This window comes from Vibrio sp. 10N.261.52.C11 (assembly GCF_041471405.1).
GTDB lineage: Bacteria > Pseudomonadota > Gammaproteobacteria > Enterobacterales > Vibrionaceae > Vibrio > Vibrio crassostreae_C.
Map to the genome: position 1 here is coordinate 1 of NZ_JBFROI010000047.1, position 57,671 is coordinate 57,671.

Below are 57,671 nucleotides of genomic sequence, written 5' to 3' on the forward strand. Positions count from 1 at the left end.
CCAATTAGGAAACAAAGCCCTCACACACTTAAAGACTTAACATTACAAATTCAACTCCCTACAGATTGTTTACAGTTTTGAAGCTCGAAAACGACGACAAACAATACATTTTGCTTAATCCTTGATCGCGCGATCGTTTGCGTTAAAAAATGTGATGAAAGTCTCACTTAACTGTTTATACTTCTCTTCCGGTTTTAAGCCGGTGCTTAGCCAATACAAGCCGTCACATGGATATGTGAATGACCCCACGGACCGGACCAGCTACGTTCCACTGCTTGTATAAGGTGATTTTTTACATGAACAACTCGTTGTTACATTCGCTAACCCTGTTAGCTCCTTCATCGCGTAGCGTTTTGCTTGCGGTTCTTTGTCCTGTTCCTTTGATGTCATTTGCTTGGCTCATGTTCACTCTTTAAGGATTACTAGGACACATTATGAATATTCTATTTGGTTTTGTCGGTGTTCTTGCACTGATTGCTTGCGCGTTCCTGTTATCTGAAAGTCGTTCTTCAATTAACTGGAAAACGGTCTCTCGTGCACTATTACTTCAAATCGGTTTTGCAGCCTTAGTATTGTATTTCCCTTGGGGACAACTGGCGTTAACAAGCCTAAGCAATGGCGTTTCGAGTTTGCTTGGTTTTGCAGACGTTGGTATCGCTTTCCTATTTGGTGATCTGGCTACTGAAGGTTTCATTTTCGCGATTCGCGTACTTCCAATCATTATCTTCTTCAGTGCTTTGATTTCTGCGCTTTATTACTTAGGCGTCATGCAAAAAGTGATTCAAATCTTGGGCGGAGCGGTGCAAAAACTGCTGGGTACAAGTAAAGCTGAATCTCTGGTTGCTACAGGTAATATCTTCCTTTCTCAGGGTGAGTCTCCTCTTCTTATTCGTCCCTTTTTAAAGTCTATGACTCGTTCGGAACTGTTTGCTGTAATGGCAGGTGGTATGGCGTCGGTAGCGGGTAGTGTACTTGGTGGTTATGCTGGCCTTGGTGTTGAGCTTAAATACCTTATCGCTGCAAGCTTTATGGCGGCTCCGGGTAGCCTGTTAATGGCGAAGATCATTGTTCCTGAGCGCAGCACACCAAGTGACTACGACCACATTGAGCTCGATAAAGCTGACCAAAGCAACGTGATTGATGCATTGGCAAGCGGCGCGATGAACGGTATGAAGGTTGCAGTAGCGGTTGGTACAATGTTGGTTGCCTTCGTGAGTGTGATTGCGATGGTCAACACTGGCCTAGAAAGTCTAGGTGAAACGTTCGGTTTTGCGGGCATTACGCTGCAAGCTATCTTCGGTTACCTGTTCTCGCCTCTTGCATGGCTGATCGGTATCCCGAGTGATGAAGTATTGATGGCAGGTTCTTACATCGGTCAGAAGATCGTTATGAACGAGTTTGTTGCTTTTATCGACTTCGTTGAGAACAAAGCTCTGTTATCTGAACACAGCCAAGTGATCGTGACTTTTGCTCTATGTGGCTTTGCTAACATTGGTTCTATTGCGATTCAGTTAGGTTCAATCGGTGTTATGGCACCAGAGCGCCGTGCTGAAGTTGCAAACTTAGGTTTGAAAGCTGTAGCTGCTGGTACGCTAGCAAACCTAATGAGTGCATGCTTAGCGGGTATTTTCATCCTGCTTTAAGCTATATTCAGTTAAAGCGGACACTTTACTTACGGAGTTAACGTAAGGAGGGTGTCCGCTTTTTTGTGCCTGTTAATCAGGCGAAATCAGGTTTTGGCCGTCGACTGTGATTTGTCTATCGTGAGTAAAAGCTCACTCGGAAGAGTAATAGAGCCAGTTCCTTTTATCCGATATACTTGAATATCATCAGGTTGCGATTAATAACTTTCGGCTTCGATTAAGAACATTCGATTTCGATTGAGAATATTCGGTTCCGACTAAGCATATCCGCTTTCGATTAGGAACAATGGCAACCAAGCTAAATTAATCAAGGGTCTCTCCATGAACATTCGCGTTCTCATCGGTCTTATTGTTACCTTCATTGGCTTGTTTGCGATGGTTTACCTAATTGCTGGCGGCGCTCAGTTTCCTATCTACCAGTGGCCAAAAGAGGCTTATCTCGGTTTGGTGTTCAGCGTGGTGTGGGGGGCTGGTGTCGCAGCGTCTGTAGCGTATTTCTTCTCGGCATTGGTGTTTGTTACTGTCGCCGTGGTTTGCTATGCGATCGGTTATAAAATCGGTGGGCTCTTTTCTTCAAGTTCTAAAGCTTAATCTTATCAAGGTGTGCTGATGTTCATTGAAGTAGGGCTGATTTGAATGCACTGGCTCGATCGTTGGAAGGTGTATCGCTATCATCGGAAACAAACTAACCGCTCGAATGGCGACAAGGCTAAAGCTTTAGGTTGGACTAGCGAAGAGAGTCAATTGTGTCGCTTTGAAGTAATCGCTCGTGCGGCGGACTTCGAAAAGAAGAGTGTTTTAGATTTGGGTTGCGGCTATGGCGAGCTGTTTGAACTGCTCGACAGCATCTATCGTATTCAATCTTATACCGGCGTTGACCAACACGCAGGCTTTCTTAAGAAGGCGAAGCAAAACTACACAGAAGATCGTTGTCAGTTTTTGGCGGGTGATATGAGCAAAATGAACCTTGAGGCGCACGACATTGTCATCGCTAGTGGTTCACTGAACTACATCTCTCGTGATTCTGATTATCTGACAAACATGATTACTCGCATGTATGAACTGGCGAATCAGACGGTGATTTTTAATCTTCTCAACTCAAGCCAGTATCCTTCGCGTAATACCTTGATGAGTTATCACCCTCAAGGTGTCTATCGTTTCTGTAAAACGCTCTGCGATGATGTCTCTTTAACGGAGGGCTACGCAGAAGGGGATTTTACGATAGTGATGAACAAAGCCGTGTCAGGAGCTTGATGTCGTCTTTGTTTTTATCTTTACGCAGGTTTTGATATTAACAACTTTTGATACGAGTACTGACGTAGTAAACAGCAAAAAGCCGCAGCCTTGAAAGGTATGCGGCTTTTTGGGTTCTATGACCAACCTAGGCTAGGTATGCTGCTAGTTCTTCGGTGGTTGGTTTTTAATAAGTCCGTAAGGGATGTTAGTAAATACCTTAGGGTTGCCTTCATAGGTCGGCGCTTCATTCACTTGCTGCCAATCGAGTAGCATGATTGCTAGCACATTGCGGTGTTCACCGTACTCAAGATCAAAATCACCAGTGATAGAAGGGATCATGCCTTGTTTCTCATCGATAGAAGCTTGAATCGCGAGTCGAGTTTTCTCTAGAACTGGGTCATCTTCTAAACCTGCCAGTAAGAAGGTCAATCCAACCTCAGCAATCACATCTTCTTTCGCACGCAACAGAATCGTATCGATGTTTTCTCTGAAGTAATCGTAGATCCATTGATGATCTTGCTCGCTCACTTGATGCTGATAGTACTCGGAATCGCCAAAGATGACGTGTGTCATGCCGTAGAGTTTGTTGCCAAATTGCTGACTTGAAAGCTTCTTATCTTCATCGTCTGGGTACGCTTTTTTGAAGGTTTCGACAAACTCATCAACGACATCTTGTTCACCCAGTTGGCGCAGCCAGTAGACTTGATTGGCGAGTTGAGCCGCCCACGCTTTCACCATATCTTCGTTGGTCACGTATCGTGAAAAGTCATAGCGACGAATGATCTCACGCAGCTTAGCATCGTTCTTGTGCTCTAAACCGTATTCATTAGCACGAGCCATAGAGCCTAGGAGGTCAACACCAAGGTAGAGATATTCTGGCATGTGCTTGGTGATGTTGTAACGTCGAACACTGCGCTCATCATTATCGCCAACATAAGAAGCAACGCGCTTCTCTGAGTAGAGTACGATTTGTTCCATGGTATGAACGTCATTCGACAGGGTGCTGAGCTTACTTGCCACTCGTGCCATGTCACTCCACACCGCAGCAGAATACTTATCGTCTAATGTTTGGCGATACATGCGCAGCCCGTAATGACCTTCTTTGAATGCAGGCAGAGTGTAAAGCTGGCTTTCGTAGGTGGTACGAATGAGGTCTGCAGATTGTTTGAAAGATTGTTCATGAGAGTTGAGAGAATCTGCTTGGGTTTGAATACTCGGTACATTTGTCGCCAGAGCGTTCTCTTGTGCGTGAACAGCGACCGTAACTGAGGCCGATAGTAATGTGCACAGTGTAATCGTTTTTAGCTTCATGTCGTGAGGTACCAAGTTGATTAATAGTCTATGTAAAATAACATCGATGAATCCTTTAATGTAAGGTTTGAGTCAATACAATGTAAGCTTTATAAGGTTCACTAACCCTTTTTGATTAAACCATTCGTTTGGTAAAGAATTTTGAAGTGATGGATCACTCAATATTTGATAGATAGTCGACGTTAGTATGGATTTTTAATGACTTAGCGGCATACTGGAGCAATAAGCCAGAAATGAGCCGTTATAAGGCAGTATATAGAACAATAGTGTTAGAGGTTCGTAAATGCCAAGTGGTTCTAGCAAGCAGTGGTCTGCCAGAGTAGTAGCTTTTCTTTTTTTCCTTGCGATAGTAAGCGCAATTGAGTTCTTTCATGCCAAGCAATTAACTTTTCTTAAAAACGAATCGTATTCACAGGCAAAAAAGCAACTATCCATTATTCGTTCTCGGATTGAAGCCGCGATCGTGTCAGATATGTATATCCTCAATAATTTCTCGACCTTAGTGACCATCAATCCCGATGGTGAGGTGAAAAATTGGGATAAGATTGCTGAGAATATCATTCAAGATGGCTTCCATATTCGACTTATCGGACTCGCCAAAGACGACATTCTAAATTTTGTTTACCCGCTGGAAGGTAATGAGCAGATTCTCGGTATTAATTATCGTGATCACCCAAATCAATGGGAGTCTGTTGAGATAGCCCGTAATCTTGGCAACACCTTTATTGCTGGTCCCTTTGAGTTGTTTCAAGGTGGGCAAGCCCTCATTACGCGTACTCCGATCTTCCGAGATCCGCCTTTTAATCAAGATTATTGGGGTGTCTCCAGTGCTGTTATCGGTTTAGATGAGCTGTTTGAAGATGTTGGAATCGGCAAGATCGAGAAAAAGTATGAATTAGCAATTCGTGGTGCAAACAGTTCAGGGAAAGATGGCGCTGTCTTTTATGGTACTCAGGATGTGTTTGATAATGCGTTTGCCACTGAACAGGTGAGTTTTCCATACGGGGGTTGGTACCTTGCTCTCTCCGGTAACGAACATGTATTGATGGATGAGCCTTGGTATCGCATCCAAGCGGTAAGGCTGGTGGGCTACTCCATAATATTAGTGCTGGCGTTTGCTTTCTTTACTATTTATCGCCTTTACCGCATTGCAGATAGCCGCTCTATGCATGATGAGTTAACGATGTTACCGAATCGTCGATACTTCATGTATAGCCTCAAGCAGGCCTTCAAAACCACTCAAAAACAGAGAGCGAGAACCTTTGCCGTTGTAAATATCGACCTCGATGGGTTTAAAGCAATCAACGACACTTATGGTCACGCGGCAGGCGATCAGGTATTGATTGAGTGTGCTAACCGCATCAGAAGTGAGCTGCGTGTTTCAGATATCGTCGCAAGGATAGGCGGTGATGAGTTCTTGGTCTTGTTGCCACGCATTATCGATGATCAACACGTATCGTCGATCGTGACTAAACTACGAAAGGCGATATGCTCGGCACCAGTTGTGTACGACGCGCACTCTATTTATCTCAGAATCAGTGTGGGTTGGGTTATTCACAATAACAACTACAATGATGTCGATGCGCTCTTAAAAGCCGCTGATGAAAAAATGTACGAACAGAAGCGACAAGTTATCTAGGTTGAATTTTAGCTGCGATTAGAATTTAGTTGCTGAATGGGGGGAAAAGCCTCAGAATACCGCGCTTTGCTCCGTATCAATGTATTTGATGAGCAAAAGCTGAAGCAACGCACTTTTTAACGTGTTGCTCATACTAAATGTTATTCAACTGAGAAAATAATCTATGAGTTTTACCTCCCTTGGCCTTTCTGAACCGATCCTTAAAGCTATTGAAGCACAAGGTTACGATAAGCCATCACCAATACAAGAGAAAGCCGTGCCAGCTGTCCTAACGGGCAAAGATGTTATGGCCGCTGCTCAAACAGGTACAGGTAAAACTGCAGGCTTCACGCTACCTATTCTTGAAATGTTATCGAAAGGTACTCGCGTACGTCAGAACCAAGTTCGTGCGCTCGTGCTAACGCCAACTCGTGAGCTTGCTGCGCAAGTGAATGGCAGCGTAGTGAAGTACGGTATTAACTTACCGCTGACTTCGACGGTCGTGTTTGGTGGTGTGAAGATTAACCCTCAGATGCAAAAACTGCGTAAAGGTAGTGACGTGTTGGTGGCAACACCTGGTCGTCTACTTGACCTATACAACCAAAATGCAGTGCGTTTTGACCAACTAGAAATCCTAGTGCTAGATGAAGCGGACCGCATGCTAGACATGGGTTTCATCCGCGATATTCGTAAGATCTTAGCTTTCTTGCCTAAGAAGCGTCAGAACCTACTGTTCTCAGCGACGTTCTCTGATGATATCCGCAGCTTAGCGAAAGGCTTGGTGAACAATCCTGTTGAGATTTCAGTAAGCCCTGCAAACTCAACGGCAAAAACGGTTGAGCAAAGCATCTACCCAGTAGACAAAAAGAAAAAGAGCGCAATGCTAGCGAAGCTAATCAAAGATAACGATTGGCAACAAGTGTTGGTGTTCAGCAAGACGAAACACGGTGCGAACAAGCTTGCTCGCTTCCTTGAAGAGCAAGACATCACTGCTGCACCTATCCATGGTAACAAGAGCCAAGGTGCACGTACTAAAGCCTTAGAGAACTTCAAAACAGGTAAGGTACGAGTACTTGTTGCAACTGATATCGCCGCTCGTGGTATCGATATCCCGCAACTGCCTCAAGTAGTTAACTTCGATCTTCCTCATGTATCAGAAGACTATGTACACCGTATCGGTCGTACTGGCCGTGCAGGTGAAGTAGGTAAAGCGATTTCATTGGTTTGTGCTGATGAAGTGGGTGAGCTGTTCGGTATTGAACGCCTGATTCAACAAGTGCTAGAGCGTCGTGAACTGGAAGGTTTCTCTCCAGTAAATAAGTTACCTGAGTCTCGCTTGGATTCACGTCCAATCAAGCCTAAGAAACCGAATAAAGCAAAACAGCCACGTGAACATGCTGATGGTCAACGCTCTGGTGATAACGCTCGCGGGCACAAGCCAGCAGGTAAGAACAAGCGTCATGTAGCTGGCAATGGCTCAGCGCCAAAACGTAAGCCAACGTCTGGAAAGAAGCCGGCTGAAAACAACTCAGCCGCGACAGCTGAAGATAAATCAGTAAGAAACAACGGTAGCAACTTCAAGCGCGGTAGTGCGGGCAATAAACCTGCTGCAAATAACGCGGGTTCTCAGAGTACTCTGAGCAAACCTAGCAGCGCGGGTAAACCTGCAGGCAAACCTAAGAAGTCTGGTTACGGCGGTAGCTACGGCCCAAGCAAGTCGTCAAATAAGCCGACAAGCAACAAACCTTCGACAAACAAACCGTCTCGAAGCCGTTCTAAGCCAGCTCCTCAGAAGTAATCTTTTCTGAGATATTGAAAGAGCAATGAACAGGAGTCGCTTTATAAAAAGGCGTCTGGTGGGTTAAGTTCTTTCTGTCATAGAAATCGAATAAGCGCGAATATTGAATCTCAATGTTCGCGTTTTTTTATGGGCGCTGTTTGGGGTATTGTTGATGTTGAGTAACCCTAGGGGGAGGTTTATTGCTGTTTAAAGTGATTGAATCTAAGGGAAATATGGCATTTTGGGGAAGGGTAATGAATCTTTAATGATTCATTAATAACAACATAATCACTAGCGTTTTTGTTGGTTTTCGCAATTTGCAATTCCAGTTTGCAAAACAAACAAGGATATACGGCCAATACGTGTCCAGATGCGTAGTAAATACGTGTTTTAAAAGTTGGCACGCATGCTGCATTAGTAATAGTGACCCTTCTTAAGCCGAGGGTCACCTAGCCAACTGACGTTGTTAGTGAACCTTTCTTGTTCACACAAAATATATGACCAATCACCCTTATTGTGATTGGTTTTTTTTTGCCTGAATTTTAGGTTCTATTTTTTGTTATTACTTTTTTACTCACCACACTTCGAGTAACAGCTTGGCTGGCGTGGGCATTCTCCACCTCTGGAGCAGATAAGCCTCGCCTCTGTCTCAATCCCACGTTCAATCCAATTTATATTTAGAATCTTGGCTATTGTCGTGAGATCTTTTTTGATGTTACGCGGAATTGCCACAGAGCCACCATTGTTAACGCATGACGCTTTAAGCTGCTCTGCTATGTCTCTTGAATTACCGCCTTGAGCATCAATCGCAGGGTTGAGATCTATACCAGCACACAACACACGATTGTTACCCGCAGGATCCGTCATATTGATGGATTCACAGCAGTAGATTCTTGGCTCATCACCCACGTTCAAAATGGAGATTTGAGCCGAGCTTCCCGCTCGAGGTTCTGATAATCGACGGAACACAGCCCAATGTTGACATGGGTCAGCGACCGTTCTCATATTTCCCCAAGGTAGCGGAATCCCGTTCCCGCGATATACCGCCTTGAGTTTCCCCGGCCCATAAGCATCAAAGTAGTGCCAGTGAGGGTAGGGCGATACTACAGTCATTCGACGCATCGCAACAGAGGGGGAAACCCCTGCTCTTTTGTGAACGTCGATTTCGTAACCAGTGCGGTCAAGTAGCTGCCTAAACGGGACTTTCGGGCACAGAAGTGCGCCAGCAAAGAAGCTGGATTCAAAGTCTCGCCATGCTTGAAGAATATCTTGGGAGTTGAGCTGTGAAGAGCCTGATACCTGGTTGTCGTCCCACGTGTTGTTGTTACCGACCGACAACACACTCTTTAGGCCTTCTTTGCTGTGCAGAATGCAATGACCGATATAAACCGAAAGGTCGTATTTCAGACGAGTTGGATACTCTTTAAGAATCTCGTTTAAGAAGATAGTACCGGGAGGCTCAAAGAAGGAGGTCACTAACTGCTTAGCGTTAATTCCGAGCTCATCGACGACGTCTTGCGGCGTGCGCGTCACCCAGCGGATGTTGATTCCTAGGCTTCTAGCGATGTCTATCAGGTCTTCTACGCTGAGGTTAAGACGTTTTAAGCCTACTTCTTCCGCAGCGCGCTCAAGGTCAGGGAAGTGGTTCTGGTTGCTCTCTTGGTGTGCTCGAATCAAGAGGTGCGCAAACTGGCGGCCTGAAATGCCCGTTTGTGACAGCATCTCAGGAATCGCAATTTGCAGGATGTCGTTTGAGAATAGGAAGCTCGGCTCGAGCGCCATGCCACTTATCCCACCACGATTCCCCTTATCAGGAGCAATGGCTTGTTGTTCAGATTCGTCGTCGAGGAACCACGTCGGATTCTTCTGAAAGACCTGTGCAATCACTTCCAGCATATCGATGCTCGGAACCCGCTTTCCACGTTCAATCATTGAAAGGTAAGAAACGGAAGGAGCACATTCTGGGTCGATTCTAATACAACGCGCAGACAGGTCTTCCATCGTTAAATGGTTACGTTTTCTTAGGTTACGTATTTTCGTACCTAGGAAATGTGACTGACGAACTAAACTTTTTGACAAGGCCATATTTGTAAAATTCACATTGTAAAATTTTTGTTGTGAAATTGTATGTAAAAAAGCGCTAATCTACAAACTAAGCAATTCAAAAAATGACAAATAAATTAAACGTTAGTTTGGAATAATTGCTCTAGGACACATTTTTGCTGTAGAAATCGGTGGTTATCACCGGACTGGTCAAGAGGGAAAGACTATGAATATGCTTACATTCGATAAAACAGAAATCCAAAAACAATCAAAGCCATTTATCGCTGAAGCTGTCTTTGCCGTGGAGACAATCAATGCTAATCAGCAAACTGAAAAGCAAGTGAAAGCAAAGCAGCTGCTTGATCGACTATTCCCACTAGAGAATGGCTCACATCAAGACGTAACCAGCTACGTAGTCGATTACCGCCATATTATGGCTTACTTTAAAGACGGTCAGCACAGCGGTCTGAAGCACCCTAAGCAGTTTGTAGCGTACATGGGTGAGAAGAACGACCCAGACTCTATCTTGTTTCGAGATGGCAGTGGCAGCCACCTAGAGGTGATGTTTGGTTGCCACAAAGGGACAGGTTGTATTGAGCTAGTAGAAATTGATGATATTCAGTTGGAATCATGCACCACGTTTGGCCAATCACCAATGGAAGCAACAACCACAATGCGTGAAGAGACCATTGCAGCGATGCGCCACTGGATCAGTTTGATTCAAGGTGACGCAAAGGGTAAACCAAAGGCATGCAGTGAAGATAAAGAGTTCAGAGCAAAGAGTGGTGAAGACTACTGCTTGAATTATTGCTTCCAGATCTAACGGTGAATCCTAGTTAGCTAAAGTAATTTATACAACTAAAGAAAAAAAGCCCCGAAGATAATGAACTTTGGGGCTTTCTAGTCTCAATACGAGCCGACTAATATGTCGATAAGAGCATTGTTGGTGTGTTTTACAAAGGCATGACTCGGTTACGGCCAAGTGATTTCGCTTCATAAAGTAGCTTATCAGCACGTTCAATCAGCGATTGAGCTGATTCGCCGGGTTCAAGTTCAGCGACACCAAACGATGCAGTGATACTGCCGACTTGTTGACCACTGCGGCGATCTTTAATCGACAGCTTTTCTAGAGAGCGACGATTGGTATCAGCGAGTTGACGAGCAATACGCAAAGACTTGTTAGGCACAATCAGCGCGAACTCTTCACCACCAAATCGATAGGCAGAAATACCTTCACGGCAACTTAACTTCAGCTTGCGAGCGATCGCTTTAAGCACCATATCGCCAAACAAGTGGCCATAGGTGTCGTTGAAATTTTTAAAGTGGTCGATATCGAGAAGAATCAGACACAAAGATTGTTGTGCTTCACACAGGGTTTCTATGTCACGGTCGAAAGAGCGACGGTTATAGAGTGTGGTTGTACTATCGAAAAGCGCATCTTTCTGAACTTCTACTAACTGGGTTTTTAGCTTGGTGATCTCTGAGGTTGCAGAGTTTAGCTGAGAGTTTAAAAACTGAGTAGAGTGACGAATATGACGGGATTCAGACACCAGCTGTCGAACCAAGGACATCACTTCATCAATAGATAAGCTTTCATTATCAACACGAGCCAAGTCCTCGAAGCTTTTATCGATCATGTCAGAAAAAGCGGAGGTGTCGGTCAGGGTGTCATTCATTGAATTGGAAACTTCAGAAACTAACAGTTCCAAATTAGCGCGAAGGTCATTGATATTGGTTTCGGATTTGCTGGCAACATAATTGTTGTATAGCTGCTCACCAACGGCAGGAGGACAAATACCGTAGTGTTCTAAAACACCATCCATGTCTTGAGTTAGCTGGGGAATAGCGTTATCGACATAGGTGTACCAAAGTGCGTAATTTGCAGGTGTCGTTGACACCCTGTTCTTCATCATAAGAGGCACCGCTTTTTTTAGATTTGCGGTGGATTTCTGAAATTCGTCTTTGTTCATTATTTTTACTGCAGATACCAAAACAACTAAGCCACTTGCGAACAAGGTTAGCGGATTTCGAAGGTCTTTGCTTTAAAAATTATATAATTAGTGGATGAGGATTGGATAAACAACTCATTTTTATTATGAATATCGATTGCGTATTCATAAGTACAATCTAATGGATTGTTCTTTAACCATATTTGGGCTTATCAAACTTTCGGCGTAGCGTGAGTTAGTATCAAAAGATTGCTGAGAAATGAGTGTTGTTGTCTCTGGAAGTGCATACAAAAAGTGAAGTTATTTGGGCGTCGAGCTTTAACTGAGAGTGGTTAGATTGGGAGGCTTGGCTGGTGATTTGTATTTGTTCAGAGTTAACGGGTGAAGCTTGCATCAAGAGGGGAAATGTTTATGAGCAGGCATAAAAAAGCGCCGATAAAAATCAGCGCTTTAAAATTCTTTTTAGCTATAAGAGCTAATTATTGAGCAACAACGTTTGCTGCTTGTAGGCCTTTTTGACCGTTTTCAACTTCGAAAGAAACCTTTTGGCCTTCTTTCAGAGTTTTGAAGCCTTCAGAAACGATTGCACGGAAGTGTACGAATACGTCAGCGCCGCCGTTGTCTTGAGAAATGAAGCCGAAACCTTTCTCTTCGTTAAACCATTTTACAGTGCCAGTATTTGTGTTAGACATAATTTGTCCCTTATTCATAAATTTTCTAAGTTGTTGATTGCATTTAATGCAATGCGCTGATAATTGAATTATTTAATATTGCTAAGAAATAAGGAAAAACTACTTACAAAAACGGGTAACGATTTTACATGTCAATTTTTTACTATTCATCTAACTTAAATAACTCCGGCTAACAGAGCGAGAGCATGTTAACACAGTCTTTTGAGATGTACACGCATTGCTTAAGAAATTTGTGCTTTTTTTGTCATACCGTGCGAATGTACAAGATTTACACTGATTTAGTGATAGTTTTGTCGCTTCGTCCAACACAACAAAAGGAAGCATCTCAGCTTCCTTTTGATCATTAGTATAGACGATATTAACGCTTAAAGTTGATATCTTCAGTTTGATCTAAATTTATTTTTGTTTTCGCTGGTTGAGTCTCTGCAATCACCTTACCGTGTCGTATTGAGTACTGCACTGGTACTTGGCGGCGCACTGCATCAAAGCCATTGTCAGCAGGAAGAATCAGTAAGCTACCTGGCTTACCTTCTTCGATGCCGAAGTTGTCTTGTATGTTCAATGTGCGAGCAGAGTTCTTGCTGATCAAATCAAGTGAGTTGTTGATTTGATCGTAGCCCATAACCTGTGTCACATGCAGTCCCATGTGCAGAACTTGAAGCATGTTCGCTGTGCCCAGTGGGTACCATGGGTCAAACACATCATCGTGGCCAAAACAAACGTTGATGTTTGCTGCTAGCATCTCTTTAACGCGCGTTACACCGCGGCGTTTCGGGTAATCGTCGAAACGGCCCTGTAAGTGAATGTTCACTAACGGGTTTGCCACGAAGTTGATACCAGACATCTTCAATAGACGGAATAGGCGAGATGCGTAAGCACCGTTGTAAGAGCCCATTGCAGTCGTGTGGCTAGCGGTTACTTTCTCGCCCATTTCAAACTTATGAGCAAGAGCTGCTAATGTTTCCACAAAGCGAGACTGTTCGTCGTCGATTTCATCACAGTGAACGTCGATCAGACAGTCGTACTTACGTGCAAGCTCGAACACGTAATGCAGAGATTCAACACCGTATTCACGAGTGAATTCGAAGTGAGGGATAGCACCGATAACGTCAGCGCCGATCTTCACTGCTTCTTCAAGCAACTCTTTGCCGTTAGGGTATGAAAGGATGCCTTCTTGAGGGAATGCAACGATCTGGATGTCGACCCACTCTTTCATCTCTTCACGAACTTCAACCATCGCTCTTAACGCAACGAGTGTTGGGTCTGACACATCAACGTGCGTACGAACGTGTTGAACACCGTTAGCTATCTGCCATTTCAGTGTTTGCTTGGCACGAGACTTTACGTCTTCGATTGATAGCAGTTCTTTACGCTCAGCCCAACGCTCAATACCTTCAAACAAAGTGCCAGAGATGTTCCAGTTAGGCTCACCAGCAGTTTGAGTAGTATCTAGGTGGATGTGCGGTTCACAGAAAGGAGTAACTGCAATGCCACCTTCAGCATCAAGGATGTCGCCTTGATGATTGATTTGCGCGTCATTATCGAGAATGCGAGAAAATTGACCATTTTCAATCAGAATCTGTTTCAAGCCCTCTTGGTCTTGAAGTTTCGCGTTCTTGATTAATAAGGTTGTCATAGTGTGTCCTTAAGCGGCCTGAGATTTCAGAGCTTTTTTGTTCAATAGAGGATTAAGCACGAGGTAACTGATTGCACCACCTAACACTGCGTTCAAAGGAACAACGCCAGGTAGGAAGTGACCAGCGGCTACGCCTGTTGCTACCGCGATAATGCCAGCCCAGTTAACGGTTTGGAACTCTGCATTTGCAAAATCTTTGTAACGTTTACGGTTCGCGAAGAAGTCGGCGATGATTACACCACCAATTGGTGGAATCGCCAGCGAAAGGAAGGTTAACCAACCAACGAAGTTGTTGTATAACCAAAGCGCGAAAATCGTACCGATAATGCCGTTAATGATAGACATTGTAGTACTTGAGCGACCAGTGATGTTAGATAAACCCAAACCGGATGCATAAAGTGCATTTTCATTGGTTGTCCAGATATTCAAGCCAAGCACGATGATGGCTGGAAGCAGCAGACCTTGCGCGATCATCACATCTGAAATATCAGCCTGACCGGTTGCTGCTGCTCCTGCTGCGCCGAAGATAAACATCAGCGAGTTACCGATGAAGAACGCAACCATAGTAATTAATACTGCGCTTGCTGGCTTTTTACCAAAGCGAACGAAATCGGCCGTTAACGTACCCGCACTTACGAACGAACCTACAACCATTGCAAGAGCCATTGAAAAGTCCATTGGCGTCTCTGGTTTAATAAGTTGCAATTGCTCTAGTCCACCAACACTGTCTACCGCAGTCAGTACTGAGTAACCACCCAGAATCGCAATAGCAGGCACTGCAATCGCTGAAAGCACCATTAGCGCTTGAATGCCGAAGTACACTGTACCCGTCATCAATAAGCCAGATACGATAATCAAGGTGTTGGTATCAATGCCCGTTGCTTTTTGTACTGGAATAGCAAACATCGCAACACCCACACCAAACCAACCGACTTGTGTACCACCAAGTAAAGCAGAAGGAAGCCATGAGCCTTTAGTACCGAAAGAGAAACGAGCAAGGAGGTGGGTAGAGAGGCCAGTAGATGAGCCGATGTAGCCAAGAAAAGAAGTGTAAATACCGAGGATTAGGTTACCGATGAGAACGGCGAGGAAGAAATCGTTGAATGAAAGACCTGTCCCGAGTGAACCACCTGTCCACATACTTGCAGAGAAGAAAGTGAGTCCAAGCATTACCATGGTGAGTGAAGCGACTCCTTTCCTAGCCGATGTAGGAACCGGCCCTAGACTGTAGTTATTATCAGCAGCCATTTTTTACCTCCGCAAATGATCAAAATTAAAATTAACGGTCGCCGTATTGCAGGAAAACTTGCGCATTATGGTGATATAAATCACATAGTCAATGCTAATTTTGTCAATAATTGCCCATAAAAACCAGTTATTTCAGTAATTATCTTGTAAAACATAGGGTTATTTTCTGTCTTTATTTAAAAAAAACAAATAGAAAACGTTTTCTATAATGCGTTGGTTATCTGCTGTTCTTGGTTGGCTATGAATGCTTATTATTATACGTCTGAATGGGTGTCTGTATCGAAAAAGAGGGCGGTTGGCCAAACTGCAGGCAAAAAAATAGCCAATCGCAATAATCGCAATTGGCCTATATATTTTGTGAACAAGAATAGGTTCACTAACAACGTCAGTTGGCTAGGTGACCCTCGGCTTAAGAAGGGTCAATATATACATTGCAGTTAGTGTGCCAACTTTTAAAACCACGTAAAACGGCAGTTTTATAGCAATCTGGTGCGTATTTGAGCGTTTAATTTGCGTTTTTGAAATACCCAATTGCAAAATGCAATTGCGATTTGCAACTTTAGAGTGTTTATTCGTTTTTCGGGTTTGTGTTCTTTCTGGCGACGAATGGTGAAATAAACAAAAAGCCCGTGCGATCTAAGAGCGCACGGGCTTGGGTATTGTTTCACCAATAGGAAGTATTAGATGGAGTAGAAGAAGTACAGTTGAGACTTCATTCTAATGATGATCCCGCGTATTACGTCTAGGAACGCCATAAAGCTGATAGGCTTCTCACCGCTTACCCACGCTAATCCGACAGAGCCAACAGGAATATCGTAACCCTCTGCCTCATCAATTTTTAAACGAACAAAGTGGTGCTTGTTCTGAAGGTTTTTGCCTGTGGTAACACGAACCTGCTCATCGATACCCAGCAAACTTGCTTGCGCTTCACCAGTGGCTTCTACAATGCCTTCTACGGTTGCAGAGAACACTTTTCCTGGGTATACCGCTGTCGCAAATTCCGCAGGTTGACCGACCTTAATATTACGAATCGCTTGGTGGTTAACTCGCATCAGCACGTACTTCTCTTCGGTATACATCTGGATACGAGGCATCATTGAAACACGCTGACCTTCACGAAGAATAAAGTTCGTTACAAAGCCGTCAGTCGGTGCCGTGACTTTGGTGCTGTTCAAGTCCCATTGTGCTTGTGCCAGTGTTGCCTTTGCTGAATCGACCTCAGTTTGCTTCTTGCTCACATTGGTTTCAGCTTTGTGGATGTTCAACTTCGCATTCTCGGCATCGACTTCTTTCTTGCTAAGCTGGGATTCCAATGTCGTAACGTTATACGTCGCTAAGTCTACCTTTGCTGTTTGTTGGTCGATGTCAGTTTCAGTGATCGTATGTTCTACCACTTTGTTTTGCTTCTGGTAACGATCAAGCGTCTTTGACTGCAGTACTAAGTCTGTTTTAGCCGAATCTATTTGTGCGACTGAAGCTTTGATGTCTTCAAGCGCCGATTGATAGCTGACTTTTGCAATGCTCACTTCTTGACGAGCTGTGTCTAAAGCGACCTCTGCAGACTCAAGTTGAACGCTGGCTTTGTCTCTTGCGATGACATATTTAGTGTCATCAATTTCGTAAATTAGCTGTCCTTCAGTCACATCCTGGTTTGGGTCGATGTGGACTTTGGAAGTTTTTCCCGACACATTAGTTGAATCGGGACGCAGCTGAATATGTGGAGACTGAACCACTGAGCCTCCCGATAGATCCATCGGAGTAAAATTGAGTAGGCCAACCCATACAAACAGCAACCAAGATGTACCCCCTAGGTACGCAAACGCCTTGGTGCCTTTGTTCCAAGGCATACCAACAAGTCTGAGTAAGTAAATGAACAGTGCCCAAATTGCCAAGCCTTCTAACATGTTTGGCTCTCCTCATCTTGCTTGTCGGAAGTTGTTTGCTCCTTGGTTGTGGTCGGTGACTTCCATGTGTCTCTTAGATTGATGATGGCTTTTTCCATATCAACGAAGGCCAAAATTACTGCTAGTACCCATACCCAGTGCCATACAAAACCAATCCATGTTAATGCGGTGATCAAACCGAGTTGTTGATGCTCTTTACTGTGAGCCTTGTTGATTGGTAATTCATGCACACGCCAGAAGCCGTAACATGCAGCAGCGATGGTTGCGACTAACACTACGCCTGCAACTACGTGTAGTGCGGTATCTGCGTCTGTTCCGACAAATGGGACACTAACTAAACTCATTGATATACCCTAGGTTAAATTGAGCACCTAGTGTTATTGATATCAGATTTAGAAGTTGATAATTTACCAATTACTTTAATAATGATGTCATTATGATTTGATCTGTAATAGTGACTTCTAAGTATGGTGGCTAATGAACAATTGTAACTTCTTAAGAGCATTGGGTATTTTGGGTATTTACCAATACGCAACGACTAATAAGGCTGTGAATACTGAGCAATTAGGTATTCCTAAATCGGTGTTTAATAACCCGATGAACCTTATCCCCGTAAGTGAAGTGGACAAATGGTATGGCTTACTTGAACAACAAACCGGTGATTCCGATATTATCTTGAAGCTGGCTGATAGAGTGGATATTGAAAGGCTAGGTCCTCTCTCTAACTGGTTTTTCTCGGGGCACGATCTGGCGTCGTCTATACGCCGAGTTAACATCGGGTTGCACTGTTTGCAGTCCGGGGCTTTTCTATATGGCGCTCAAGTCGGTAATTTCATCAAATGGTGCTACGACAATCCTGCTTATACTGAGGTGGGTAAAGTTCATGACTCAATTCGAGTTGCCATCTTTATGATGAAGATATTAAGGCGTTACTTGGGAGACGACTTTACTCCCGCAGCCGTCTCTATCGCAGGTTATCGCGAGAACACTCAACTCTATCAAGAGTATTTTGGGTGCAATATTCAGTGGGGCCAGCCACGAACTGAAATCTGGATACCAAGCCAGTCGAGGTTATCGAGCAATCAAGCCCCTTCTAGCGGCAAGATGAGCTTGGCAATGAACTTTCATGACTTAGATAATTACCTCAACATGCCTGATGCCGCGGATGAGCATAAGGTGACCTATGAGATGATCAATTACAGTCGCCATTTCGGCCTGCCAACACTGCATAAAGTGTCGAGTTTGCTTGGGTTATCTGAACAGCAATTTCAACGTCGATTGCATAACTTAGGCATCAACTTTTCTACCATTATGGGCTATGCGTTAAGTAATGTGGCGGTGGAGTTGTTGATGTATTCAGTGCCAATAGATAAAGTCGCGACGAGGCTCGGCTATACCAATGTCGCGAGCTTTAATCGGATGTTTAAGAAACATCGAGGTTTGACACCCAAGCAATATGTTGAGCGCCTAAAAACTGGCCTGTAACTATTCAGAGCTAACTTATGGTTCGTTTATGGATCAGGCTGGACAAGTAAACCATCCCCCAAGTACTCAAAATGAAAGGGGCGGTGAGTGGTAACAGTGACAGTTCATGAAAACCAAGTGTGATGAGACAGCTTAACAGCATGCCTAATAGGATTAACGGCCAACGGATTCGCGGATAGGGCACAAGTGCTAAAGTGGCAAGAATGGCGTTGTACCCGTAAAGACCTTGGGCTACCAGTTCGTTAGAAGCGCCAATCAACCCGCTAAATACGGTGCTAATTATTACTGCGAGCATAACCCAAATGGCATGCTTGATATTGTTGAGTGCGATGGCGACTAAGATAACGAGCCCCGACAACGCATTTTCGATGAAGCTGACTTGGCTTATCCCTTTTAACAACGGGATCACCACTGTCGGCAGGTTGAACCACGAGTTAGCCTCAATACTGATGAGTGGCATCAGTGCGGAATCAGGTGCAGAAAACGCTGACAGCTCAAAGGTTGATTGGATAATATAAATCAGCCAAGTGGTGAGGATAAAGGCGCTAGTGTAACCGCGATATTTCTCAAAACTGAATACGATGTGGGCAATCGGCACCGTGAGTAATGCACCTAACGCAGTCACTAAAGCCAATAATGGTGTCACACCAAAAAAGTTACCGATAAATAAACCAATCAAAGCGCCATTTAGCGCGTACATTCCACTATCAATGTCGTCAACTGACTTGTTGGTGTTGGTGTTGGTGTTGGTGTACATATAGCCATAGAAAGCTAATGCATAGCTGCAACTGGCGCCAAGTAAGGTAAGAAAAGCCAGCGCCAGTGACTCAATAGAAATGGCAAGCAACAGCAAAGTCGACGTCATGATAGACGGTGTGAAATAGACTTGCCCAATGCCATTGAGCAAGCCTTGAAACGGCAGAATATCCTTGTTCGTTTTCATCGTCTGATTACATTATTGAGTCATGTTAAATTTTTGTAATTCAGATTGTATACAATTTTATCAAGTTCACCATCTTCGAGTGTTAATTCTGATACCAGCGTTCACCATAAGCTTGTTGGTAATCTGGTGTTTCAATGATGCCTTCTTGTTCTGGAACGGTTTCTAACGGCCCAACAACAGTTCTATAGGGTAATACGCCAGCCCAAACTGGAATGTCCATATCGGCTTTATCATCATTCACTCCATGTTTACCAATCTTCACGGAAGCTTCTGTTAAAGGTATCGCCAACAACTCGGTCGCAGTGAGTTCTTTTTCATTACTGAGCCTCACTTCATCGGTTCTGCCCGGTGCGATTTGCTCAATAAAGATATTCAACAAGCGATCCTTTTCTTGATTGTCATCGATGACTGAAAATGACCCCAATACCACAGCAGAACGATAATGCGCACTATGATGAAATGCCGAACGAGCCAGCACCCAACCATCGAACAAGGTGAACGTTAAACAGGTTGGTTCTCCCTTTTTTAGTCCTTTTAGTAGGCGACTGTTTTTAGCTCCATGAATGTAGACTATATCACCCACTCGCCACGCGAGCATCGGGATGACCATTGGTCCTTGTTCGCCCTGCAATGCAATGTGTGCGATTAAGCTCTCATCAATAATTTGGTGCAGTTTCTCTTGTTCAAATACGGCTTTGTGAGCCCCTTTTTTAATCGTGGTTCTTTTCGTGTTAGATAACATAATCGCTCCTTAATCATTGCCTTTTGATTAATGTAGCGATTAACTGGTCTATTAAATAGAGCCACTTTTAAACACTATTTGGATCCAGTTATGCAGCCTATCGATGTCGGTGATCTACAGTTAGACGAACAACACGGCACGCGTCAAACCGCCTTGTTCCACGCGATAAGAGAGAAGATCGTTCAAGATTTATGGAGCAAGGGCAGTAAGTTACCTTCAACACGTAAGTTGGCTGTCGAGTTATCGGTGAGTCGAAATACGGTGATTTATGCGTACGAACAACTGGTTACTGAAGGCTATATCGAGAGTAAGCAAGGCTCAGGGTTTTATGTCTCGGTTGAACAACCAGAACACTTTCTAAGTTTGTCTAAGCCAAACAGTGTTCAGGATCCGAAGGTCAAACAAACAGTCAGTAAACCGAGTACAAACATAGCGACACCTAACGACATTAACCGCAGCTTTGCCCCAGGAGTTCCTGACTTAGATGCGTTCCCTTTTGCGAAATGGCAGAGGTTGCTGCAACGTCACTCTACACGTCAGAACATTGCGGGCAATCAAGAGGTTCAGGGAAGCTCAGCCTTGAGGGAAGCGTTGAGTGGGTATCTTGCAAGCAGTCGTTCCGTTCATTGTAATGCCGACAGAATCATCATCACCGCAGGTGCGCAGCAAGCCATCTCAATCGGATTAATGGCAACGTTAGCGATGGGCGACAAAATCCTCGTGGAGGAACCCGGTTATCGACAAGTACATAAAATTATCGATCTGTTGAGACTAGAGTTAGAAGGTGTAAGTGTGCGTGAAAAGGTGGGGTTGGATATTGAGAAAGTGTTGGCCAGTAATGCTAAGGCTCTGTATGTCACACCGAGTAACCAATACCCAATGGGCACGACTTTAAATACTGAGCAACGCCTTAAACTGATCGACTGGGCCAATCAACATCAGTCATGGATCATTGAAGATGACTATGACAGTGAGTTCCAGTTTGCTCATCGCCCTTACACCAGTATGCAAGGCTTAGCGGGTAAACTCGGGTTTGATGAACGAATCATTTATGTTGGTTCGCTGAGTAAAGTCATGTTCAACGGACTCCGCTTAGGTTACTTAGTGGTGCCAGAAAGTCTGGTGGCGAAGTGTCTTGAGATCAAAGACGCGCTCACTGGAGACACGGCGTCCCACACACAGGAAGCTTTGGCGGATTTTGTTCGAGAAGGCGACTTGCTGCGTCATATTAGAAAGATGCGTCGGTCATACAAACTCAAGTATGAAGCGATGATAGAAGCGATTGAAAGCGAGTTTAACGGTGATCTTGAAGTGATCAGTCAGGCGGCAGGGCTACATGTGACCGTGAAGTGGTATCAAGGTATATCTGAACATGAGTGGAGCCGACGAGCTGATCTTCAAAATATCATCATTCGTCCGTTTGATTTTTATGAGTACGGTTCGAGTGATGCTCGTGATTGGAGTGGGGCGGTGCTAGGGTTTGGAAATATCCGTCTGGCTGAGATAAAGCCGAAGATCAAACAGATCGCTCGGCTTTTTTATCAGTGATATTGGTAGGTATCGTTTACAGCTTGTCGATTCATCATTTATCGAGTTACAACTTGTCGATAGAGACGGTGGGTTTACCTTTACCTAGCCACTTCCGCCAAGGGAGTGACAATGTCACAAAAACAGTCACAGCATAGAGCATCGACCAACTTAAACAGATAAACACCAAGGTACAGATGACCAATGAAAGCACGGCAGTGTATCTAGATGCGCCTGTTAGTAATCGGCAAGCGGCTAACATTGCGAGCAGATAAACCAGAACAAAAATACCGTTGGCGAGCTTGAGAAAGAACTCAAGGTCTAAATTAGACAGCTCACCAATCACACACGAAATAAGCACGACAAAGCCAATTGCTAACGTTGGGTAGAGCGGTACGCCGCGGCTGTTCAGTTGAGCCATTCGACTTGCAGGGCTGTGTTGGCGGGCCTGAGCCCAGATCATCCGAGACAGGCTTTGTGTGTAAAGGTTTAGGCTGGCAAAGCAAGCAAAGAACCCCAGCACGCTGATGACGGTTTTGAAGCCATTACCAAACAGTTGTTCTGTTACCCAAGGGATGGATGCGGCATCGAATTCAGATGAACCGAAAGCACCCAGCTTAAGAATCACTACTGAACAAGCCCAGTACACTAGCCCCGCAACAAAACAGCCTGCAATGATGGCGATTGGGAAGTCACGTTGTGGATTTTTGAATTCCTCTCCCATGTGAGCAAAAGCTTCTATTCCGACAAAGCACCAAAACATGACAGCTAAAGCAGCGCCGATAGACCACATTGAATTGGATGAGATGGCAGGAAGAGCAACATCGGTTGCCGTGATGTCGGCTTTCCAAACAAAAGCGCTGACTAAGGCAAAAATCGACAATGCGATCACGGTTTGCAGTCGGCCAGAAGATTTACTGCCCATCAAATTGACGGCAATAAGCAGGGCGACGGTAAAGGATTGAGCACCAAGTGGTGTATCGAGAGGTGCGGGTAACAATTGTTGAGCAAAACCACCAGCCAGTGCAATGGCCGCTGGAATACCGACAGGAATAACACTCACAAACAACCACGCCACGCTTGTTTCTAATCGCTCGCTAAACGCCTGGCGCACAAAATAGGCAGTACCACCTGCATTCGGGTAGCGTTTTCCTAATGATGCGAAGGTCAGTGCAATCGGGCAAATAGCGATAAACAGGATTAACCAAGCGAGAAGAGACAACTGTCCTGCAATGCCTGCTGCGATCGCAGGGATCATAAATAATCCAGTGCCTAGCAAGGTCGTCGAGAGTTGTCCGATTCCTGAAATAAGCGTGATTTCTTGTTTGAGTTGTGTCATTCGCTCTCCTAGCTATTTGATTCTGGTCACGGTCTTCCAGTAACTTTCTTCTGGTGTGTGAGAAGTTATGATTGAGAGCATACATTGTTGACATCAATAATACAGCTAGCGAAACGTCGTAAGACACCGTCATTTTAACGGTATTAATCCGATTCAGTGTGAAAGTGTCGGCTGTCAGAATGGCTGTTATAAGTAGGAAAGTTGTGTCAAATTAGGCGTTATAAATAGAACAATAAATGAAAAGAATCAGAAGCATGGATAAATTTGATCGCCAGATTTTGGATATTCTCAAAACCAATGCACGATGCTCAGTGAGCGATATCGCCCGAGATGTCAGCCTCTCGCGCTCAGCGGTGAACGCCAGAATCAAGAAACTGGAAAGCGACAAAGTGATTACGGGCTACTGCGCTCAAGTGGCAGAACCCAACCAAACGAAGAATGTGTGCGCTTATATCTTGTTGAAGTTCGACATGTCGAGTAGTGACCATAGTTGTGAGTCTTACGCGAAACAAATCCAGAGTATTGATGAGGTGCAATGGTGCCACTCTATTAGCGGTGAGACAGATATGATGTTGTACGTGGAAGTGGAAAGCATGGAGAGCTTGAACCGAGTTCGCGATCAGCTGCAAAGTTACCCGGATCTTCGCCACTTAATGACTCATACGGTTTTGACCGAGTTTTTCAACAAACAGAATGCGACGGTGCATTCATGTTAGGCAATATCAACTTAAACCTACTGCGTTCACTGCATGTACTTCTTGAAGAGTGTCATGTGAGCCGTGCCGCCCAACGTTTGCATATCACACAATCCGCGGTGAGCCGTCAGCTCAGCCAGTTACGTGATTTGTGTGGCGACCCTTTGCTGGTCCGTGACGGCAACAAACTGGTGCCGACCAACCGTGCATTGCTACTCAAAGGTAAACTCGACGACCTGCTTGGCGAGTTTGACCACCTGTTAGATGATAAACCCTTCGAGCCGCAAGACTGGCAGGGTGAATTGGTGTTGTCTTCGAGTGATTATGTCGCTCAGTATATTCTTCCTGTGATTGTGGCAGAGGTGTCTGCTGAAGCGCCGAACATTAATTTGGCTTATCGATTGTGGCAGCCAAACTACCTTGAAGCACTGAACGAGTCTGGGATTCATTTGGCTTCCAGTATGTTTCCCACAAAGCCAGAACATGTCTCAAGTATCAAACTTGGTGAAGATAAGTCGGTGTGTTTGATGCGAAAGTCGCACCCGCTGGCTCAACAAGCGGTTTTGAGTGCAGAAGATATTGTTCACTACTCTCACATCAAAGTGACGGGTGGTGGAGATAAAGACAGTTACGCGGACATAGCATTGAAGAAGCAAGGGCTGAAGCGAAGAGTGGCTTTACAGGTTCCGTTCTTTTCATCTGCTGGTACTGTGTTATTGCAAGACGACTATCTGATGATCGTGCCAGAACATATCGCCTATAACCTAGGTCGACACCTCGATACTACCTACTTTTCGTTGCCATTTGATACGGAAATGCATACCTATTGGTTAATGTGGCATCCTAAATATGACAACGACTCTGCCCACAAATGGGCGCGAGAAAAAGCATTCCAAGCCATGCAAAAGTCGAGTTACAATATCAGTATGACTTGAAATCATAGGTGTGATGATAATCTTTGATTTCAAATAATACCTCCTGCGAATTATGGTAAGTGCCAAGTATTGAGTATTAAGCGTAGAGCGTTCAGCTGGAACGCTTTATTTTATTAGGAATGGAATGATGACAGTAACAATTTGGTTTTCTTTATTAGCGATTTGCTTGTTGGGTGCAATGTCTCCGGGCCCAAGCTTGGCGATGATCGCTAAACACAGTTTGGCTGGTGGCCGTATGAACGGGCTTATCGCAGCTTGGTCACACGCTGCTGGTATCGGTATTTATGCGTTCGCAACCATTGTTGGTTTAGCCGTTGTGCTTGAGCAATCCCCAATGTTATTTAAAGGTATTAGCTTAGCGGGGGCTGCTTATCTGCTTTATCTTGGCGTTAATGCGTTACGTTCGAAAGGTGGTGTTGCCGCGAAATTAGAAGCGGGTGAAAAGATGAGTTACATGCAGTCTGCTCGTGAGGCTTTCTTGATCTCTATCTTGAGCCCAAAGATCGCATTGTTCTTCATCGCTCTGTTTAGCCAATTTGTAGCGCTAGGTAATGAACTGACCAATCAAGTGATTATTGTCTCAACGCCGCTGATTGTCGACGGCCTTTGGTACACCTTTATCACCTTGGTACTGTCTAGCCCGTTGATTGTTGAACGTATTCGCTCGAAAGCTCAGTTGATTGATCGACTATCTGGCGTGGTGCTGATCCTGCTTGCTGTTCGCGTGGTGTGGACGATATAGCAGTAAACGATAAGAATAAGTAACTAGGGTCTGTTAACTTTTAGTGGTTAAATTTTGTTCGAGATAGAATCGTTTTAGGCGCGGCAAGGAGTATGTAGCCTAGTCATTCTAAGTTAATACTTCTTAACAAAGCATAAAACGATTCTAGTCGAACCCTTCGGGCAGCCTTTGTGGTTCATTTCTACTGCGTTATCGGCTTCTCATGTAGGCTAGCTACACTTCAAAGCCTCTGCCTTGTAGAAATTTCCCACAAAGTGCTGCAAAAATCAGCTCTAAAGGTCAACAGACCCTAGACGTTCACCAGAAACGACACTCATTAAAAAAGGCTCACTAGACGTTATCTAGTAAGCCTTTTTGATTTCTCTGGATTAGCTTTTGGAAGACTTGAGCTTATTAGCCTTCAGAGTTCAGTACGGCATCTAGCTTCGCCATCGAGTCTGAGAAGTAGGGGTTGTAGGTCAAACGCGCATGGTTCTTCCCTTCTTCACGATAGCCCCAAGCTGAGTACCAAACCTCACTGGTTGCATTGCATTGTTCTTCAAACCCTTCTGCCTGACCATTGGAGCAAATCTTCTCGCTACCATTGATTCCGTAATAAGGGTTGTTTGGTGAGAACAGTAAGCCCATGTGAGAGCCGTTCGAGATGCGTTGCTCTGGGATCTTCATGCTGTACTGAACAGCGCGAGGATCCTCGAGAGTCGTCTCTCCTTGCCAAACCAACACATTGTTTGGATTCGGCATAGATTCAGTAAAGGCTTGCTGAACGTAGTTGGTGTCAATCACGCTGTCGCCTTCACTCATCATAATAAAAACTGGTTTATCGAAGTGTTTATCTTGTAAGTCACCACGTACGACTTCTGATGTCTCGTAGTAAACCGATGCACCATTCATTGGCAACGAGTTGTAACGCAACACATTGTCTTCAGGATCTTGATCCGCCCAAGTGACAAAGTAGCTTGCTAGTCCCGCGTATTGAACGGCAGACGAGCTCGGTTGAAACGCAGGTGAGAACAGCAGTAACCCAGAGATCTTTGGATCGTTCATCGCCTGTGAAGTCACGAGGTTCGCGCCGGTTGAATAGCCGCCTAGCCAAACAGAATCATACTCTTGCTCAAGTAACTTCGTATGATGAGCCACCACACCTTGCCAATCTTCTAGGCTCGGCTGCATTAAATCACCCACGCGACTGCCGTGACCCGGAAGTAATACGGTTCTCACTAAGTAACCTTGCTCTGCCAAATGGGTAGCGATGTCTTTAAATGAGTAAGGTGAGTCGCCTAATCCATGAACCAATAATACCGCCTTGCCGTTTGGCGAGGTTGGTTGATACTCGGTTGGTGAATTGAGTTGGATCTCGAGTTGCTTGTCTTCCGTCATGAACACGCGGTTTTTCAATAACCAATCTTGTGTGTCATTGACGTAGGCATCAAAGCTGTCTTGCTGATAGCTAGGCAAGTCTGGAGATGTTTCGTAAGCGGGTATCGGTGTCTCGTTGGAACAACCAACGAGACTTAAAGTCGTTAAGGCCAGCAGTGCTAGGAGGGGCTTTCTTTGCATTATGTAATCTTGTCTCTGTTGTGCTTTCACTATGTCTGAAACTAAAGTTTAGGTTACTTTTTGCTTGAAAGGTCTTCGTATTCACCTTCAATAACACCGGCATCATTGGTTGATGACTGACGAGTGTTCATATGAGCTGCGAAACCTTGTTTCTTCATTTGATTCTGAATGCGCTTGCCAGTAATTAAAGCTGCAATAGCTAAAGGAATAGCAAGGATCAAGCTTGTGAATAACGCCAAAAGGCCAGTAAACAATGCAATAATCGTAACTAATATATTTTTCATATTCATTCCTCTTTTTCTATGTTGTTACTTTATCGCTTCTATTCTGAACGAAACATGAACGCCGTTAATAAATCTCTGAGAGTCACTATGACACGGATGTGTGCTGTTAGGGAGTTTATATGTAGTCATAATCACGCACTAAAAACATGGAATAAAACTAAGTTTAATAAAATCAATATGTTAAAAGTTGGCACGCTTGATGCTCTATAGGGGTTGGAATAAGTCACTGTAAGCAAAGTACTTACAGTTAATAAAAATTACTGGAGCCCTTATATGTTCTGTATTCAATGTGAACAAACAATTCAAACCCCAACCGTAAAAGGCTGTTCTTTCGCACAAGGTATGTGTGGTAAAACTTCGGAAGTATCCGACCTTCAAGACGTGTTGGTGCATTCTCTTCAAGGTGTTTCTTTTTGGGCCAATTTGGGCCGTGCGTGTGATGTTATTGATACTGAAATCGACGAGTGGGCGCCAAAAGCGTTTTTCGCAACACTAACCAACGTTAACTTCGACCCTGCTCGTATCATCGAATTCGCACAACAGTCCCATGAATTCAAGCAGCGTTTAGAGCAACAGGTTCGCGCGGCAGCGACATTGATTGGTTTTGAGATCCCAGCGCTTTCTGCTGCTGCTCAATTCGACCTTCCAACGGACTCTTCAGAGCTATTGGCGCTTGCCCCTCAAGCGGCGGTAAACCGTGGTCACGACTCTCAACACGAAGATGTGATTGGTCTTCGCCTTCTTTGCCTATACGGTCTAAAAGGTGCAGCAGCTTACATGGAGCACGCACGTGTTCTTGGTCAAACTGATAATGCTATTTTCGCTGAATACCATGAAATCATGGCGTTCCTAGGTACAGATCCATCAGACCTAAAACAACTGTTAGATACGTCTATGCAGATCGGCTTAATGAACTACAAGGTCATGGAAATGTTGGATAAAGGCGAGACAGATACCTTCGGTCACCCTCAACCAACAACCGTGAATGTGAAGACGAAGCGAGGTCACTGTATCCTTGTTTCTGGTCACGACCTGCATGATCTAGAAAAGATCCTTCAACAAACGGAAGGCAAGGGCATTAACGTTTACACCAACGGTGAGATGCTACCTGCACACGGCTACCCTGAACTAAACAAGTACCCACACCTTGCGGGTAACTACGGCAGCGCTTGGCAGAACCAGCAAAAAGAATTTGCGAACTTCCCAGGTGCGATCGTAATGACATCTAACTGTCTGCTTAACCCAGATGTGGGCTCGTACGCTGACCGCCTATTTACGCGTAGCATCGTAGGCTGGCCGGGTGTTGCTCACCTTGAAGGTGACGATTTCAGTGCAGTGATCGATTGTGCTCTTGCGCAAGAAGGCTTTAAGCATGACGAGATCGAGCAAATGATCACTGTCGGTTTTGGTCGTAACGCCTTGATGGAAGCAGCGCCTGCGGTTGTTGAACAAGTGAAAGAAGGCAACATCAAACACTTCTTCCTAGTGGGTGGTTGTGACGGCGACAAATCTGAACGTAGCTACTACACAGATTTCACAGCTCAAGCGCCAGAAGATTCAGTAATCCTGACATTGGCATGTGGTAAATTCCGTTTCAACAAAAACCAATTCGGCGACATTAACGGTATTCCACGTCTGCTCGATGTTGGCCAATGTAACGATGCATACTCAGCGATTCAGCTTGCTCTTGCGCTGTCTCAAGAGTTTGATTGTGGCATCAACGAACTACCACTAACACTTGTTCTTTCTTGGTTCGAGCAAAAAGCGATCGTTATCCTGCTTACTCTGTTCGCACTGGGTGTGAAAGGTATCTACACAGGCCCAACAGCGCCTGCATTCCTAACTGAAAACCTACTAAAGATTATTCAAGACGAGTTCGATATGCGTTCTATCTCAACGCCAGAGCAAGATCTTAAAACAATCTTAGCGGCTTAATCTAAGCCCACTCCCAAGCCCCGTTGTTGCTGTTCTCTAGGAACGTGCAGCGGCGGGGCTTTTTAGATTTAATTCTTTAGTATCAGTGAGGTGTGTGAACTATGTATGCATGGTCGGATAGCGATTCAATCAATTTAGTGTGTTTAAAGAAATGGCACGAGACGCCAGATACGGTCAGCTTTGAGCTTGGCAGTATTCCACAAGATTTACATTTCAATTTTAAGCCCGGTCAGTTCATCACCTTGGGTTTAGATATGCCGACGAAAACGGATTACCGTGCTTATTCCGTGGCTTCTTGCCCCGAAGATAACCGCCTGAAGTTGACGGTCAAGCGTGTGGAAGGTGGCTTGGTTTCGAACTTTATTGTTGATGAGCTTGATGAAGGTGACGAGGTTTCTGTGTTGAAGCCGGCAGGCGCGTTTAACTGTATTGATTGCATGCCAACGGCAACAAAGAAAGTAACGCTAGTGAGTGCGGGCTGTGGTATTACACCCGTAATGGCGATGGTAAAATATTGGCTGTCTCAAGACAGTGACAGTGACATTGAGATTGATTTCGTCCACATGGCACGCAACAAGCTTGAGACTATCTACTTTCAAGAACTTCATCAGCTCGATGAATCACATGCGAATTTCAACTTAAAACTGCTGTTAAAAGACAACGAAGGAACAACCGCCCCTCAAGGTCGTTTAGATAAAAACTGGTTGGTGAAACTGAGCCCAGATATCTTAGATAGAACGGTTTACCTGTGTGGGCCTGTCGGCTTCATGCAAGATATTGAGAGTTATCTGAAAGAGCTTGAGTTCAACATGGATAACTTCTATCAAGAAAGCTTTACTCCTGCTACTCAGGATGCTCAATCAGAAGCGTCAAACGCCGAAATTGCTGACGATACGAATAGTGCTGTTAAGGTATTTGTGCCTGCGTTCGGCGCTGAAGTTGAAGCGGAAACTGGCACACCATTGGCGGATTCATTAGAAAAAGCAGGCGTTCCAATTATTATCGCTTGTCGTAGTGGGATTTGTGGTTCGTGTAAATGCAAAGTGACCAAAGGATCTGTGGAATCAAGCAGCCAAGAAACATTGACGCCAGAGCAGATTGAACAGGGCTACGTGCTTGCATGTTCAAGCTCGATTCAGTCAGATGTTGAGGTTGAGTTATAACAGACGTAAAGCTGTGCAAGAGTGATGAAGACAAGATCTTATTATAGCGATAAAAGTTAGGGCGCTAGATGTAAAAAGGCCACCTAGATCAGTTAGAGAGAGCAGATCTAAGTGGCAACCCTCTTGTTTATACGGGGGAGTAAAACAAAAGGGGTTGCGAAGTCCATACAGACTTCGCAGATATAGTTATTATGTTGTGGAGCTTGTTGCGATGGACGTATCTACAAGAGCGAAGTTAATTAAACTTCTGGGTATGTCTTGTAGCGCACACCCATCATCTGTTCCATACAGTGAACAACTTGGCAGCTGTAGCCAAACTCGTTATCGTACCAAATGTACAGCACGGCACGATTGTCTTGTGCGATAGTCGCCACACCGTCAACCACACCTGGGTGACGAGAGCCAACCAAGTCGGTAGATACAATCTCAGTCGAGTCTGTGTAATCAATTTGTGCAGACAAAGCAGAAGACAGCGCCATTTCACGCAGGTACTCGTTCAACTCTTCTTTGTTTGTGCCTTTCTCAAGGTTTAGGTTCGCAACTGCCATTGAAACGTTTGGCGTAGGAACGCGAATCGCATTACCTGTTAGCTTACCTTCCATTTCCGGCATCGCTTTTGATACTGCTTTAGCAGCGCCAGTCGATGTCAGTACCATGTTCAATGATGCAGCACGACCACGACGATCACCCGAGTGGAAGTTATCGATTAGGTTTTGATCATTGGTAAATGAGTGCACCGTTTCGATGTGACCAGACAGCACGCCAAACTTGTCGTGAACCGCTTTCAATACTGGCGTGATTGCGTTAGTAGTACAGCTTGCTGCAGAGATGATGGTGTCTTCTGGCTGAATAACATTTTCATTCACACCAAATACCACGTTCTTGATGTCGCCTTTACCAGGTGCAGTCAGTAGCACTTTCTTCGCACCGTTACACGCAACGTGTTGGCTCAGGCCTTCCGCGTCACGCCATACGCCTGTGTTATCAACCACAAGTGCATTTTCAACACCGTAAGCCGTGTAATCCACTTCTTCTGGTTTGTTTGCGTAGATAACTTGGATGAAGTTACCGTTAACGATGATCGCTTTGCGTTCTTGGTCTACAACAATGCTGCCGTTGAATTGGCCGTGTACAGAGTCACGACGAAGCAGGCTTGCACGTTTTTCTAGGTCGCCATCTTTGCCGCCGCGTACAACGATTGCACGTAAACGCAGTGGGTACCCCGGGCCACTTTTCTCGATCAACAGACGAGTTAGCAGTCGGCCAATACGACCAAAACCGTACAATACAACGTCACGAGGTTCTGTCATTGCATCGCCTTCAAGCGATTCGATAAGTGCAGTTTGTAGGAAATCATCCAACCCATGTGTGTCTTCGCGGTCTTGCCAGAATGAATGCGCAAGGCGACCAACATCAATACGACATGGAGATAAGTCCATAGAGAGAAGGTGTTGAATAATAGGTTGAGTCTGTTCTGCTGTAAGAGGAGAACCAGTGTAACGTTTTGCGATGCGGTGAGCTTTGATGATGTCGATAGTTGTCGCGTTAACTAAGGTCTTACCAAAGAGGATAACTTCTACGCCTTTTTGACGGTATAACTGACCTAAAGTTGGAGCGATGGATTCAGCAATGGTTTGACTAGTTTGCCAATCTAGGAGGTGCTTTTCGGGACTCATCTTTACTCGGGACCTTTCACGTTAAGTTTCTGCATTCATGGCGGTTGTAGGGAAGCCAATCAGCATAGGGGATTTGAGGCATCAGTCTGTGGTCTTTATTGCCACTTAAATGTGCTGATATACCTTGTGTGTAACTTGTAATTTTTATGTGGCAGGATTGTAAGGTACGACGGGTTATTCTGCTAGGAAAAATAAATGCAGACAAAATATCTGCAAATTGGCTTTATATTAGCCATAAATCAAGATTTGAACGTCGATAAAGACTATTGACTTTAATAATCTGTAGCACTTATTTTTCGTCAAAAAATACTCAATTCAAAGGATAATATGTAATACAGGTCATATTGAACATTAAAGGTGTGATCGCTAACTCAAGTTACACGTAAACAGTAAACGATAAATAAGGGAATTAACGAGTATTGATGTTTGACCTTTGAATAAGCCTAGCTTGAGTGTGAAAAGTGCATCACGCAAACGATTGGATGTCACAATTTTAACCTAACTATCCACTTTGTTAGCACGCAGAGTCATTATTCACAGTCTAGTTGAGCCGCAGAATGTGGATGTGTACTTGTTATGCCGGTGATAATAACTGGAGAAAACGTCTTTTGTTTACCTTTTGCTCACTGAAACCTCGCTTGCTTACATCTCATTTGTAGAAACCTCCTCGAGTAGACCTCTCTCACGTAACGTTCACTTGTCTAAAATCGGCTTGTCTCAATCTCACTTAGTAAAGCAGAGTCCTCCGCTTTAAAGCCCTGTTTTGGATGCCTGTTGATTCTAATTTTTCGTTCTGGGCTCAGAGTATCATTTGTTCATATCCAATTTGATCAATAACCCCCTGTTAATGTCCTATTCTTAATTTGGGTTAGGTAAATTACTTTCGGGAAGGGAGTAGTTATAAAAATGATAAACATGTCAATTAGATGGCGTCTTATTTTTCTTTCCACGGTTTCTGTACTCATTATGTTCGGGTTTACAGTGAATGAAGTGCTTAAGAACGATGAGAAGATGAATCACCTTGAAACAACGCGTATTAAGGTCGAAGCGCTTCAATTTTTTAATACGGTTTCAAGTGATGCTTATCGATGGTTGGTGCTGTCTAATGATTCCCCTGAGAAAGGTCAGTTGCTTTTAACACTGCAATCAGAACTGGATAGACTGACTCAGTATGGAATGCGACTTCAACGGTTCGACAGCAATTGGAGTATTGACCCTCAGTTAGCTGAATTGAAAAAGTTGTTGATGATCCTAGCTAGTACACCTGAAACGACAGACAGCAGAAAATTGACAGAGCGCGCTTTCGACTTGTTAAAAGACGTGCTGATGGAGCTGTCTGAATATCGTATGGCCTTAGTCGATGAAAATATCGGTCAAGCTGAAGCGATGTTTATCAATCTTACGCATTATGTGTTTTGGACTCAGAGAGAAGCGTGGTTAAGCTTCAGTTTGAATCGCTCCCCAGAGTTTAAAAACCAATACTTGCTTAGCTATGTCGCTGCTCTAGAGAGGCAGCAACAGCTATTAGATACATTTTTCCGTTCGGATACGCGTTCTCCAAACATTAGACAGTTGCTAAACGCTGTCGCCAAAGATGAATTCCAAGACAAATTTACATCTCGAATCCTCAAAGGGGACTTTTCATCACCCGAAATATATCAACACTTGAAAAGCTTAGAGGTTAAAAAACGGGCTATTTCAAACGCGATTGGCGCTTACACCAATCAAATACAGTTTGAACTGACCAAGAATATCGCGTTGCAGAAAAGGCAAACCTTGGTCATGACGTTGCTTATACTCATCGCTTCTGGTGTTTTGATGTGGCTTGGGGTTGCGACATCTCTGCGCTTAAACAGAAACCTGTCGATTATCTTGAAAGGTGTGTCGGAATGCGCTGATAGCTACGGCCAGCCAAAGGTGATTCGTATCCAAGGGAACGATGAGCTTGCCGAGTTCACTGAAACCCTAAATCGAGTGATGGAACGCAACTATCTGCACAACAAAGAGTTGATAACAGCAAAAGAAGACGCGATTTCGGCTAACAAAGCCAAAAGCGCATTCTTAGCAAATATGTCACATGAAATACGCACGCCACTTAACGGGATCATTGGCATGGCTGAGATCTTATCTCAAAGCCAACTGAGCCCAAATCAACAAGAAGTACTGGGGGATATCGAATCGTCCTCTCACTCTTTACTGGTGCTGCTGAATGACATACTCGACCTGTCTAAAATCGAGTCGGGTAACTTGATGTTGTCACCACACAATGCTGATTTGCGAGAAGCGGTTTATGACTCTGTGAGTGTGATTCAGTCGAAAGCGATCAGTAAAGACATTGAACTCGATATCAACATTGATGCTCAAACCCCAACACAGCTGTTTTTCGATGAGTATCGTGTTCGACAAGTGCTAACCAATTTGCTGTCTAATGCTATTAAATTTACCTCAAAAGGCACGATTACAACGGATATTGCTTATACACCGATGTCTTTGGGGCGAGGTAAGCTTGAATGCAGTGTGTCTGATAGCGGGATTGGGATTGAGCCAGAGAAGCTAGAGTCCATTTTTGAACCTTTCACTCAAGAAGATGGCAGTATTACTCGCCAATTCGGCGGTACAGGGCTAGGGCTTGCGATTTGTCGGCAGCTTGTTGACTTGATGGGCGGCTATATTACCGCACGCTCAGTGAAAGGAGGAGGCTCTACATTCACCTTTTGTTTGTACGTAGACACGGTCGAGGCTCACGCTCAAACGTTCGATAACCTAAGCCGTGCGACAATTATTTCTAATTCTTTCAATTACCTCGATCAATTGGTCAAAGAGTGCGAGCGCTTAAATGTTCGACCTAATGTTGTATCATCCATTTCGGATCTTGGTGAGAGCCTGAAAGAAAGTGACTTGGTGCTTTATTGTCACACGCTGCATCACTCTATGAGGAAAGATCTTGAGGCGTTAAAGGCGTTGTATCCGCTGACTCGCGTTATTGTGTGCCAGCATCACCTATTTAAAACCAATCTAATCACAGAAACGGTTCACTCGACTCACACATTACCATTTTTGGGTAGACGCTTCTTAAACAGCCTACGATCGCTTGATGCCGGTGAAGTACAATCACCGACGGTGGAAGCAAAAGATGAAGAAGTTCGCTCTCTGAATCGACGCATTTTGATCGTTGAAGACAATCTGATGAATCAAAAAATAGCGAGCTTCTTCCTTGAGCAAGCGGGTTATGAATATTTGATTGCCAGTAATGGCCAAGAAGCGGTGGATGTCATCACCCAGGGTGCTCAGTTTGATGCAGTCTTAATGGACTGCATGATGCCTGTTATGGATGGCATAACGGCGACTCGTGCGATACGTCAGTGGGAAGCCGATCAACAAGTCACACCATTACCCATCATAGCTTTAACCGCCAGTGTTCTAGAAGAAGACATCAAAGATTGTTTTGAAGCCGGTATGAACGCCTACTTACCTAAACCCTATAAATCTCACCAGCTGTACGATCTTTTCAGTAGCCTTGATATTGTCTAGGGCTCCCGTATCAAGGCTAGCGCGGCGCTACTTAACGAACTTCCAATCCAAGGTTGTATTGTGCAAGGCAACGACCGACATAGCTGATGTTCAGCAAGGCTGCGACTAAGATGGTGCTGATGTGGGCGACGATTTGAATTGGCAGTGAGAAGTGATCGGCCATTGGATAAGCAACAATAATACTGAGAAGCATAAGCAAGGTTGTGATAGCTAGACTGAAGTTTGAAACAGAAAGCAGAGTTTGAAAGCGTTGAGTCATCGTCTTCATATTGAATTCCTAATTGCTATTAATAATTATGATACTTGTTATTAATATCAATTAGCGTTCCATTTTTAATTTACATTTAAAATCATAATCTTATGTAATTTTTCTTGTTTTTAGAGTCTAAGTGACACGTGCGAATTGCATGTCTTTATGACTTGATCGTGTTTCTTTACCATTGTCTAAACCCACAAGTATCGATGTGGAATCGAACACCTGAATATAAACCAAGCCCAACATTATTTTTTTGCCCGAATTCCGAATGAATCTTTTTAAGTTTCACGTGTAGATCTTCGCGAGTAATGTCATTTGCAGGCACTAGGTCTAAGGCACAAAACTCTAAGTGCTTACTTCGCAGTGCACCACCAGCTTGTTGATTGTAGATATCGGTTCGCTCTCCAGATACTGGTATAACAACACCGATTTCAGGCTCAATATATTGTTGTATGTACTTCAGGGTATTGATCATGTTTGGCACATGTTTCTTATTTGGGAGGGTAAACAAGGTTGTATTACTCATTGCCCAATCCGTCCCTTGCAATAGAACGAGATGCAGAGGCATGCTCTGAGTAACGCCATTGTCCTTGAGTTGTTGTCCGATTGCTCTCACTTGGTCTTGAGCGTGATTGAGGAGCATCCAACCTCGAAATGCTGATCGGGTCGGAACCTTGTAGCCATGAACATCGACCACGAGATCGTCATAAGTGATTTCGGTTTCTTCGGTATAAAGTTTCTCAAATTTTTCAGGGTAAGGTTGTGTCGTTGATAACGCCAAGGTTATCAGAATACTTCCGTACATAAAGTCTCTCCATCGCTAGTGTACACTCGTTATTTAGTTTGATACTGCTGTTGAGTTTCATTCATTTTGCTTAGGTACGCTTAAGCCTAGACGGTTAGGTTTAGATGCTTAAGTATAGACGCTGGAGTTTAGGTAAAAAAAACCCACTACTAAGAGTGGGTTACTAACATTGTTACAAGTAAATTAGCGAGGTTAGATTACTTCTTACCTTGGATTTGCTTGTCTTCTTCTGTCAGTTCACGAATGCGACGGCTGATGTCACGGCGAGCTTTAGAAATCTCAGCGCTCTTGATGATGTGGTCATCAACACGGTCTTCGTAGTCAGCTTTCATATTTTTGATAATGCCTAGGATCTCGTCGTGGGTCATCTCTGGCTTGATGTAATCAAGTAGGTTATCAAGAAGGTCGACACGCTTACGGTTGTCACGAACTTTCTTTTCGTTGTCTAAAAGTTCACGCTTAAGTTTGTTCTTACGTCGTGCTTGGTTAACAATTTCAAATACGCTGCTCATAGATTCCTTTTCCTATTCGTCAAATACGTTGTCTGCTTCTGATTAAAGCACATCAATTGATGATGTAACAGTCTTTAGATCAAAGCAAAAGTAAGGTTGTTTAATTATTCGTCACTCTCGCTGATGTGTGATTGTTTTTATCTTACCGTTCAAGTTAGTATCCCATGTAGATACTGCATTGATACGAAATGTGAAATGAATCAACAACAATTGGAAAACGAAGAATTGGACGAGAATGTCACGGAATCTTCAGCAGAACAAAACAAGCTTCGTGATGCGTATGTACAAGAGCGTACTTATTTGGAAGTCGTGGAAATAGAGCTAAACCGTTCTAAGATCATAATGATTGATGAACAGGGCAGAAAGAAACGAGTACCAATTTTGTCTGAACACTAGTTACTGCATTGTTAGGTGTTGAGATGGAATTATCAAAATAATAAAAAGGAAAAACGATGAACACAGTACTTTCCCCAATTGAAGCGAGAATTATCGGTTGTTTGATCGAGAAAGAAGTCACTACTCCCGATCATTACCCACTGACACTGAACAGTTTAACCACGGCATGCAATCAAAAGAGTAACCGTGAACCTGTTCTCTCTCTTTCTGAGTCAGATGTTTTAGATGCAGTTGATGGTTTAATCGGACGTCGCATGGTGAGTGATGAGAGCAGCTTCAATAGCCGTGTTAATAAGTATCAGCATCGTTTCTGCAACACTGAGTTCGGCGATCTGCAATTTACAGAGCAAGAGCGTGCAATCATCTGCTGTATGTTACTGCGCGGTGCGCAAACACCCGGTGAACTTCGTACTCGAACGGGTCGCCTTGCAAACTTTAGTGATGTGAAAGAAGTAGAAGCAACATTAGACAAACTCGCTGCAAGAGAAGCAGGTGCCTTGGTTGTGAAGCTGCCACGCGAAGCGGGTAAACGTGAATCACGCTACCAGCATTTGTTGAGCGGTGAAGTGGACGTTGAAGCGTTTGCGATGGCATCAGTAAGCGCGGCTGCCCCCTCTGCAACGAGTGAAAAGTTTGAAGAGCTTGAGTCTGAAGTTGCAAGCCTACGAGCAGAAGTGGCAGAGCTTAAGGCTCTGGTTGAATCACTGCTTTAAATGTCAGATGCTGATAAAAATGCGGATTGGGTCGTGTACTTGATCCGCAATCGTCACAATGCCCTTTATTGTGGCGTGACGAACAATCTAGAACGTCGATTTGAACAACATCAAACCGGTAAAGGCGCCAAAGCTTTAAAAGGTAAAGGCCCACTTAAGCTGGTTTGGAGGTTTGGTGTTGGCTCAAAAAGTGAGGCGTTGAAAACCGAATACGCGATCAAGCAGTTGCCCAAATCCCGCAAAGAAAAACTGGTATCACTCAAACTGATTATTGAGTGGCAAAAAGACAAAATTCAATATATCGAAGTCTCATAATTCATAGCTAAAATGTTTGTTATTGATTAAATCTTAATAGTGTAAGGAGCTATATCGGCTCTAGCTAAGCTTATGAATTTAAATGGTAATTACTCTTGCCGTGAATGGGCTGAAATCATAATTTAACTCGTTGTTCTTAATCTCCATTCCAAATTAACATATTGCTCATTTAGAATGTCGTTCTAATTAGTGTTAGACGCTATCATTTATCATCGTTGTCCTACATAATATCCATTAGCCATACAAAGAGATGGTGTCATGCTAGGTTAAAAAATGAGCCAAAGTAGCTCATATAAAACGAGAAAAATATGAAACGTTTACTGATGTTGTTTGGACTTGCCGTATTTTCTGCGTCCGCTCTTTCCCATGGTACTCATGTCCTCAATAGGTACTGGGAATACCAAGATTATCTTTCCACTTTTCCAGAACAAAGAGCATTGACCGATAAAATGGTCGAGGCTGTACAAAATCACCCTGTGCCACTGAGAAGAATCCAAGACGAACCAATTACGATTTCCGTGGTGTATCCGGGTCAACAGATCTCGGATTACTGGGTTCGCAATATTCAAGCTTTTGAGAAGCGTCTCGATAGGCTGAAGATCCGCTATCAAATAAATCAAGTGTTTACCCGTATTAATGCCGATCTCGCGCAGCAGAGTATTTCGTTGCAAGAAGCGATTGAAAACAAGACGGATTATTTGATTTTCACGCTAGATACCACGCGCCACCGCAAGTTTATCGAGTACGTGTTGACCTCTACAGACACCAAACTGATTCTTCAAAATATCACGACGCCAGTGCGAGCTTGGGCAGATAGACAGCCATTTATGTATGTGGGTTTTGACCATGCGACAGGCAGCTTAAAACTGGCGGACTATTTTAAACAAGTAAGTCCGCCAGACAGTAAGTATTCTGTTTTGTATTACTCACAAGGCTATATCAGTGATGCGCGTGGAGATACTTTTATCCATGAAGTGAATACGGTTACCAACTTTACCCTTAAGTCTTCGTTTTACACAAAATCAAACAAAGACAGTGGCTACCAAGCGGCTAAAATCAGCATAGAGAACGATAAGGATCTAGACTTTATCTATGCATGTTCAACGGATGTCGCTCTCGGTGCAATGGAAGCGATTCGTGAATCGGGCCAAGACATCTTAGTGAATGGTTGGGGAGGCGGCTCTGCTGAACTTGAAGCCATTGCAAGGGGCGACCTAGATGTTACTGTCATGCGTATGAACGACGATACAGGCATTGCAATGGCAGAGGCGATCAAGTGGGATCTAGCTGGTTTGGAAGTGCCTACCGTTTACTCTGGTGAATTTGAAATTGTCACCAAGGAAGATTCCCCAGAACGTATTTCAGAACTTAAACAGCGAGCATTTAGGTACTCAGGTCATTAATGAAGAAAAGTTACGCCAGTACACCTAGAAACACTTTAGCTAGACTCATTACGCGTATCGTTATTTTGGTGATAGGCGTGATGGCACTTGGTGTGCTTATTCATAATTATGAAACCAGCAGTAATATCGTACAGCAAGAGACGAATCGAACGGTCCAGCAAACCTCTAGCTTGATCCAAAATATGTTTGATTACCGTTTGTCGGTGCTGCAAATCCATCAAGACAGTAGCTCACACAGTGAAACACTCAGAGCGTATTTTGATACCCACAATGAAGAGGCTCTGAGTTATTTCTTTTTTGGTGTTGACCAAAGAGAGCCGGATCATGCGCCGGATCTTCGCTTTGTTTCTACTCATGACGGTTTGGCCTGGGAAGATGGCAACGGTCAGTTTTATGGATTGGATGAGTCCAACCTAAAACATATCTCTGATGAGGTTTCATTTAGTAGTAACTGGCATTTCATTAAAGTGATAACCGATATTGGTAAGCGTCATTTGTTGGCTCGCCGAACCCCTATTGTGGATAACAAAACAGGGGAGGTTCTTGGTCAGCTCTATATCGCGATCGTACTTGATAACAATTTCTCTCTGGCTGAGTCTATTCAGAAGGGCAGCAACTGCGAAAATATTGTTATCGAAGCGCACGGAACACCGGTTACGTCGACATTCAGTGGCGATGAAAGTTACACAATAACGGACATCCTCAACTACAAAATGTACGAGCAACTGCCTCGTCATTTCGTCACCATCGCGACCATTAAGATCAATGCCGTTGAAACGCCCCTTACCATTCGAGCTGTCCAAAAGAACACTAACTTCATTGCGTTAGAAGAGAACTATGAGCGTGCGATCATTGTTGTGATTGTGGTGATCATATTGATGTCTTTCTTTGCGAGAGCTTGGATTCAAAGAAAGGTGGCGGTTGAACTCGATAAGTTGATGGACTTTACTCGCTCAGCAAGTGACGGCGAAGAGTACAACAAGTTCGATGGCTCCAACATTTTCGAGTTTCATCATATTGGTTGCACCCTTGAGGATACTTTTGAACGTTTATCTGAACAGAACCAAAAATTCCAAGATCTCTTTAACTTTGCTCATTCACCTATCTTGGTTTGGTCTGATAAAGGTGACTTAATTCAGATGAACCCCGCTGCTCGTATGGCGCTATTTGACGCCGATGATAACTACGGAGCGGTGGCTCAAGAGTTTGAGCATCGCATGCTACCGAATATCCATATGGTGGTTCAAGGTTCAAAGCTGACGGGCATTAACGTGCCAATTGGTGAAAAGGTGTTTCGTTGGAACATGTCAGCAATTCGTGTGGAACACGGCATTACCGGTGTAGTGGTACAAGGCCAAGATATTACTAAGCTTATCGAGGCGGAACGGCAGGCTGATCGAGCAAGAGAAGAAGCTGAGCACCTTGCGAATGTGCGAGCAGACTTCTTAGCTAAGATGAGTCATGAGATTCGCACGCCGCTCAACGGTATTCTCGGTGTGTCTCAGCTGCTCAAGCGCTCTATGCACAATGAAGATAATCGCGAGCAGGTGGATGTACTGTGTAATAGTGCGGAACATTTACTGGCGGTACTTAACGATATCTTGGACTTCTCAAAGATTGAGCAAGGGCAGTTTAATATTCAAAAGAAAGACTTCCGTTTAGGGGAGTTAGTTAATACCTTAGACAGCATCTATCGACCGCTGTGTGAAGATAAATCCGTCGAATTTACCATTGTGAATCACTTGGTTGATGACATTGAAATCAATACTGACCAAGTACGCCTCAATCAGATCATGTTTAATCTGTTGAGTAATGCTTTTAAATTCACTCATCAAGGCGGTATCTCCGTCAGCTTTGAGCTCGAGAGTATCTTTAACTCCGATCACGCCAGCTTGATCGTTCGAGTGAAAGATTCTGGCATTGGTATTGATGAAAGCAAAATTGATGCTGTTTTTGAACCCTTTGTTCAAGCCGAAGAGACCACCACTCGTGAATATGGTGGCACTGGTTTAGGACTTACAATTGTAAAAAATCTGGTCGATATGCTGGAAGGGGACATTCAAGTCCGCAGCGTGATAGGTCAAGGCTCAGAGTTCACGATAGAAATTCCTGTAGTCGTACACGCCAAGCCGCTATTAGTCGATGCTAAGCAACAAGCTGAGGTTGAGCCAGAGGCGTTGTTTAGTCGACCTTTGAATGTGTTGCTGGTGGAAGACAATCACACCAACGCCTTTATTGCTCAGGCTTTCTGTAAGAAATATGGCATGGTCGTCACCTGGGCAAAAGATGGCTTAGAAGCGATTGAGATGGCTAAGACGATTACCTATGACTTGATCTTGATGGATAACCAACTCCCTAATCTCGGTGGTGTTGAAACCACTCAGCAGCTAAGAGGTGAGATTGGTGTGTCAGCCCCTATTTATGCGTGTACCGCTGATGCTCAAGAGTCAACTAGAGACAGCTTTATGGCCGCAGGGGCGAATTACGTGATTGTAAAGCCGATTAAAGAAGAGTCGCTCCACCAAGCGTTTGTTCATTTCAAAAACTCATACTGGAATGACACAGAGCACTAGGCTTTAACTTAGTGCTCTTTAATGGAGTCTGTTGAAGAGAAGTAACTAATTTTCTGCCTTTATATCGAGCCAGCGACAAAGGCTTGTTCCAATAGCAGCGTTTTCAACTCATCACTCATATCTAGGTGTTCAGGGAATTGGATACCTAGCAACCGGCCTTGTCTTTGCCTTTTCTTACTTACCACCTTGTAGACAAGATCGTCATCTAAGTACTCATTTAAGTCAGAATTGACTTTTATCTTCCAGCCGACATCAATATCTGATTGCTGGGTAAGATAGATACCGCACCCTGACGCTGAAAAGTCGACTAGTGTGGCATCCAGCGACAAGGTATCAAAAGTGACTTCACAGCTGAGACGTACTTTATACCTTTCGTGTTCACGAATAGGCTTGGTTGCAAAGTTTGAGGGTGGGCGAAGGAAGATTAGATGTGCTGGAGAGGTGATATGAGCCAGTACATTGGTTTTGAACGCGACAATGTGCCCAAGTTCGGTGTCGGTAATCGCACGAACAATAATATCAACGTTTGTGAGCTTTCTCAGCGTCAGTGCTTCTGTCGCTTTTTGCGTAAGCTCTAGGATGAGGTACTGATCTTCTTTGTGTCCGATATAAAGTGTACTGATCTGGATTGAGTCGTCTGGGCCAAATTCCAATACACCTGCTGTTTTTGTACCTGGCTTTAGGTATCTGAACAGTTCTAAGTTTTTATCTTTATGCATATTCGTTACTGAACAATGTTAATCGTTTGATAAAATAATATAACGCCCTGATAAAACTATGTCATTAGTTTCATTGAAGTAATTAGCAGCGTACAACAAAAAAGTGAATCGCTATCTCAAGTAAACAACGGCTTACTCTTGTCGTAAAACAAGATACACTGCTGACAGATATATACTTGATGGAGAAATAGTAAATGGAACTGGAAACCTTATTGAATACTCTGGCTGAAACCCCAGAGGCCGTGCAATTTGAAGATACAATGCAAGTGATCGAAGCTCACTATGATTTTTCTGAGCGCGAATTTCGCAATGGTGAGGTAGTGAACGCTGCAGGGCAGAATAATGGTTCGTGTAAGATTTTTGCTTTTGGTTTAGAGCAAGGCCTATCAGCAGAGCAAACACTTGCTTGTTTTGGTCAATTTTATCGTAACGACGTGCTAGGTTTTCCTGAGAACAGCGACCATCAAAATATTCGTAACTTTATGGTTCATGGCTGGAATGGTATCCAGTTTTCTCAGCCTGCGCTGGTTGCAAAAGTGAAGTAGACACTAACCAGGTAACGATTAGGTCGAAATTTAATCTCAGTATTTTGAAGCGAGAAAACAACCTCTCGCTTTTTTTGTCTATGTTGAACTGGCTAGTAACTTGCTATCCAGTAACTTACTAAATGGGCTCTAAACTACTGAACGGGCAGGGCAGACAAGCACTTACGACACATACAAACTCCAGCCTTTGGAATATCGCTAGTATCTCGTTTTTCTAACTCAAAACACCAACACGTCTCTTTGCCCGCACTGATATCGCATTGAGCTGGCTCATTACACTGTGGACATTGGTGAGTCGAACTCGCGCCACTAAGATTATCCATAACCGACGTTTGCTCTTCTTCAGATAAGCCTTTCCAACCTATAATTTCATCCATTGTTCGAAAGCAGCCACTGCACATTCCGCCATTATTTTTACAAGCCGCTCGGCAAGGTGTTTTCATTTCTCTAACCTGTGATTCATTTGGGCTGAAATGTAGCATATTTGTTTCTTCTTGAAGAGCCGTTAAGCTAAGAAATTACTCAGTTAAATTTAGAAATGACCTCGTAATTTTTAGGCTTTTCATGTAGCATCTCGCCCCTTTTGTTGAGTGGGGGGATATTATGTTTATTGGATTTGATTATGGAACAGCGAACTGTTCTGTCGCGGCGATGGTTAATGGAGAGCCAAGCCTGTTACCGCTAGAAGGTAACAACCACTATATTCCCTCAACCGTGTTTGCGCCTACTCGTGAGAGTGTTTCTGAACATCTATTCCGCCACTTGAATATCAAGCCGAGTGATGCGATCGGTGAGCAAGTACTACGACGTGCGATTGCGCTGAACAGAGAAGAGAGTATCGACTTAGTGCCAGAAGACATGGCATTTGGTCAGGCTGCGTTGGACTTATATTTAGAAGACCCTCGCGATGTTTATTATGTTAAGTCCCCTAAATCTTTCCTTGGCGCGAGTGGACTGCATGATGTGCAGGTGAGCTTTTTCGAAGATTTAGTGTGCGCCATGATGGCAAATATCAAGAATCAAGCCGAACTCACGACTCAAGAGCAGATCAAGCAAGCTGTTATCGGCCGACCAATTAACTTCCACGGTCGAGGTGGTGAAGAGGCGAACAGACAAGCTGAAGACATACTGTCTCGCGCAGCTAAGCGTGCCGGTTTCCTTGATATCGCTTTTCAATTTGAGCCCGTAGCCGCAGGCCTTGATTACGAAAGCACATTAACTGAAAACCAAACAGTATTGGTTGTTGATATTGGCGGTGGTACCACCGATTGCTCATTATTAGAAATGGGACCAACGTGGTCTGGTAAAGCGGATCGTACCCAGAGCTTGTTGGCACACAGTGGGCAAAGGGTAGGGGGGAATGACCTCGATATCTATCTTGCATTCAAACAACTGATGTCACCTTTTGGTATGGGCAGCAAAGGCATTTCGGGTATTGATATGCCACTGACTCAATTCTGGAACCCAATTGCGATTAATAATGTTGAAGCTCAAAAGAACTTCTATTCAAGAGAAAACCTAGCGGCATTAAAATTACTTCGTAAAGAAGCGTCAGAGCCTCAAAAGCTAGAACGTTTGATGAAGGTTTATCACGACACTTTGGGTTACGGTATTGTGCGTAGAGCGGAAGAGGCCAAGATTGCGCTGGCAGAATCCCCTCAATATCGTGCTGCGATTAATGTTGCCTCTGAACTGGTCGAGGTAGATATCTCAGTCGAACAGATGGTTGAAGCGATTGAAACACCAAAGTCTAAGATGATTGAGTTGGTTAAAGAAGCGATTCAACAAGGCCAGAAAAAGCCAGACGTAATCTACATGACGGGTGGTTCCGCTCGTTCACCGATACTTCGTGAAGCCGTACAACAAGCTGTGCCGAATGTACCGATTGTGAGTGGTAATTACTTCGGTTCAGTAACTGCAGGTTTAGCTCGTTGGGCTGAGGTTTGCTTCAAATAAGAGTTCAATGATGAGTTATGAAGGGCAACCAGTCGCTGATTGGTTGCCCTTTTTTTGTTTTTCTCTAATGAACTTTCTATTGAACGATTTTTCCTAGCTCATATTGGGATTTGTTTCACAAAGCTAAATATTTCAGCTGAGCTCTACGTGTTACAAAATGTTTCAAAGGCAAAGGCGAGCCTCTCGATGGTCTGATGAGTTACCTTGGGTTTAGATTTTTAATGCTTTTTTAGTGATTATAAAATCAAAAATAATCAAAGTATTTATCTCAAAGAATGAAAGGAGATCCCAGTAATTGTCGTGTTAATCAGCTGTTTTAAAAGGTATTTTTGTTTTTTAATAGTGCGATTTTTTTTATTTTATATATTTTAATGCAACTTTTTTGTCATTCGTATATTAGTGTTTGCCTACTTGTTAAATGCAGGTAACAACTTCTCCGTAAGCACGAGGTTGTTAGTGAATAACTCACCCAGTTACATAATGGATATGACAATGAATAAGAAACTTTTAGCGCTAGCAATTTCTGGTGCAGTATTTGGTACACAGGCAGTTGCTGTAGAACTTTACAACGAAGACGGCACAGCGTTTTCTGTAGGCGGCCACGTTTCAGTAAACGTGAACGGTTCTGAAAAAGACGATGCATCAGTAGGTACAAACTCTCCACGTATCAACTTTAACGCTACTCAAGATCTGGGTAACGGCTTTACTGCTGACGCTAAAGGCGAATGGGCACTTAACTACCTAGATGGTGGTGATGACACATTTACAACACGTCTTGGTTACGTTGGTTTGACTCATGAAGAGCTTGGTCGTGTAGTTGCTGGTACACAGTGGTCTCCATACTACGATGTAGCTGCAGCAACAGATATGCCCATTGCTTTTGCGAATGACTTCCTATACGACAACCACGGTGCACTTGGTACTGGTCGTGCAGACAAAATGGTAAGCTACCGCAATGCTTTTGATTTTGGTGAAGCTGGTGAATTTAGTTTTGGTCTAGGTTGGCAGGGTGATAACGATGTTACTACTGAAACAGAAACGGTTGGTAACAACGGTTTAGTTATTACAACGCGTTCAACTGCATCTTACGGTGATCGTGTTCAAGCAACGCTTGGTTACTCTATTGCAGGTGTTAAACTAGGCTATGCATTTAACACTGGCGACTTCACTGAAGGCGGTGTCTCTAAGACTGCTGAATCTCACCTAGTATCTGCAGCATACGGTTCATACGGTTCTGGTTTATACCTAGCTGGTATCTACGGCTTTAATGAGAATATGAACGCTGGTCTTGTAAGTGGTACAACTCTTGAAGAGAGCAATGCTTACGAACTACTAGCAGCTTACGCACTTGCGAACAGCTTGAACCTAAGTGTGAACTACGAAGTTGTTGAAGGCGAAGTTCTTAAAGGTGGAACAACTACTACAGCTCGTGAAGAGTTAGCTCTACAAGCTGAATACAACTTCACTAGCAACTTTGTTGGCTACACTGGTTACCAATTCGATCTAAACGACGAAACTGGTTACAAGTCTGACGACAAGTGGACTCTTGGTGCTCGTTACTACCTATAAGTCGCAGACTTATTTAGCATAGTGTTTACTTCTTAAGTTTACCTTTTAGGATACTGTCCTAGACACCATGCTAAGCCCTCTCAAGCCTTTTGGTTTGAGAGGGCTTCTTTCGTTTTAATGCTCTTCAAATTTAACTGCCTACTTTAGTTTCATTTTCTCTAATTGATGTAAGCCGATGACTCTATTTCTGGAGGGTAGGTCGAGATATACACCGATATTTACCTAAAAGTATTCAAATCAATGAATTGAGCTCAAGATCAGAATTTAGAGATCGGTAATCATCTTGTCGAAGACTCTCATTTTATGATGCGCTAAACTCTGCTCTCTAAAAATAGTTCAGGGATAAACTATGAGCAGCGTTGTAGATCAGAAACAATTGATGAATTCGAAACGAACAGCAACCCCAACAAAAGTACTGTGTGTTGGGCGTAACTATGTCGATCACATTGAAGAACTTAACAATGCGATCCCTGACTCTATGGTGGTTTTCAATAAGCCAAGCACCAGCGTGACTTCCTCTCTTTCTTCGTTTCATCAAGAAGCACTGCACTATGAAGCTGAAATCTGCTTTATCGTTGAAAATGGCCAATACTCAGCCGTGGGCTTAGGGTTAGACCTCACCAAGCGTGAGTTGCAAAGTAGCTTAAAAGCGAAAGGCTTACCTTGGGAGCGTGCCAAAGCCTTTGATGGTTCCGCTGTCTTTAGTCGCTTTGCTCCCGTTGATAATTTTGATCTCTCTGACTTAAACCTAGAATTATTTATTAACTGTGTCCGCGTTCAAAAGGGTCACGTTGAGCAGATGCTGTATTCTCCACAAACTATCCTAGAAGAGCTCTCTTCTTACACGACTTTGCTTGATGGCGATGTTGTAATGACAGGTACCCCAAAAGGTGTTGGTGAAGTGCATCGAGGTGATATTTTCCTTGGTCGCCTAAAGTGTGGCGATACGACATTGATTGAGATCGAGTGGGTAGCAAGTTAAGTAGTCTTTTCTATTTGGTTAATAAATTTGCTTTATTGTTCTTTGATGGTATTTAATTCGAATATTTTACCATCCTACAACCAATTGCATCTGGAAGGGTGTTGGTAATTGATATAAAATCCGCCTCCGTTTTTATCAATACTGAAACCCATGATCGATTTAACCATCCTACCTGTTTACCTGACTGCCGTTGTTGCACTTCTCCTTTTACCTGGCCCTGATATGTTACTGATTGCGAGTTCAAGCATGAGCTATGGCCGTAAGGTCGGCGTGTTTGCAAGCCTAGGTAATGCGACTTCTGGAATCATTCTGACAGTATTAGCGGCTATGGGTGTATCAGCGTTGATCGCAATGAGCCCAATAGCGCTTAAAGCTCTACATTTGTTAGGCGGCGCGTACTTGTTGAAGATGGGATGGGACTGCCTGCGAACAGAGCAGGGTAACGCGCCTGAGTTAAGCGATAACTTTGCAGCAAAAGCCTACTATCAAAGAGCGCTAATCAGTAACCTGCTTAATCCTAAAGCGTTGGTTTTCTTTGTGATGTTTCTGCCTCAGTTTGTGTCGACGAATATTGAAGCGACTTCCGGTCAGCAGATGCTTGTTCTGGGTTTATTACTGAATGTTCTCGGCTTAACGTTTAACTTTTTGCTGGTGGCGTTAGTGGGTACGATTGGTAAATCTCTCGTAGAAAACGCGAAGTTTCGTACCTATCAACAGAAAGTCATGGGCGGAGTTTTCATCGTGTTAGCTATCTGGATGTTGTCTTCTTTCTTTACTTCGTAGACGAATCAAATCAGACATCTTCTCGTGGTTAGCCGCTGAGACAAAAATGGACGCTACGAGCGTCCATTTTTTATATTTAACCGTTACATGTTGAACGCGCTAAATCGCTATGAATTCAACTCTTGTTGGTGTTGTTCAATCAGTTTCTCCATGTACTTCTCACCGCGCAGGCGAGTGTCTTCGTAGGTTTCTGTCCCTTCAAATTTTGTCACCGTCTCATAGTAGATCTTAACTTTTGGCTCAGTACCGGAAGGTCTTACGATAATGCGTGAACCATCCTCGAGGTGATAGATGAGTACGTCACTTGCAGGCAGGTTAATGGCTTCAGTATTGCCTCCAATGACGAAGCGTAAAGAAGACTGCAAATCTTCAATTACAGAGATAGCGACACCGTTGATTGCTTTAGGCTGTGCCGAGCGGAGCTTAGAACCAATCGATGGTGAATCTGGGTCTAGTGCAATACTTCGCTGAGCGTTGGTATGAACCCCATGTTCCAACGATATCTGAGCAAGAAGATCCCAGACCGTTCGACCTTGAGATTTGAGCTCTTCAACCAGTTGAGCGAAAACAACGATGGCAGACAGCCCATCCTTGTCCCGTACTTGAGTACCAATTGTGTAGCCTAGCGCTTCTTCATAGGCAAACAAGAACTCGTTCTGATCATCTTCCAATTGCATGCCAATATTCGCTAACCATTTAAAACCTGTCAGCGTTTGGAAATAAGTCGCCCCGTGGGATTGAGCTACTTTTTCAAGCAATGTTGAAGATACGATACTGTTACCAACTAATTGGTTTTTGGTATGTGGCTTTGAGAGTAGATAATGAGCGAATAGCACGCCGACTTGGTCACCTGTTAGCATTTTGTATGAGCCATCATCTGTTCTCACTGCAACCGCAAATCGGTCTGCATCTGGATCGTTGGCACAAGCAATGTCGGCATCGACACTTTTTGCTAAGTTAACCACCAGATCCATCGCGCCTTTTTCTTCCGGATTCGGGAAGTTGACGGTCGGGAAGTTACCATCGGGCTCTCTTTGCTCGGCGACGCTGAACACCTTATGGAAACCAGAATCGTGAAGTAGATCCTCGGCCATTTGTGCGCCGACACCATGCATTGCGGTATAGGTGATGGTGGTGTTCGCCGATTCGATCTCGTCACTCACGTATGGGCTCTGATTGATCGCAGCGCGGTACGTTTGATAATAGCCTTCAGTTAACCACACCAACTTACCTTGCGTCTCAGCGTCACTTAGGCTCATTAAAGGGAGCGGCTTGGTCGATGCGATATCGATTTCAGCGGCAATACCCGCATCGTGAGGAGGAATGATTTGAGCGCCATTCTCCCAGTACACTTTGAAACCATTGTATTCCGGTGGGTTGTGGCTGGCCGTCACCACAACGGCAGCTGCGGCGTTGAAGTGCTCAATACCAAAGGCAACGATAGGGGTCGCCGCGACGTTCGAGGTTAGATAAACCTTAATGCCTAAAGCCGTGAGTACGGAAGCGGTATCAATCGCGAACTGCTTTGAATCTAAACGGCCGTCATAACCGACGACCACACCGCGAATGGTCGCATTAGCGACATGTTCGATTAAGTAGTGGCCGAGCCCGGTTGCTGTTTCCTGTATGACTAAACGGTTCATTCGATTTGGGCCGCATCCAACTTTGCCTCTAAGTCCTGCCGTTCCGAACTCTAATCGTTGAGTAAAGCGGTCTTCAAGTTCGTCGTGCATTCCCTCATCGATGAGGTGTTGAAGTTCTTCACGAGTTCTTGGATCTGGGTCTCTCGCTAACCAATTCATTGCATCTTGCATAATCACTAAACCTATTAATGTCTGTATGACTTACCGTTGATTTAATTTAAGTGATATTAATTCTCATTTCCATGAAAGCAATCGTAAAACTCGATATAAAATAAATTCCAACGGCAAGAGGGCACGTAGATTAAGCCACTTCAAATAATTGACTGTTTAGTAAGTAAACTTACCTTGAATAATTGGATATCACTAACTAGCCTTTTACATAAATATAACAAAATTTAACAAATTCGCCGTTTTTGAATCTTTCATGGAAACCTCCAACGCTTTTGAACCGTATTACTTCTTAGGTTATATGAGGTCAGTAGCCCGTTCACAGGCTAGTTCCATGTGAGTTGTAGATTGAGATTCAGCCTTTTCATGTGTAGCCGGAATAACAATGAATGTTGTCCAGCTCGCAACGACATTTAGGTCGCAAGTATCCAATTAGGAAGGATAAGGAGAGATCTTTTGAAGAGATTACTGGTTAGGCTAGCGTGGCTTTTGAAGAGTTTTGTTGTGCTTTTAGTATCGCCTTTAGTGCACGCAAGCAGTGATTACAACATGACTCAAGGCGTCACTGAGATCAGTGGTAAGGTGTATGAACTTCATATGCTGATCTTCTACATCTGTTGTGCGATTGCCTTTGTTGTTTTTGGTGTGATGTTTTATTCGATTTTGAGGCACAGGAAATCGAAGGGCGCAGTTGCTGCCCATTTTCATGAAAGCACGAAAGTCGAAATTCTTTGGACCATCATCCCTATCATCATCCTCATCGCTATGGCGATACCTGCCACCAAAACCTTGATCGCGATGGAAGATACCTCCCAATCAGATCTGACCGTTAAAATCACTGGTTCACAATGGAAATGGCATTACAGCTATTTTGGTGAAGACGTCGAATTTTTCAGCCTTCTAGCGACCAGTGACAAAGAGATTGAAGGCCTCGAAGTGAAAGGCGCGCATTACTTGCTAGAAGTTGATAAGCCACTTGTACTGCCTGTTGATCGTAAAGTCCGTTTCTTGATGACTTCCGACGATGTGATTCACTCATGGTGGGTGCCAGCATTCGCCGTTAAGAAAGATACCATTCCGGGTTTTATTAACGAGGCTTGGACAAAGATAGATGAGCCCGGTGTCTACCGCGGGCAGTGTGCAGAGTTGTGTGGCCGCGCTCATGGTTTCATGCCGATAGTGGTACATGCCATGGCAGAAGACGAGTTTGACGCATGGCTAGCAGAACAGAAAGAGTTAGCGATAGCTGAACAACAAGCCGCGAAAGATGCATTAGATGCGTCACTTTCCTTGGCGGAGTTGAATACCATCGGTGAAGAGGTTTACAAAACTCGATGTGCGGTTTGTCACCAAGCAAACGGTGAGGGCATTCCCGGAGCATTCCCTGCCATCAAAGGAAGTCCTATTGCCCTTGGTGATGTGGATGTTCATATCGACACCATTGTTTATGGTCGTGGCGGTACGGCGATGCAAGCGTTCGATAATCAGTTAACTGAGAAAGAGATCGCAGCGGTAGTAACTTATCAACGAAACGCTTGGGGTAATGATACCGGCGATATTGTTCAGGCCTCAGATATCAACGCTTATAAGGCGAAGCAAGAAGGCAGTTCTGAAAGCTCAACGGATGATGCACAAAATGATGCTAAGGATCAGTTATGAGTTCACCAATCAATAAGCCGGTGAAATCGGCTCCAGCAGAAGATCAAGTACTGAGCCATTCTGCGGAAGGCACCTTGGGCAATAATGATTTGCCTGTTGATGATCACGATTCACATGCGGCACCTAAAGGCTGGGCTCGTTGGCTGTATTCAACCAATCATAAAGACATTGGTACACTTTATTTGTGGTTCAGCTTTGCAATGTTCTTAACGGGCGGCGCAATGGCGATGGTGATCCGTGCGGAGCTGTTCCAACCGGGTTTGCAACTCGTTGAGCCAGATTTCTTCAATCAGATGACTACAGTCCATGGTTTAATCATGGTATTCGGTGCCGTGATGCCAGCATTTACGGGCTTGGCTAACTGGATGATCCCGATGATGATCGGAGCTCCAGATATGGCGCTGCCGAGAATGAACAACCTCAGTTTCTGGATTCTGCCTTTTGCTTTTCTAATCTTGATCGGATCTTTGTTTACTGAGGGGGGCGGCCCAAGTTTTGGTTGGACCTTCTACGCGCCACTCTCGACAACTTATGGTCCAGACAGTACCGCGCTATTCGTATTCTCAGTTCATATTATGGGGATCAGTTCGATCATGGGGGCGATTAACGTGATCGTAACCATAGTGAACATGCGCGCGCCGGGTATGACTTGGTTCAAGCTGCCGATGTTCGTATGGACATGGTTAATTACCGCTTTCTTACTGATAGCCGTGATGCCCGTGCTCGCGGGTGCGGTGACTATGGTGCTGACCGACAAATACTTTGGGACGAGCTTCTTTGATGCCGCAGGTGGTGGGGACCCGGTGATGTTCCAGCACATATTCTGGTTCTTTGGGCACCCCGAAGTGTACATCATGATCTTGCCGTCTTTTGGTATTGTCTCGGCGATCATTCCTGCATTCAGTGGTAAGCGTCTGTTTGGTTATCACTCGATGGTGTACGCGACCTGTAGTATCGCACTGTTGTCATTCTTGGTTTGGGCGCACCACATGTTCACCACGGGTATGCCAGTATTTGCCGAGTTGTTTTTCATGTATTGCACCATGCTGATTGCGGTGCCGACCGGTGTGAAAGTCTTCAACTGGGTGGCGACCATGTGGCGGGGGGCTTTGACTTTTGAAACTCCAATGCTGTTTGCTATCGCATTTATAGTTCTGTTTACGATTGGTGGGTTATCTGGATTGATGTTGGCAATAGTGCCTGCTGATTTCCAATATCACGATACTTATTTTGTTGTGGCTCACTTCCATTATGTTCTGGTAACCGGTGCCGTGTTCTCGATTATGGCTGCCGCCTATTATTGGCTGCCTAAGTGGACCGGACATATGTACGACCACAAGCTCAGCCTGTGGCATTTCTGGACGTCGGTGATTTCAGTTAATGTACTGTTTTTCCCGATGCACTTTTTAGGGTTAGCGGGTATGCCGCGTCGTATTCCTGATTATGCGATTCAGTTTGCTGACGTTAACCAAGTCGTGTCGATTGGTGGTTTTGCGTTTGGGTTGTCTCAGCTAATTTTCTTATGGCTAGCGATTAAGTGCGTAAGAGGGGGAGAGCCTGCGCCAAGTAAGCCTTGGGATAGAGCTGAAGGTCTTGAATGGACAGTACCAAGCCCTGCGCCTCACCACACCTTTACCCATCCGCCGAAAGTGGATTAGAGGGCAGAACCATGAGTGATAAGCAAAGCGATCCCAATCAAGATAAAAAACAACCTAAGCGCCTGTCTAATAAGCGATCGACCAAAAAGCTGACGGGCTACTTGGTGTTGAGCGTGGTTGCGATGTTTTGCTTCGGTTTCGCTTTGGTGCCGCTCTACGATGTCATGTGTGAGGCCTTAGGCATCAATGGCAAAACTAATACTGTTTCAGCGGTGCAACCTCAGGGAATGCAGCCAGACTACTCTCGTACGGTTCGAGTCGAATTCATGTCCCACATCAAGCCAGATATGCCATGGCAGTTTTCGCCTGAAGTTCGAGTGTTAGAGGTTCATCCTGGTGAGGTGGTTCAAACTAACTACATTGCCAAAAACCTTTCTGGAGCCTCATTGGTTGGCCAAGCCGTACCGTCGGTTTCTCCAGGTATGGGGGCAACCTACTTCAATAAGATGGAATGCTTTTGCTTTAATCAGCAGCCATTGGACGGGCACAAGAGCGCAGAAATGGGTTTGATATTTTACATTGAGCCAGATATTCCAGAATCGATACATACGCTGACGCTCTCTTACACATTATTCAATATCACGAATGAGGTGGGTGCTGCGGCCAATAAATCTGAGCCTAACGTACTCGCAAGTAACTAGGAATTTACAGAACCAGTATCAACATAAGGAGTTGAGCGATGAGTTCTAAAAAGGAAGTGTATTTCGTTCCATATCAAAGTCACTGGCCATTGGTGGGTGCTGTAGCACTGTTTTTGGTTGCGGTTGGCGCTGGCTTGACGGTGCAAAACATGGGTACCGACGCCGCAGGTGGTGTGTTTGGCAAAGCGGTGTTGTTAGTCGGGTTTGCTGTGCTGCTTTACATGCTAGCAGGTTGGTTTAGCAATGTGATCACAGAATCATTGAGTGGTCTCTATTCTGAGCAGATTTCTCGTTCTTTTAGACAAGGAATGAGTTGGTTCATCTTTTCCGAAATCATGTTCTTTGGCGCTTTCTTTGGCGCGCTTTTCTATGCTCGAATGATTTCTGTGCCTTGGATTGGTGGTGCGGGCAATAATGAAATGACCCATGAAGTATTGTGGCCGATGTTCCAATCAATTTGGCCACTAACGACGACCCCTGATGGCGTAACGACACAAGCCATGCCTTGGCAAGGTATCCCGCTTAAGAACACCATTATTCTGCTGCTTTCCTCTGTGACGCTGCACATGGCACATATCAGTCTTGAACAAAATAAGCGTATGGCTTTGATCGTGTGGTTGGAGATAACCATTGTTCTGGCTGGCTTCTTCCTGTTCTTCCAAGTTGAAGAGTATCTTCACGCTTATCAAGAGATGGGGCTGACACTTCAGTCTGGCATCTACGGTAATACCTTCTTTTTGCTTACTGGGTTTCATGGCTTACATGTCTGTTTAGGGACGATCTTTTTGATTGTGTTGCTGGCAAGGGTTGCGAAAGACCACTTCACTCCGAAAGACCACTTTGCGTTCCAAGCGGGCAGTTGGTATTGGCACTTTGTTGATGTGGTTTGGTTAGGCCTGTTTGTATTTGTCTATGTGCTTTAACTGCTGAGCCTATCGGGGATTAATAGGGGCGAGGGTTAGGAGTTATCACTCCTGATCCCAAAGCAAGTAATAAAAGTAGCACGACAACGGCTGACCACATGACACGACGCCCCAAGAAGTGACTGAGCCTTTTTCCATTGTGTTTGCCTGAGGCGATTTGGATTAGACCTTTCATCAAATTGAAAGCGATAAAAAACAGCAAAGCGACCAATACGACTTTAAATAACAGAACAAAGGTAGATGACGCCATAGTGATAACTCCAAACCGATTGATTGATGATGAACACAAGTTCCGCAGTAAAGGTTTTTGGATAGCGGTTGTTTTAACTGTGGTTTCAGTCGGCGCTTTAATCAAGTTAGGTTTATGGCAACTCGATCGTGGTAACGAGAAATTACGTTATGAACAGCAACTATCAGAAAGAGCGCAGCAATCGTTTAGGTCATTGGACACGGTTATCTCTGAATGGAAGGGCTCGCGTACACAAGCCCAAGGTACACCTGAACAGCAGTTTTTAAATGGTTTGAAGGTTGATGTTGAATTGGAAACACCAAGTGGTTTGGTGGTCTTGTTAGACAACCAGATAAGCCAAGGAACGGTAGGGTATGTGATTTACATGTTGGGTGAGGTTCGCTTTGAAGATGGAAACCAGTCCTTAGTGGCTGAAAAACAGTTGTTGATCGATCTTGGGTTTGTTCCGGCAAGTAATGACAGAAGAGAACTACCGCAATTAGGAAGTATCACTGTACCAACCAAAATGTCAGGGCGCTTGTATACACGCTCAATTAATCCTTTAAGTCATGAGTTGGGTTTAGAAAATACGACACCGAATAGAATCCAAAACCTAAACATAGCAGCTTTATCACAGTATACAGGACAAGAAGTGCTGCCCTTTGTCTTCCAACCTCAGAGTTTAGATTCATGGCCCTATGAAATGTTATGGCGTCCAACGGCGATGAGGTCTGAGAAGCATTTTGGTTACTCATTTCAATGGTTTGTTATGGCTGCGGTACTTTTGTTTTTGATGTTGTTGATTAGCTATCGGTACCTAAAAGCAACACCTATCACGAGGAATAAGGATGGATAAATCTCAAGCACAAGTGAACAGGGAAATTACCGAGGCAAACATGGCTGAGCTCAGAAGCCGTCGTACTAAAGGACGCTTGGTATTAATCGGACTCGTTTTAATTTTCGCTTTGCCAGCCATTATCGCCAAAACTGTGTTGGATCAGAATTGGTATACGTCAGGTGTCACTAACTCAGGCGAATTGGTAGAACCAAGAATTACACTAGCGGATTTTGGCGTAACGGTACCCATGGCAGGAGAGGGTTGGGTTGTGGGGTATATCGCACCGATGGAGTGCGAAAGCTTGTGTGAACAACAGCTTCATTATTTGAATCAAAGCTACTTAGCGTTAGGGAAAAACAAAGAGCGAGTGACCGCCGTTGTTTTCGTCTCAGAAGGTAACTCGTTGTCGGGTTCGCTCAACAAGCCTGATTTATCTTTGTTAGCTGGTGGTGATCAGTTAAGCACCGAGTTTTCGCCGGCTTCCATTGTCATTATTGACCCGCTAGGACAGTTGGTTATGGAGTACAAAAGCGTGTCGGAACCGTCGCAGTTAGTCGGGCAATCCAAAGGTATGATTCATGATTTAAGAAAGCTACTTAAGCTGTCACGAGTTGGGTAGTTGATGGCGAAAATGCTTGAGCTTAAGCAGCGAAAGGGAATAAGTATAGGGAGATAAGTGATGCAGAATAAAGCCCCTGATTTACTGATGCTTGTGATGAGATTAACTATCTTGTTAACCCTTACCGTGATTGTTCTCGGAGCTTATACACG

At 44.2% G+C, this 57,671-nt stretch carries 52 protein-coding genes (1 of these 52 running past the window's edge); 31 read left to right on the forward strand and 21 right to left on the reverse strand.

The genetic code is table 11. The features are described 5' to 3' along the window. The first annotated feature begins 434 nt into the window (after nucleotides 1–434). From AB4323_RS17670 to AB4323_RS17680, 3 genes are all read left to right on the forward strand, one after another. Entirely contained in the window at nucleotides 435–1,643 is a 1,209-nt protein-coding gene (locus AB4323_RS17670; RefSeq protein ID WP_372152995.1) for a NupC/NupG family nucleoside CNT transporter, read from the forward strand. Between the two features lie 321 nt (nucleotides 1,644–1,964). Next, nucleotides 1,965–2,234, forward strand: a complete 270-nt coding sequence (locus AB4323_RS17675; RefSeq protein WP_017064869.1) for a hypothetical protein — start codon at nucleotides 1,965–1,967, stop codon at nucleotides 2,232–2,234. Between the two features lie 45 nt (nucleotides 2,235–2,279). Next, a complete protein-coding gene (locus tag AB4323_RS17680) occupies nucleotides 2,280–2,897 on the forward strand; it encodes a class I SAM-dependent methyltransferase (protein ID WP_017064868.1) in 618 nt (205 codons plus the stop codon). Between the two features lie 144 nt (nucleotides 2,898–3,041). Here the strand turns inward: AB4323_RS17680 and AB4323_RS17685 are convergent, their stop codons facing one another. After that, nucleotides 3,042–4,190 (reverse strand): DUF3541 domain-containing protein, encoded by a 1,149-nt coding sequence (locus tag AB4323_RS17685; RefSeq protein WP_372103346.1) that lies wholly within the window; start codon nucleotides 4,188–4,190, stop codon nucleotides 3,042–3,044. A gap of 283 nt (nucleotides 4,191–4,473) precedes the next feature. Between AB4323_RS17685 and AB4323_RS17690 the strand changes: the two genes are divergently transcribed. After that, nucleotides 4,474–5,829, forward strand: coding sequence for a diguanylate cyclase (locus AB4323_RS17690; protein ID WP_102428773.1), 1,356 nt, complete (start codon nucleotides 4,474–4,476; stop codon nucleotides 5,827–5,829). 163 nt (nucleotides 5,830–5,992) lie between these two features. Then, nucleotides 5,993–7,606: a DEAD/DEAH box helicase gene (locus AB4323_RS17695; protein WP_372152997.1), complete on the forward strand. Its 1,614-nt coding sequence runs from the start codon at nucleotides 5,993–5,995 to the stop codon at nucleotides 7,604–7,606. 552 nt (nucleotides 7,607–8,158) lie between these two features. On the opposite strand, the gene AB4323_RS17700 is transcribed toward AB4323_RS17695, so the two are convergent. Continuing rightward, nucleotides 8,159–9,688 (reverse strand): DUF3612 domain-containing protein, encoded by a 1,530-nt coding sequence (locus AB4323_RS17700; protein WP_081090203.1) that lies wholly within the window; start codon nucleotides 9,686–9,688, stop codon nucleotides 8,159–8,161. A 169-nt stretch (nucleotides 9,689–9,857) separates the two neighbouring features. Here AB4323_RS17700 and AB4323_RS17705 point away from each other — a divergent pair, with 169 nt between their 5' ends. Next, nucleotides 9,858–10,454, forward strand: a complete 597-nt coding sequence (locus AB4323_RS17705) for a malate synthase (protein ID WP_017060610.1) — start codon at nucleotides 9,858–9,860, stop codon at nucleotides 10,452–10,454. Between the two features lie 130 nt (nucleotides 10,455–10,584). Here the strand turns inward: AB4323_RS17705 and AB4323_RS17710 are convergent, their stop codons facing one another. From AB4323_RS17710 to AB4323_RS17735, 6 genes are all read right to left on the reverse strand, one after another. Beyond that, complete coding sequence (locus AB4323_RS17710; RefSeq protein WP_017060611.1) at nucleotides 10,585–11,601, reverse strand: GGDEF domain-containing protein; 1,017 nt, start codon at nucleotides 11,599–11,601, stop codon at nucleotides 10,585–10,587. A gap of 458 nt (nucleotides 11,602–12,059) precedes the next feature. After that, complete coding sequence (locus AB4323_RS17715) at nucleotides 12,060–12,272, reverse strand: cold-shock protein (RefSeq protein WP_004740083.1); 213 nt, start codon at nucleotides 12,270–12,272, stop codon at nucleotides 12,060–12,062. Nucleotides 12,273–12,630: 358 nt separating this feature from the next. Continuing rightward, nucleotides 12,631–13,908 carry a cytosine deaminase gene (locus tag AB4323_RS17720; protein WP_017064864.1) on the reverse strand — a complete coding sequence of 426 codons (1,278 nt, stop codon included), beginning with the start codon at nucleotides 13,906–13,908 and terminating at the stop codon, nucleotides 12,631–12,633. 9 nt (nucleotides 13,909–13,917) lie between these two features. Then, nucleotides 13,918–15,156: a cytosine permease gene (gene codB / locus AB4323_RS17725; protein WP_032545811.1), complete on the reverse strand. Its 1,239-nt coding sequence runs from the start codon at nucleotides 15,154–15,156 to the stop codon at nucleotides 13,918–13,920. 680 nt (nucleotides 15,157–15,836) lie between these two features. Further along, nucleotides 15,837–17,060, reverse strand: coding sequence for an HlyD family secretion protein (locus AB4323_RS17730; RefSeq protein ID WP_017066494.1), 1,224 nt, complete (start codon nucleotides 17,058–17,060; stop codon nucleotides 15,837–15,839). Further along, entirely contained in the window at nucleotides 17,054–17,404 is a 351-nt protein-coding gene (locus tag AB4323_RS17735; RefSeq protein WP_017061787.1) for an MFS transporter, read from the reverse strand. Before AB4323_RS17735 ends, AB4323_RS17730 begins: the two co-directional genes overlap by 7 nt. 133 nt (nucleotides 17,405–17,537) lie before the next feature. Here AB4323_RS17735 and AB4323_RS17740 point away from each other — a divergent pair, with 133 nt between their 5' ends. After that, nucleotides 17,538–18,545 (forward strand): AraC family transcriptional regulator, encoded by a 1,008-nt coding sequence (locus tag AB4323_RS17740; RefSeq protein ID WP_017061786.1) that lies wholly within the window; start codon nucleotides 17,538–17,540, stop codon nucleotides 18,543–18,545. 10 nt (nucleotides 18,546–18,555) lie between these two features. On the opposite strand, the gene AB4323_RS17745 is transcribed toward AB4323_RS17740, so the two are convergent. Both AB4323_RS17745 and AB4323_RS17750 read right to left on the reverse strand, forming a co-directional pair. Then, nucleotides 18,556–19,488 carry an urea transporter gene (locus AB4323_RS17745; protein ID WP_017064860.1) on the reverse strand — a complete coding sequence of 311 codons (933 nt, stop codon included), beginning with the start codon at nucleotides 19,486–19,488 and terminating at the stop codon, nucleotides 18,556–18,558. A gap of 82 nt (nucleotides 19,489–19,570) precedes the next feature. Beyond that, the gene (locus AB4323_RS17750; protein ID WP_017061784.1) at nucleotides 19,571–20,230 is read right to left on the reverse strand and encodes a pyridoxamine 5'-phosphate oxidase family protein; all 660 of its coding nucleotides are present in this window, start codon (nucleotides 20,228–20,230) and stop codon (nucleotides 19,571–19,573) included. 90 nt (nucleotides 20,231–20,320) lie between these two features. On the opposite strand from AB4323_RS17750, the gene AB4323_RS17755 reads away from it, so the two are divergent. Next, nucleotides 20,321–21,778 carry a PLP-dependent aminotransferase family protein gene (locus tag AB4323_RS17755; RefSeq protein WP_372103333.1) on the forward strand — a complete coding sequence of 486 codons (1,458 nt, stop codon included), beginning with the start codon at nucleotides 20,321–20,323 and terminating at the stop codon, nucleotides 21,776–21,778. Nucleotides 21,779–21,824: 46 nt separating this feature from the next. Here the strand turns inward: AB4323_RS17755 and yjeH are convergent, their stop codons facing one another. Further along, on the reverse strand, nucleotides 21,825–23,096 hold the full coding sequence (yjeH, locus tag AB4323_RS17760) for an L-methionine/branched-chain amino acid transporter (RefSeq protein ID WP_102332006.1): 1,272 nt from the start codon (nucleotides 23,094–23,096) through the stop codon (nucleotides 21,825–21,827). Between the two features lie 254 nt (nucleotides 23,097–23,350). On the opposite strand from yjeH, the gene AB4323_RS17765 reads away from it, so the two are divergent. The 3 genes from AB4323_RS17765 (at nucleotide 23,351) to AB4323_RS17775 (ending at nucleotide 25,468) form a co-directional block, all read left to right on the forward strand. Then, nucleotides 23,351–23,812, forward strand: a complete 462-nt coding sequence (locus AB4323_RS17765) for an Lrp/AsnC family transcriptional regulator (RefSeq protein ID WP_017061781.1) — start codon at nucleotides 23,351–23,353, stop codon at nucleotides 23,810–23,812. Then, the gene (locus tag AB4323_RS17770; RefSeq protein WP_017061780.1) at nucleotides 23,806–24,726 is read left to right on the forward strand and encodes a LysR family transcriptional regulator; all 921 of its coding nucleotides are present in this window, start codon (nucleotides 23,806–23,808) and stop codon (nucleotides 24,724–24,726) included. Before AB4323_RS17765 ends, AB4323_RS17770 begins: the two co-directional genes overlap by 7 nt. A 127-nt stretch (nucleotides 24,727–24,853) precedes the next feature. Further along, a complete protein-coding gene (locus tag AB4323_RS17775; protein ID WP_017061779.1) occupies nucleotides 24,854–25,468 on the forward strand; it encodes a LysE family translocator in 615 nt (204 codons plus the stop codon). 393 nt (nucleotides 25,469–25,861) lie between these two features. Here AB4323_RS17775 and AB4323_RS17780 read toward each other — a convergent pair whose 3' ends face one another. Together AB4323_RS17780 and AB4323_RS17785 are read right to left on the reverse strand one after the other, a co-directional pair. Further along, nucleotides 25,862–27,025, reverse strand: a complete 1,164-nt coding sequence (locus tag AB4323_RS17780) for a carboxylesterase (RefSeq protein WP_017061778.1) — start codon at nucleotides 27,023–27,025, stop codon at nucleotides 25,862–25,864. A gap of 53 nt (nucleotides 27,026–27,078) precedes the next feature. Next, nucleotides 27,079–27,309, reverse strand: coding sequence for a hypothetical protein (locus tag AB4323_RS17785; protein ID WP_286301683.1), 231 nt, complete (start codon nucleotides 27,307–27,309; stop codon nucleotides 27,079–27,081). Between the two features lie 273 nt (nucleotides 27,310–27,582). Here AB4323_RS17785 and hcp point away from each other — a divergent pair, with 273 nt between their 5' ends. Both hcp and AB4323_RS17795 read left to right on the forward strand, forming a co-directional pair. After that, the gene (hcp, locus tag AB4323_RS17790; RefSeq protein ID WP_017068651.1) at nucleotides 27,583–29,244 is read left to right on the forward strand and encodes a hydroxylamine reductase; all 1,662 of its coding nucleotides are present in this window, start codon (nucleotides 27,583–27,585) and stop codon (nucleotides 29,242–29,244) included. A 101-nt stretch (nucleotides 29,245–29,345) separates the two neighbouring features. Further along, complete coding sequence (locus AB4323_RS17795; protein ID WP_372152999.1) at nucleotides 29,346–30,407, forward strand: 2Fe-2S iron-sulfur cluster-binding protein; 1,062 nt, start codon at nucleotides 29,346–29,348, stop codon at nucleotides 30,405–30,407. A 239-nt stretch (nucleotides 30,408–30,646) separates the two neighbouring features. Here AB4323_RS17795 and AB4323_RS17800 read toward each other — a convergent pair whose 3' ends face one another. Next, nucleotides 30,647–32,083 (reverse strand): glyceraldehyde-3-phosphate dehydrogenase, encoded by a 1,437-nt coding sequence (locus AB4323_RS17800; RefSeq protein WP_017068649.1) that lies wholly within the window; start codon nucleotides 32,081–32,083, stop codon nucleotides 30,647–30,649. Between the two features lie 966 nt (nucleotides 32,084–33,049). Between AB4323_RS17800 and AB4323_RS17805 the strand changes: the two genes are divergently transcribed. Then, nucleotides 33,050–35,614 carry an ATP-binding protein gene (locus tag AB4323_RS17805; RefSeq protein WP_372153012.1) on the forward strand — a complete coding sequence of 855 codons (2,565 nt, stop codon included), beginning with the start codon at nucleotides 33,050–33,052 and terminating at the stop codon, nucleotides 35,612–35,614. A 31-nt stretch (nucleotides 35,615–35,645) separates the two neighbouring features. On the opposite strand, the gene AB4323_RS17810 is transcribed toward AB4323_RS17805, so the two are convergent. From AB4323_RS17810 to AB4323_RS17820, 3 genes are all read right to left on the reverse strand, one after another. Next, the gene (locus AB4323_RS17810) at nucleotides 35,646–35,882 is read right to left on the reverse strand and encodes a hypothetical protein (protein WP_017061772.1); all 237 of its coding nucleotides are present in this window, start codon (nucleotides 35,880–35,882) and stop codon (nucleotides 35,646–35,648) included. A gap of 166 nt (nucleotides 35,883–36,048) precedes the next feature. Further along, a complete protein-coding gene (locus AB4323_RS17815) occupies nucleotides 36,049–36,675 on the reverse strand; it encodes a D-Ala-D-Ala carboxypeptidase family metallohydrolase (RefSeq protein WP_017066096.1) in 627 nt (208 codons plus the stop codon). A gap of 197 nt (nucleotides 36,676–36,872) precedes the next feature. Continuing rightward, entirely contained in the window at nucleotides 36,873–37,187 is a 315-nt protein-coding gene (locus AB4323_RS17820) for a DUF496 family protein (RefSeq protein ID WP_004742367.1), read from the reverse strand. Nucleotides 37,188–37,382: 195 nt separating this feature from the next. On the opposite strand from AB4323_RS17820, the gene AB4323_RS17825 reads away from it, so the two are divergent. From AB4323_RS17825 to luxQ, 5 genes are all read left to right on the forward strand, one after another. Continuing rightward, a complete protein-coding gene (locus tag AB4323_RS17825; RefSeq protein ID WP_017061770.1) occupies nucleotides 37,383–37,583 on the forward strand; it encodes a hypothetical protein in 201 nt (66 codons plus the stop codon). A 56-nt stretch (nucleotides 37,584–37,639) separates the two neighbouring features. After that, nucleotides 37,640–38,296: a YceH family protein gene (locus tag AB4323_RS17830; RefSeq protein ID WP_017061769.1), complete on the forward strand. Its 657-nt coding sequence runs from the start codon at nucleotides 37,640–37,642 to the stop codon at nucleotides 38,294–38,296. After that, nucleotides 38,297–38,611 carry a GIY-YIG nuclease family protein gene (locus AB4323_RS17835; protein WP_102332010.1) on the forward strand — a complete coding sequence of 105 codons (315 nt, stop codon included), beginning with the start codon at nucleotides 38,297–38,299 and terminating at the stop codon, nucleotides 38,609–38,611. A 308-nt stretch (nucleotides 38,612–38,919) separates the two neighbouring features. Beyond that, complete coding sequence (locus AB4323_RS17840; protein ID WP_229648191.1) at nucleotides 38,920–40,014, forward strand: autoinducer 2-binding periplasmic protein LuxP; 1,095 nt, start codon at nucleotides 38,920–38,922, stop codon at nucleotides 40,012–40,014. Continuing rightward, a complete protein-coding gene (gene luxQ / locus AB4323_RS17845; RefSeq protein ID WP_372153001.1) occupies nucleotides 40,014–42,587 on the forward strand; it encodes a quorum-sensing autoinducer 2 sensor kinase/phosphatase LuxQ in 2,574 nt (857 codons plus the stop codon). The genes AB4323_RS17840 and luxQ overlap by 1 nt, the downstream gene beginning before the upstream one ends. A 59-nt stretch (nucleotides 42,588–42,646) precedes the next feature. On the opposite strand, the gene AB4323_RS17850 is transcribed toward luxQ, so the two are convergent. After that, nucleotides 42,647–43,306, reverse strand: a complete 660-nt coding sequence (locus AB4323_RS17850) for a PilZ domain-containing protein (RefSeq protein WP_102332012.1) — start codon at nucleotides 43,304–43,306, stop codon at nucleotides 42,647–42,649. Nucleotides 43,307–43,500: 194 nt separating this feature from the next. Here AB4323_RS17850 and AB4323_RS17855 point away from each other — a divergent pair, with 194 nt between their 5' ends. Next, entirely contained in the window at nucleotides 43,501–43,851 is a 351-nt protein-coding gene (locus AB4323_RS17855; protein ID WP_017061764.1) for a HopJ type III effector protein, read from the forward strand. 134 nt (nucleotides 43,852–43,985) lie between these two features. On the opposite strand, the gene AB4323_RS17860 is transcribed toward AB4323_RS17855, so the two are convergent. Next, nucleotides 43,986–44,294 carry a DUF1289 domain-containing protein gene (locus tag AB4323_RS17860; protein ID WP_080582242.1) on the reverse strand — a complete coding sequence of 103 codons (309 nt, stop codon included), beginning with the start codon at nucleotides 44,292–44,294 and terminating at the stop codon, nucleotides 43,986–43,988. Between the two features lie 160 nt (nucleotides 44,295–44,454). Between AB4323_RS17860 and yegD the strand changes: the two genes are divergently transcribed. The 4 genes from yegD (at nucleotide 44,455) to AB4323_RS17880 (ending at nucleotide 49,141) form a co-directional block, all read left to right on the forward strand. Continuing rightward, a complete protein-coding gene (gene yegD, locus AB4323_RS17865; RefSeq protein WP_017064846.1) occupies nucleotides 44,455–45,807 on the forward strand; it encodes a molecular chaperone in 1,353 nt (450 codons plus the stop codon). 492 nt (nucleotides 45,808–46,299) lie between these two features. Beyond that, nucleotides 46,300–47,376: a porin gene (locus AB4323_RS17870; protein WP_102332013.1), complete on the forward strand. Its 1,077-nt coding sequence runs from the start codon at nucleotides 46,300–46,302 to the stop codon at nucleotides 47,374–47,376. 349 nt (nucleotides 47,377–47,725) lie between these two features. Further along, nucleotides 47,726–48,358, forward strand: a complete 633-nt coding sequence (locus AB4323_RS17875) for a fumarylacetoacetate hydrolase family protein (RefSeq protein ID WP_229648187.1) — start codon at nucleotides 47,726–47,728, stop codon at nucleotides 48,356–48,358. Nucleotides 48,359–48,508: 150 nt separating this feature from the next. Further along, complete coding sequence (locus AB4323_RS17880) at nucleotides 48,509–49,141, forward strand: LysE family translocator (RefSeq protein WP_017068640.1); 633 nt, start codon at nucleotides 48,509–48,511, stop codon at nucleotides 49,139–49,141. 107 nt (nucleotides 49,142–49,248) lie between these two features. Here the strand turns inward: AB4323_RS17880 and AB4323_RS17885 are convergent, their stop codons facing one another. Beyond that, the gene (locus AB4323_RS17885; RefSeq protein ID WP_372153003.1) at nucleotides 49,249–50,955 is read right to left on the reverse strand and encodes a phospho-sugar mutase; all 1,707 of its coding nucleotides are present in this window, start codon (nucleotides 50,953–50,955) and stop codon (nucleotides 49,249–49,251) included. A gap of 453 nt (nucleotides 50,956–51,408) precedes the next feature. Between AB4323_RS17885 and coxB the strand changes: the two genes are divergently transcribed. Genes coxB through AB4323_RS17905 form a run of 4 tightly spaced genes read left to right on the forward strand, consistent with a single transcriptional unit; the run spans nucleotide 51,409 to nucleotide 55,833 of the window. Further along, nucleotides 51,409–52,611 carry a cytochrome c oxidase subunit II gene (coxB, locus tag AB4323_RS17890; RefSeq protein ID WP_048612909.1) on the forward strand — a complete coding sequence of 401 codons (1,203 nt, stop codon included), beginning with the start codon at nucleotides 51,409–51,411 and terminating at the stop codon, nucleotides 52,609–52,611. Further along, the gene (gene ctaD / locus AB4323_RS17895) at nucleotides 52,608–54,269 is read left to right on the forward strand and encodes a cytochrome c oxidase subunit I (RefSeq protein WP_017061756.1); all 1,662 of its coding nucleotides are present in this window, start codon (nucleotides 52,608–52,610) and stop codon (nucleotides 54,267–54,269) included. Before coxB ends, ctaD begins: the two co-directional genes overlap by 4 nt. 11 nt (nucleotides 54,270–54,280) lie before the next feature. Next, a complete protein-coding gene (locus AB4323_RS17900; protein ID WP_017064839.1) occupies nucleotides 54,281–54,910 on the forward strand; it encodes a cytochrome c oxidase assembly protein in 630 nt (209 codons plus the stop codon). Nucleotides 54,911–54,948: 38 nt separating this feature from the next. Beyond that, a complete protein-coding gene (locus AB4323_RS17905; RefSeq protein WP_372153005.1) occupies nucleotides 54,949–55,833 on the forward strand; it encodes a cytochrome c oxidase subunit 3 in 885 nt (294 codons plus the stop codon). Between the two features lie 19 nt (nucleotides 55,834–55,852). Here AB4323_RS17905 and AB4323_RS17910 read toward each other — a convergent pair whose 3' ends face one another. Further along, the gene (locus tag AB4323_RS17910) at nucleotides 55,853–56,083 is read right to left on the reverse strand and encodes a DUF2909 family protein (RefSeq protein ID WP_017064837.1); all 231 of its coding nucleotides are present in this window, start codon (nucleotides 56,081–56,083) and stop codon (nucleotides 55,853–55,855) included. Between the two features lies 1 nt (nucleotide 56,084). Here AB4323_RS17910 and AB4323_RS17915 point away from each other — a divergent pair, with 1 nt between their 5' ends. The 3 genes in view from AB4323_RS17915 to AB4323_RS17925 are tightly spaced (at most 60 nt apart) and all read left to right on the forward strand, a layout consistent with a single transcriptional unit that may run on beyond the window. Then, nucleotides 56,085–56,918 carry an SURF1 family protein gene (locus AB4323_RS17915; protein ID WP_372153007.1) on the forward strand — a complete coding sequence of 278 codons (834 nt, stop codon included), beginning with the start codon at nucleotides 56,085–56,087 and terminating at the stop codon, nucleotides 56,916–56,918. Beyond that, complete coding sequence (locus tag AB4323_RS17920; RefSeq protein WP_017061753.1) at nucleotides 56,911–57,519, forward strand: hypothetical protein; 609 nt, start codon at nucleotides 56,911–56,913, stop codon at nucleotides 57,517–57,519. The genes AB4323_RS17915 and AB4323_RS17920 overlap by 8 nt, the downstream gene beginning before the upstream one ends. A gap of 60 nt (nucleotides 57,520–57,579) precedes the next feature. Next, nucleotides 57,580–57,671 carry the 5' portion of a heme A synthase gene (locus AB4323_RS17925; RefSeq protein ID WP_372153008.1) on the forward strand. 964 nt of this gene lie beyond the right edge of the window, so only the first 92 of its 1,056 coding nucleotides appear in the window; its start codon is at nucleotides 57,580–57,582; the stop codon falls past the right edge of the window.

Excerpts from the sequence above, each read along its gene's own strand:
- AB4323_RS17670 (WP_372152995.1), top strand. The coding sequence starts at position 435 with ATGAATATTCTATTTGGTTTTGTCGGTGTTCTTGCACTGATTGCTTGC.
- AB4323_RS17675 (WP_017064869.1), top strand. The coding sequence starts at position 1,965 with ATGAACATTCGCGTTCTCATCGGTCTTATTGTTACCTTCATTGGCTTG.
- AB4323_RS17680 (WP_017064868.1), top strand. The coding sequence starts at position 2,280 with ATGCACTGGCTCGATCGTTGGAAGGTGTATCGCTATCATCGGAAACAA.
- AB4323_RS17685 (WP_372103346.1), bottom strand. The coding sequence starts at position 4,190 with ATGAAGCTAAAAACGATTACACTGTGCACATTACTATCGGCCTCAGTT.
- AB4323_RS17690 (WP_102428773.1), top strand. The coding sequence starts at position 4,474 with ATGCCAAGTGGTTCTAGCAAGCAGTGGTCTGCCAGAGTAGTAGCTTTT.
- AB4323_RS17695 (WP_372152997.1), top strand. The coding sequence starts at position 5,993 with ATGAGTTTTACCTCCCTTGGCCTTTCTGAACCGATCCTTAAAGCTATT.
- AB4323_RS17705 (WP_017060610.1), top strand. The coding sequence starts at position 9,858 with ATGAATATGCTTACATTCGATAAAACAGAAATCCAAAAACAATCAAAG.
- AB4323_RS17710 (WP_017060611.1), bottom strand. The coding sequence starts at position 11,601 with ATGAACAAAGACGAATTTCAGAAATCCACCGCAAATCTAAAAAAAGCG.
- AB4323_RS17715 (WP_004740083.1), bottom strand. The coding sequence starts at position 12,272 with ATGTCTAACACAAATACTGGCACTGTAAAATGGTTTAACGAAGAGAAA.
- AB4323_RS17720 (WP_017064864.1), bottom strand. The coding sequence starts at position 13,908 with ATGACAACCTTATTAATCAAGAACGCGAAACTTCAAGACCAAGAGGGC.
- codB (WP_032545811.1), bottom strand. The coding sequence starts at position 15,156 with ATGGCTGCTGATAATAACTACAGTCTAGGGCCGGTTCCTACATCGGCT.
- AB4323_RS17730 (WP_017066494.1), bottom strand. The coding sequence starts at position 17,060 with ATGTTAGAAGGCTTGGCAATTTGGGCACTGTTCATTTACTTACTCAGA.
- AB4323_RS17735 (WP_017061787.1), bottom strand. The coding sequence starts at position 17,404 with ATGAGTTTAGTTAGTGTCCCATTTGTCGGAACAGACGCAGATACCGCA.
- AB4323_RS17740 (WP_017061786.1), top strand. The coding sequence starts at position 17,538 with ATGAACAATTGTAACTTCTTAAGAGCATTGGGTATTTTGGGTATTTAC.
- AB4323_RS17745 (WP_017064860.1), bottom strand. The coding sequence starts at position 19,488 with ATGAAAACGAACAAGGATATTCTGCCGTTTCAAGGCTTGCTCAATGGC.
- AB4323_RS17750 (WP_017061784.1), bottom strand. The coding sequence starts at position 20,230 with ATGTTATCTAACACGAAAAGAACCACGATTAAAAAAGGGGCTCACAAA.
- AB4323_RS17755 (WP_372103333.1), top strand. The coding sequence starts at position 20,321 with ATGCAGCCTATCGATGTCGGTGATCTACAGTTAGACGAACAACACGGC.
- yjeH (WP_102332006.1), bottom strand. The coding sequence starts at position 23,096 with ATGACACAACTCAAACAAGAAATCACGCTTATTTCAGGAATCGGACAA.
- AB4323_RS17765 (WP_017061781.1), top strand. The coding sequence starts at position 23,351 with ATGGATAAATTTGATCGCCAGATTTTGGATATTCTCAAAACCAATGCA.
- AB4323_RS17770 (WP_017061780.1), top strand. The coding sequence starts at position 23,806 with ATGTTAGGCAATATCAACTTAAACCTACTGCGTTCACTGCATGTACTT.
- AB4323_RS17775 (WP_017061779.1), top strand. The coding sequence starts at position 24,854 with ATGACAGTAACAATTTGGTTTTCTTTATTAGCGATTTGCTTGTTGGGT.
- AB4323_RS17780 (WP_017061778.1), bottom strand. The coding sequence starts at position 27,025 with ATGCAAAGAAAGCCCCTCCTAGCACTGCTGGCCTTAACGACTTTAAGT.
- AB4323_RS17785 (WP_286301683.1), bottom strand. The coding sequence starts at position 27,309 with ATGAAAAATATATTAGTTACGATTATTGCATTGTTTACTGGCCTTTTG.
- hcp (WP_017068651.1), top strand. The coding sequence starts at position 27,583 with ATGTTCTGTATTCAATGTGAACAAACAATTCAAACCCCAACCGTAAAA.
- AB4323_RS17795 (WP_372152999.1), top strand. The coding sequence starts at position 29,346 with ATGTATGCATGGTCGGATAGCGATTCAATCAATTTAGTGTGTTTAAAG.
- AB4323_RS17800 (WP_017068649.1), bottom strand. The coding sequence starts at position 32,083 with ATGAGTCCCGAAAAGCACCTCCTAGATTGGCAAACTAGTCAAACCATT.
- AB4323_RS17805 (WP_372153012.1), top strand. The coding sequence starts at position 33,050 with ATGTTCGGGTTTACAGTGAATGAAGTGCTTAAGAACGATGAGAAGATG.
- AB4323_RS17810 (WP_017061772.1), bottom strand. The coding sequence starts at position 35,882 with ATGAAGACGATGACTCAACGCTTTCAAACTCTGCTTTCTGTTTCAAAC.
- AB4323_RS17815 (WP_017066096.1), bottom strand. The coding sequence starts at position 36,675 with ATGTACGGAAGTATTCTGATAACCTTGGCGTTATCAACGACACAACCT.
- AB4323_RS17820 (WP_004742367.1), bottom strand. The coding sequence starts at position 37,187 with ATGAGCAGCGTATTTGAAATTGTTAACCAAGCACGACGTAAGAACAAA.
- AB4323_RS17825 (WP_017061770.1), top strand. The coding sequence starts at position 37,383 with ATGAATCAACAACAATTGGAAAACGAAGAATTGGACGAGAATGTCACG.
- AB4323_RS17830 (WP_017061769.1), top strand. The coding sequence starts at position 37,640 with ATGAACACAGTACTTTCCCCAATTGAAGCGAGAATTATCGGTTGTTTG.
- AB4323_RS17835 (WP_102332010.1), top strand. The coding sequence starts at position 38,297 with ATGTCAGATGCTGATAAAAATGCGGATTGGGTCGTGTACTTGATCCGC.
- AB4323_RS17840 (WP_229648191.1), top strand. The coding sequence starts at position 38,920 with ATGAAACGTTTACTGATGTTGTTTGGACTTGCCGTATTTTCTGCGTCC.
- luxQ (WP_372153001.1), top strand. The coding sequence starts at position 40,014 with ATGAAGAAAAGTTACGCCAGTACACCTAGAAACACTTTAGCTAGACTC.
- AB4323_RS17850 (WP_102332012.1), bottom strand. The coding sequence starts at position 43,306 with ATGCATAAAGATAAAAACTTAGAACTGTTCAGATACCTAAAGCCAGGT.
- AB4323_RS17855 (WP_017061764.1), top strand. The coding sequence starts at position 43,501 with ATGGAACTGGAAACCTTATTGAATACTCTGGCTGAAACCCCAGAGGCC.
- AB4323_RS17860 (WP_080582242.1), bottom strand. The coding sequence starts at position 44,294 with ATGAAAACACCTTGCCGAGCGGCTTGTAAAAATAATGGCGGAATGTGC.
- yegD (WP_017064846.1), top strand. The coding sequence starts at position 44,455 with ATGTTTATTGGATTTGATTATGGAACAGCGAACTGTTCTGTCGCGGCG.
- AB4323_RS17870 (WP_102332013.1), top strand. The coding sequence starts at position 46,300 with ATGAATAAGAAACTTTTAGCGCTAGCAATTTCTGGTGCAGTATTTGGT.
- AB4323_RS17875 (WP_229648187.1), top strand. The coding sequence starts at position 47,726 with ATGAGCAGCGTTGTAGATCAGAAACAATTGATGAATTCGAAACGAACA.
- AB4323_RS17880 (WP_017068640.1), top strand. The coding sequence starts at position 48,509 with ATGATCGATTTAACCATCCTACCTGTTTACCTGACTGCCGTTGTTGCA.
- AB4323_RS17885 (WP_372153003.1), bottom strand. The coding sequence starts at position 50,955 with ATGCAAGATGCAATGAATTGGTTAGCGAGAGACCCAGATCCAAGAACT.
- ctaD (WP_017061756.1), top strand. The coding sequence starts at position 52,608 with ATGAGTTCACCAATCAATAAGCCGGTGAAATCGGCTCCAGCAGAAGAT.
- AB4323_RS17900 (WP_017064839.1), top strand. The coding sequence starts at position 54,281 with ATGAGTGATAAGCAAAGCGATCCCAATCAAGATAAAAAACAACCTAAG.
- AB4323_RS17905 (WP_372153005.1), top strand. The coding sequence starts at position 54,949 with ATGAGTTCTAAAAAGGAAGTGTATTTCGTTCCATATCAAAGTCACTGG.
- AB4323_RS17910 (WP_017064837.1), bottom strand. The coding sequence starts at position 56,083 with ATGGCGTCATCTACCTTTGTTCTGTTATTTAAAGTCGTATTGGTCGCT.
- AB4323_RS17920 (WP_017061753.1), top strand. The coding sequence starts at position 56,911 with ATGGATAAATCTCAAGCACAAGTGAACAGGGAAATTACCGAGGCAAAC.